Annotated in this window: 55 protein-coding genes and 5 pseudogenes (2 of these 60 running past the window's edge); 39 read left to right on the forward strand and 21 right to left on the reverse strand. The window is 60.4% G+C overall.

Annotated elements, in window-relative coordinates; all coding sequences use genetic code 11:
- Positions 1-548: the beginning of a trifunctional glycosyltransferase/class I SAM-dependent methyltransferase/polysaccharide deacetylase gene (locus NKJ26_RS16840; RefSeq protein WP_352696245.1), read on the reverse strand. It extends 2,413 nt beyond the left edge of the window; 548 of the gene's 2,961 nt are visible here — the first part of the coding sequence; its start codon is at positions 546-548; the stop codon falls past the left edge of the window.
- 272 nt (positions 549-820) lie between these two features.
- Positions 821-1,210 carry a glycosyltransferase family 2 protein gene (locus tag NKJ26_RS16845; RefSeq protein ID WP_352696246.1) on the reverse strand — a complete coding sequence of 130 codons (390 nt, stop codon included), beginning with the start codon at positions 1,208-1,210 and terminating at the stop codon, positions 821-823.
- A 379-nt stretch (positions 1,211-1,589) separates the two neighbouring features.
- Here NKJ26_RS16845 and NKJ26_RS16850 point away from each other — a divergent pair, with 379 nt between their 5' ends.
- The gene (locus tag NKJ26_RS16850) at positions 1,590-3,815 is read left to right on the forward strand and encodes a mechanosensitive ion channel family protein (protein ID WP_352696247.1); all 2,226 of its coding nucleotides are present in this window, start codon (positions 1,590-1,592) and stop codon (positions 3,813-3,815) included.
- Positions 3,816-4,010: 195 nt separating this feature from the next.
- Here the strand turns inward: NKJ26_RS16850 and NKJ26_RS16855 are convergent, their stop codons facing one another.
- Positions 4,011-4,244 carry a hypothetical protein gene (locus tag NKJ26_RS16855; RefSeq protein WP_352696248.1) on the reverse strand — a complete coding sequence of 78 codons (234 nt, stop codon included), beginning with the start codon at positions 4,242-4,244 and terminating at the stop codon, positions 4,011-4,013.
- 234 nt (positions 4,245-4,478) lie between these two features.
- Between NKJ26_RS16855 and NKJ26_RS16860 the strand changes: the two genes are divergently transcribed.
- Together NKJ26_RS16860 and NKJ26_RS16865 are read left to right on the forward strand one after the other, a co-directional pair.
- The gene (locus NKJ26_RS16860) at positions 4,479-7,778 is read left to right on the forward strand and encodes an ATP-binding protein (protein ID WP_352696249.1); all 3,300 of its coding nucleotides are present in this window, start codon (positions 4,479-4,481) and stop codon (positions 7,776-7,778) included.
- A gap of 18 nt (positions 7,779-7,796) precedes the next feature.
- Positions 7,797-8,477 (forward strand): redoxin domain-containing protein, encoded by a 681-nt coding sequence (locus tag NKJ26_RS16865; RefSeq protein WP_352604540.1) that lies wholly within the window; start codon positions 7,797-7,799, stop codon positions 8,475-8,477.
- A gap of 15 nt (positions 8,478-8,492) precedes the next feature.
- On the opposite strand, the pseudogene NKJ26_RS16870 reads toward NKJ26_RS16865, so the two are convergent.
- Positions 8,493-8,697, reverse strand: a pseudogene (locus NKJ26_RS16870) (DUF5939 domain-containing protein); the annotation flags it as partial.
- Positions 8,698-9,013: 316 nt separating this feature from the next.
- Between NKJ26_RS16870 and NKJ26_RS16875 the strand changes: the two are divergent.
- The 5 genes from NKJ26_RS16875 (at position 9,014) to NKJ26_RS16895 (ending at position 15,779) form a co-directional block, all read left to right on the forward strand.
- Positions 9,014-9,679: a hypothetical protein gene (locus NKJ26_RS16875; protein ID WP_352604542.1), complete on the forward strand. Its 666-nt coding sequence runs from the start codon at positions 9,014-9,016 to the stop codon at positions 9,677-9,679.
- Positions 9,680-9,686: 7 nt separating this feature from the next.
- The gene (locus NKJ26_RS16880; protein WP_352696250.1) at positions 9,687-12,752 is read left to right on the forward strand and encodes an OmpA family protein; all 3,066 of its coding nucleotides are present in this window, start codon (positions 9,687-9,689) and stop codon (positions 12,750-12,752) included.
- Between the two features lie 13 nt (positions 12,753-12,765).
- Positions 12,766-13,260, forward strand: coding sequence for a Rab family GTPase (locus NKJ26_RS16885; RefSeq protein WP_352604546.1), 495 nt, complete (start codon positions 12,766-12,768; stop codon positions 13,258-13,260).
- Positions 13,261-13,263: 3 nt separating this feature from the next.
- Positions 13,264-14,334, forward strand: a complete 1,071-nt coding sequence (locus NKJ26_RS16890) for an adenylate/guanylate cyclase domain-containing protein (RefSeq protein ID WP_352604548.1) — start codon at positions 13,264-13,266, stop codon at positions 14,332-14,334.
- A gap of 374 nt (positions 14,335-14,708) precedes the next feature.
- Entirely contained in the window at positions 14,709-15,779 is a 1,071-nt protein-coding gene (locus NKJ26_RS16895) for a RelA/SpoT domain-containing protein (RefSeq protein WP_352696251.1), read from the forward strand.
- A 313-nt stretch (positions 15,780-16,092) separates the two neighbouring features.
- Here NKJ26_RS16895 and NKJ26_RS33580 read toward each other — a convergent pair.
- A pseudogene (locus NKJ26_RS33580) lies at positions 16,093-16,255 on the reverse strand (IS1595 family transposase); the annotation flags it as partial.
- A 363-nt stretch (positions 16,256-16,618) separates the two neighbouring features.
- On the opposite strand from NKJ26_RS33580, the gene NKJ26_RS16900 reads away from it, so the two are divergent.
- The 4 genes and pseudogenes from NKJ26_RS16900 (at position 16,619) to NKJ26_RS16915 (ending at position 20,822) form a co-directional block, all read left to right on the forward strand.
- Positions 16,619-18,337, forward strand: a complete 1,719-nt coding sequence (locus NKJ26_RS16900) for an adenylate/guanylate cyclase domain-containing protein (RefSeq protein WP_352696252.1) — start codon at positions 16,619-16,621, stop codon at positions 18,335-18,337.
- Between the two features lie 20 nt (positions 18,338-18,357).
- A pseudogene (locus tag NKJ26_RS16905) lies at positions 18,358-18,917 on the forward strand (type 1 glutamine amidotransferase domain-containing protein); the annotation flags it as partial.
- Positions 18,918-19,372: 455 nt separating this feature from the next.
- Positions 19,373-20,365 (forward strand): LacI family DNA-binding transcriptional regulator, encoded by a 993-nt coding sequence (locus NKJ26_RS16910; RefSeq protein ID WP_352604593.1) that lies wholly within the window; start codon positions 19,373-19,375, stop codon positions 20,363-20,365.
- Between the two features lie 37 nt (positions 20,366-20,402).
- Positions 20,403-20,822, forward strand: a complete 420-nt coding sequence (locus NKJ26_RS16915) for a GlcG/HbpS family heme-binding protein (protein WP_352604595.1) — start codon at positions 20,403-20,405, stop codon at positions 20,820-20,822.
- Positions 20,823-20,861: 39 nt separating this feature from the next.
- Here NKJ26_RS16915 and NKJ26_RS16920 read toward each other — a convergent pair whose 3' ends face one another.
- The gene (locus tag NKJ26_RS16920; RefSeq protein WP_352696253.1) at positions 20,862-21,893 is read right to left on the reverse strand and encodes an L-idonate 5-dehydrogenase; all 1,032 of its coding nucleotides are present in this window, start codon (positions 21,891-21,893) and stop codon (positions 20,862-20,864) included.
- A 14-nt stretch (positions 21,894-21,907) separates the two neighbouring features.
- A pseudogene (locus tag NKJ26_RS16925) lies at positions 21,908-22,829 on the reverse strand (2-hydroxyacid dehydrogenase).
- Between the two features lie 174 nt (positions 22,830-23,003).
- On the opposite strand from NKJ26_RS16925, the gene NKJ26_RS16930 reads away from it, so the two are divergent.
- The 8 genes from NKJ26_RS16930 (at position 23,004) to NKJ26_RS16965 (ending at position 30,389) form a co-directional block, all read left to right on the forward strand.
- Positions 23,004-23,741, forward strand: coding sequence for an SDR family oxidoreductase (locus NKJ26_RS16930; RefSeq protein WP_352604598.1), 738 nt, complete (start codon positions 23,004-23,006; stop codon positions 23,739-23,741).
- Positions 23,710-24,282 carry a gluconokinase gene (locus NKJ26_RS16935; protein WP_352695791.1) on the forward strand — a complete coding sequence of 191 codons (573 nt, stop codon included), beginning with the start codon at positions 23,710-23,712 and terminating at the stop codon, positions 24,280-24,282. Before NKJ26_RS16930 ends, NKJ26_RS16935 begins: the two co-directional genes overlap by 32 nt.
- A 1-nt stretch (position 24,283) precedes the next feature.
- Positions 24,284-25,168 (forward strand): NAD(P)-dependent oxidoreductase, encoded by an 885-nt coding sequence (locus NKJ26_RS16940; RefSeq protein WP_352696254.1) that lies wholly within the window; start codon positions 24,284-24,286, stop codon positions 25,166-25,168.
- 79 nt (positions 25,169-25,247) lie between these two features.
- Positions 25,248-26,744 carry a sugar ABC transporter ATP-binding protein gene (locus NKJ26_RS16945; protein ID WP_352696255.1) on the forward strand — a complete coding sequence of 499 codons (1,497 nt, stop codon included), beginning with the start codon at positions 25,248-25,250 and terminating at the stop codon, positions 26,742-26,744.
- A gap of 19 nt (positions 26,745-26,763) precedes the next feature.
- On the forward strand, positions 26,764-27,819 hold the full coding sequence (locus NKJ26_RS16950; RefSeq protein WP_352696256.1) for an ABC transporter permease: 1,056 nt from the start codon (positions 26,764-26,766) through the stop codon (positions 27,817-27,819).
- 29 nt (positions 27,820-27,848) lie between these two features.
- Positions 27,849-28,784 (forward strand): SMP-30/gluconolactonase/LRE family protein, encoded by a 936-nt coding sequence (locus NKJ26_RS16955; protein WP_352604562.1) that lies wholly within the window; start codon positions 27,849-27,851, stop codon positions 28,782-28,784.
- A 73-nt stretch (positions 28,785-28,857) separates the two neighbouring features.
- On the forward strand, positions 28,858-29,973 hold the full coding sequence (locus NKJ26_RS16960; RefSeq protein WP_352604564.1) for an ABC transporter substrate-binding protein: 1,116 nt from the start codon (positions 28,858-28,860) through the stop codon (positions 29,971-29,973).
- Between the two features lie 80 nt (positions 29,974-30,053).
- Positions 30,054-30,389 carry a hypothetical protein gene (locus NKJ26_RS16965; protein WP_352604566.1) on the forward strand — a complete coding sequence of 112 codons (336 nt, stop codon included), beginning with the start codon at positions 30,054-30,056 and terminating at the stop codon, positions 30,387-30,389.
- Between the two features lie 5 nt (positions 30,390-30,394).
- On the opposite strand, the gene NKJ26_RS16970 is transcribed toward NKJ26_RS16965, so the two are convergent.
- The 10 genes from NKJ26_RS16970 to NKJ26_RS17015 form a co-directional block, all read right to left on the reverse strand.
- A complete protein-coding gene (locus tag NKJ26_RS16970; protein ID WP_352604568.1) occupies positions 30,395-30,568 on the reverse strand; it encodes a hypothetical protein in 174 nt (57 codons plus the stop codon).
- Complete coding sequence (locus NKJ26_RS16975; RefSeq protein ID WP_352604570.1) at positions 30,565-30,774, reverse strand: transposase; 210 nt, start codon at positions 30,772-30,774, stop codon at positions 30,565-30,567. The genes NKJ26_RS16970 and NKJ26_RS16975 overlap by 4 nt, the downstream gene beginning before the upstream one ends.
- A gap of 118 nt (positions 30,775-30,892) precedes the next feature.
- Positions 30,893-32,794, reverse strand: coding sequence for a tetratricopeptide repeat protein (locus tag NKJ26_RS16980; RefSeq protein ID WP_352696257.1), 1,902 nt, complete (start codon positions 32,792-32,794; stop codon positions 30,893-30,895).
- A 459-nt stretch (positions 32,795-33,253) separates the two neighbouring features.
- Positions 33,254-33,970 carry an aspartate/glutamate racemase family protein gene (locus NKJ26_RS16985; RefSeq protein WP_352696258.1) on the reverse strand — a complete coding sequence of 239 codons (717 nt, stop codon included), beginning with the start codon at positions 33,968-33,970 and terminating at the stop codon, positions 33,254-33,256.
- 29 nt (positions 33,971-33,999) lie between these two features.
- Complete coding sequence (locus NKJ26_RS16990; protein WP_352604577.1) at positions 34,000-35,232, reverse strand: MalY/PatB family protein; 1,233 nt, start codon at positions 35,230-35,232, stop codon at positions 34,000-34,002.
- Between the two features lie 33 nt (positions 35,233-35,265).
- Positions 35,266-35,985, reverse strand: coding sequence for an amino acid ABC transporter ATP-binding protein (locus tag NKJ26_RS16995; protein ID WP_502903120.1), 720 nt, complete (start codon positions 35,983-35,985; stop codon positions 35,266-35,268).
- Between the two features lie 63 nt (positions 35,986-36,048).
- Positions 36,049-37,173 (reverse strand): amino acid ABC transporter permease, encoded by a 1,125-nt coding sequence (locus tag NKJ26_RS17000; protein ID WP_502899557.1) that lies wholly within the window; start codon positions 37,171-37,173, stop codon positions 36,049-36,051.
- Between the two features lie 18 nt (positions 37,174-37,191).
- A complete protein-coding gene (locus tag NKJ26_RS17005; protein ID WP_352696259.1) occupies positions 37,192-38,379 on the reverse strand; it encodes an amino acid ABC transporter permease in 1,188 nt (395 codons plus the stop codon).
- A gap of 69 nt (positions 38,380-38,448) precedes the next feature.
- A complete protein-coding gene (locus NKJ26_RS17010) occupies positions 38,449-39,462 on the reverse strand; it encodes an amino acid ABC transporter substrate-binding protein (RefSeq protein ID WP_352604602.1) in 1,014 nt (337 codons plus the stop codon).
- A 164-nt stretch (positions 39,463-39,626) separates the two neighbouring features.
- On the reverse strand, positions 39,627-40,589 hold the full coding sequence (locus NKJ26_RS17015) for a LysR family transcriptional regulator (RefSeq protein ID WP_352696260.1): 963 nt from the start codon (positions 40,587-40,589) through the stop codon (positions 39,627-39,629).
- Between the two features lie 228 nt (positions 40,590-40,817).
- Here NKJ26_RS17015 and NKJ26_RS17020 point away from each other — a divergent pair.
- The 3 genes and pseudogenes from NKJ26_RS17020 to NKJ26_RS17030 form a co-directional block, all read left to right on the forward strand.
- Positions 40,818-41,084: pseudogene (locus tag NKJ26_RS17020) on the forward strand (ATP-dependent DNA ligase); the annotation flags it as partial.
- Between the two features lie 51 nt (positions 41,085-41,135).
- A complete protein-coding gene (locus NKJ26_RS17025; RefSeq protein WP_352604585.1) occupies positions 41,136-41,498 on the forward strand; it encodes a hypothetical protein in 363 nt (120 codons plus the stop codon).
- 93 nt (positions 41,499-41,591) lie between these two features.
- A complete protein-coding gene (locus NKJ26_RS17030; protein WP_352604587.1) occupies positions 41,592-42,065 on the forward strand; it encodes a YidB family protein in 474 nt (157 codons plus the stop codon).
- A gap of 575 nt (positions 42,066-42,640) precedes the next feature.
- Here NKJ26_RS17030 and NKJ26_RS17035 read toward each other — a convergent pair.
- Positions 42,641-42,868 carry a hypothetical protein gene (locus NKJ26_RS17035; protein WP_352604899.1) on the reverse strand — a complete coding sequence of 76 codons (228 nt, stop codon included), beginning with the start codon at positions 42,866-42,868 and terminating at the stop codon, positions 42,641-42,643.
- 83 nt (positions 42,869-42,951) lie between these two features.
- Here NKJ26_RS17035 and NKJ26_RS17040 point away from each other — a divergent pair, with 83 nt between their 5' ends.
- From NKJ26_RS17040 to NKJ26_RS17055, 4 genes are all read left to right on the forward strand, one after another.
- A complete protein-coding gene (locus tag NKJ26_RS17040) occupies positions 42,952-43,197 on the forward strand; it encodes a DNA ligase-like domain-containing protein (RefSeq protein ID WP_352604901.1) in 246 nt (81 codons plus the stop codon).
- Complete coding sequence (locus tag NKJ26_RS17045) at positions 43,198-43,440, forward strand: ATP-dependent DNA ligase (RefSeq protein ID WP_352604903.1); 243 nt, start codon at positions 43,198-43,200, stop codon at positions 43,438-43,440.
- Between the two features lie 222 nt (positions 43,441-43,662).
- The gene (locus NKJ26_RS17050) at positions 43,663-43,830 is read left to right on the forward strand and encodes a hypothetical protein (protein WP_352604905.1); all 168 of its coding nucleotides are present in this window, start codon (positions 43,663-43,665) and stop codon (positions 43,828-43,830) included.
- 47 nt (positions 43,831-43,877) lie between these two features.
- Entirely contained in the window at positions 43,878-44,258 is a 381-nt protein-coding gene (locus NKJ26_RS17055) for a hypothetical protein (protein ID WP_352604907.1), read from the forward strand.
- 137 nt (positions 44,259-44,395) lie between these two features.
- On the opposite strand, the gene NKJ26_RS17060 is transcribed toward NKJ26_RS17055, so the two are convergent.
- A complete protein-coding gene (locus tag NKJ26_RS17060; protein WP_352605027.1) occupies positions 44,396-44,641 on the reverse strand; it encodes a hypothetical protein in 246 nt (81 codons plus the stop codon).
- Between the two features lie 304 nt (positions 44,642-44,945).
- On the opposite strand from NKJ26_RS17060, the gene NKJ26_RS17065 reads away from it, so the two are divergent.
- The 12 genes from NKJ26_RS17065 (at position 44,946) to NKJ26_RS17120 (ending at position 56,116) form a co-directional block, all read left to right on the forward strand.
- Positions 44,946-45,191, forward strand: a complete 246-nt coding sequence (locus tag NKJ26_RS17065) for a hypothetical protein (protein WP_352604909.1) — start codon at positions 44,946-44,948, stop codon at positions 45,189-45,191.
- Positions 45,188-45,478, forward strand: a complete 291-nt coding sequence (locus NKJ26_RS17070) for a hypothetical protein (protein ID WP_352604911.1) — start codon at positions 45,188-45,190, stop codon at positions 45,476-45,478. The genes NKJ26_RS17065 and NKJ26_RS17070 overlap by 4 nt, the downstream gene beginning before the upstream one ends.
- Positions 45,479-45,629: 151 nt before the next feature.
- Positions 45,630-45,962 (forward strand): hypothetical protein, encoded by a 333-nt coding sequence (locus NKJ26_RS17075; protein WP_352696261.1) that lies wholly within the window; start codon positions 45,630-45,632, stop codon positions 45,960-45,962.
- On the forward strand, positions 45,946-46,134 hold the full coding sequence (locus NKJ26_RS17080; protein ID WP_352604913.1) for a hypothetical protein: 189 nt from the start codon (positions 45,946-45,948) through the stop codon (positions 46,132-46,134). The genes NKJ26_RS17075 and NKJ26_RS17080 overlap by 17 nt, the downstream gene beginning before the upstream one ends.
- Positions 46,135-46,568: 434 nt before the next feature.
- Entirely contained in the window at positions 46,569-46,745 is a 177-nt protein-coding gene (locus tag NKJ26_RS17085; protein WP_352696262.1) for a hypothetical protein, read from the forward strand.
- 636 nt (positions 46,746-47,381) lie between these two features.
- Positions 47,382-47,642, forward strand: a complete 261-nt coding sequence (locus NKJ26_RS17090; RefSeq protein ID WP_352604915.1) for a hypothetical protein — start codon at positions 47,382-47,384, stop codon at positions 47,640-47,642.
- Between the two features lie 787 nt (positions 47,643-48,429).
- Complete coding sequence (locus NKJ26_RS17095; protein ID WP_352696263.1) at positions 48,430-50,871, forward strand: hybrid sensor histidine kinase/response regulator; 2,442 nt, start codon at positions 48,430-48,432, stop codon at positions 50,869-50,871.
- The gene (locus tag NKJ26_RS17100) at positions 50,871-51,257 is read left to right on the forward strand and encodes a response regulator (RefSeq protein WP_352604919.1); all 387 of its coding nucleotides are present in this window, start codon (positions 50,871-50,873) and stop codon (positions 51,255-51,257) included. The genes NKJ26_RS17095 and NKJ26_RS17100 overlap by 1 nt, the downstream gene beginning before the upstream one ends.
- A gap of 248 nt (positions 51,258-51,505) precedes the next feature.
- On the forward strand, positions 51,506-51,898 hold the full coding sequence (locus NKJ26_RS17105; RefSeq protein ID WP_352604921.1) for a response regulator transcription factor: 393 nt from the start codon (positions 51,506-51,508) through the stop codon (positions 51,896-51,898).
- Complete coding sequence (locus tag NKJ26_RS17110) at positions 51,898-53,652, forward strand: YaiO family outer membrane beta-barrel protein (RefSeq protein WP_352696264.1); 1,755 nt, start codon at positions 51,898-51,900, stop codon at positions 53,650-53,652. Before NKJ26_RS17105 ends, NKJ26_RS17110 begins: the two co-directional genes overlap by 1 nt.
- Before the next feature lie 2 nt (positions 53,653-53,654).
- Positions 53,655-54,692, forward strand: a complete 1,038-nt coding sequence (locus NKJ26_RS17115) for a HEAT repeat domain-containing protein (RefSeq protein WP_352604925.1) — start codon at positions 53,655-53,657, stop codon at positions 54,690-54,692.
- The gene (locus NKJ26_RS17120; RefSeq protein ID WP_352604927.1) at positions 54,689-56,116 is read left to right on the forward strand and encodes a glycosyltransferase family 2 protein; all 1,428 of its coding nucleotides are present in this window, start codon (positions 54,689-54,691) and stop codon (positions 56,114-56,116) included. The genes NKJ26_RS17115 and NKJ26_RS17120 overlap by 4 nt, the downstream gene beginning before the upstream one ends.
- Positions 56,117-56,131: 15 nt before the next feature.
- On the opposite strand, the gene NKJ26_RS17125 is transcribed toward NKJ26_RS17120, so the two are convergent.
- Entirely contained in the window at positions 56,132-56,464 is a 333-nt protein-coding gene (locus tag NKJ26_RS17125; protein WP_352604929.1) for an Hpt domain-containing protein, read from the reverse strand.
- A 56-nt stretch (positions 56,465-56,520) separates the two neighbouring features.
- Positions 56,521-56,700, reverse strand: the 3' portion of a protein-coding gene (locus NKJ26_RS17130; protein WP_352604931.1) for a GGDEF domain-containing response regulator. It continues 819 nt past the right edge of the window; 180 of the gene's 999 nt are visible here — the last part of the coding sequence; its start codon lies off the right edge, out of view; it ends in the stop codon at positions 56,521-56,523.

The following is a 56,700-nucleotide window of genomic DNA, read 5'->3' on the forward strand; positions in this document are numbered from 1 at the left end:
TCCCAGTCCTCGCAGGTGCGCAGCGACACATCGAAACCGCCCAACTCGACAATTGTCTCCCGGTCGACCAGCAGTGTGTGCGTGCGAACGGCGCACCGGCGGGCGAATGTCTCGAAGGGCTGGATCGCAACCTCCGTTGAGATGCTCGACGGGGTGAGTTCGCCATCGGGCATCACGCGCCGAGAACCGCAATAGGCGGCCACTGCATCGGGCGCGGTTTTCAGTGCGGCCAGCATTTTCGCAAGGAAGCTGGCATCCACCCAATCGTCCGCATCCAGAAACATGAGCCAGTGGCCGCGCGCTGTCGAAATCCCGCTGTTGCGCGCCCCGGCGGCGCTAGACGCGCAAGAGCTCAACGTCCGAAATCGGGCATCGTGCTCTACATAACCAGCGATGATCGCGGTGGTGCGGTCCGTGGAAGCGTCGTCGACGATGATCGCCTCCCAATCCACTACTTCCTGATCGAGAAGGCAATCGAGTGCGCGCGCCAGCGTTACCTCCGCATTATGCGCAGGAACCACGATTGAAACCAAGGGATTATGCGTCACGCCGTCTTACCCGCGCCTGGTTCGCCGATAGAACAAGAGCCCCGAAATATAGCCGGCGATTGCCTGCCAAAGGAGACGGTCCTCAGGGACGCCGAGTCTAAACAGTCTCCTGCGAACTCTTCCGAGACACCAAAGCGGCTTGCATCTGAAAGTTCGTTTCAAATCCGACTTGGTGCCAGTCCGCTCATGCTGGGCGAGCAATGCGGCTGAATGGCCGCGCGTACAGAAGTAGATTTGTTTAGTCAGTCCTTCCATCATCCCTCGGTGAAACTTCATCTGAAGCGCAATCTCAGACGGAGCCCAACGATCGTCCGCGTCGATAAATGAAGGAACTCCGCGGCCATTGCCGCCGCACCAAGGTTTCGGGCCGCCGCGACGCCGCCATTTTCCTTACGCAGACGTTGGATGCGTTGATCTTTCTCGGCGTAGGCCGTCACAATCGACGCCGATCCGTCCGTCGACCCGTCGTCCACCGCGACCAGACCCAGTACCTGGTAGGTCTGCCGGCGGATGCTGGCAAGCGTTGCGCCGGTGGTTTGATCGGCATTGAACATCGGTAACACACCGCCTGCGATAGCTTTGTCCTGGATCATCGAGCTTTCGTTTTCTTCGGCAAGAGTTGGCGAATGTCCAAAACGGGTCATGGCATCGGACGGCAGCACTGCTCTCTCAAAATCGGGGCGAATTGGAGACAGGCAAAAAGACCTGAAGACAGGCTGAATGGCAAGCGCTCATGCCTTCGTAGTAGGGGCTTGGGATCCTGGTGCCGGACATTCTACGCCCAGCATCATCACGAATGTCCAGTTCGTAGAACGGCCGGAGGCCTAGGCCGAGATCGGAATACCCCCCCGGCAGTCCAGCTCGGAACGACGAAGTCTTGCACCACCACATCGGTTTCTTCTAGGTAGGAGCAACGGCGGACCTAGATGTCCTTGCTTGCCGATTTGACCGGAAGGTTACAGCACGATGCCATTCATGATTCGACAATTGGGAGCCAGGTATCTGGCGCGCCCGGCACGACCTCTTAGCGATCTGACTGGGATGTTTGCCCTGATTGCCAGGCCGCTCGTCTTTGGGATTGCCCTCTTGTTGGCTGGTCAGGCACAGGCGCAGGCGCCGGCGACCGTCCCGCCTGAAAGGGTCAAACAGCTGTTCGAGCTTCTCGGCGATCCAGCAGTGAAGGCCTGGGTGGCTGAACAACGAAATCAGCACGCCGGATCGACCGGCGCGGCTGCCGAGGCAGGGGCTTCGCCGACCGACGCATCGTCCGGCGCCGCGGCCGCACCAGGCCAGATGAATACGATGGCATCCTCGACGCTCGATCGGATCAGGCACCATATCGAACGAATAGTGCGAACTTTGCCCCTGCTGCCCGGGCAGTTCGCGCGCGTTCGCGCAGAGACCATGCAGGACGTGTCCAGCAAGGGGTCCGCAAGCGTATTTATGCTGATTGCGATGTTCATTGCTGCCGGCCTGGCGCTCACTTGGGCAACGTATAAAGTCACACGTCCATTTCGTCTTTGGATTATCGCGCAACCGAAGGATACGCCAATCGGGCGAGCCAAGAAGATTGGGGGTCGCGCGCTTTATTCCAGCATGCTGATTGTCTCTTTCGCCTTGGGCAGCGCTGGCGCGTTCATGTTGTTCGACTGGCCAATGCTTGTCCGCGAGATTGTATTGACATTCCTGATGGCGGCGGTCGTTACATGGGGTGTGCGCATGTACGTCATGGCCATGCTCGTCCCTTCCTTCATGAACGTCGAGAACGCCGTCGAGGTTCGGGGTTTGCCGATGACCAACGAAGTGGCGGACCATTGGTCCTATTGGCTACCCCGGATCGTCGGCGTCTTCGCCTTTTTCGGCGCCGCGTTTATCCTCTTGCCGGGTCTCGGCGTCGATCAGGACGGAATGATGGTCCTGTCACTGGGCGCGGATTTCGTGTTGCTGTTGGCGTTGCTGCTTGCCATCTGGCGTCGGCCAAGAACGCAGCGAGACGGTGTGCGCCACAGCGGTCACACGGAAGCGACATGGTTGTTGACTGCTTATTTTGTCGTCCTGTTCCTACAGCGCGTCGCCGGCCTTTATATATACTTCTGGGTTACCTTCGCCGCTTTCTTCCTGCCTTTAGCAATCGTGCTGACACAGCGCGGGGTTAATTTCGTCCTGCGGCCGGGTTCGGAAGATGTCGGCCGGCCTACGATCCCGGCGGTGACGATCGCTGTCATCGATCGCGGAATCCGGATGATTTTGATCCTGGCGGCGGCTTACTTTCTCGCGCGTGTCTGGGGTCTAAGCATGCAATCCATGCGCGACAGCGATACGACGACGACGTTTATCTTGCGAGGCTTGATCAATGTCGTGGTCATTGCCCTCGCAGCCGATTTCGGCTGGTCGATCATCAAGGCTTTGATCGAACGAAAGCTGGGCATCGAAATACCGCACCCTGTGATCAGCGACGAGGACGTCCCGATCCTCGATCCGCAGCAGGCGCGGCTCCACACGCTCTTGCCGATCCTCCAGAACATGCTGCTCGCATTGATCATCGTGATGGCGGTGCTGATGATGCTCGCCTCTATGGGTATCCAGATCGGCCCGCTGATCGCTGGCGCTGGCGTCGTCGGGGTCGCGGTGGGCTTTGGCGCACAAACCGTGGTCAAGGACGTCATTTCAGGCGTGTTTTTTCTACTCGATGATGCGTTTCGTGTCGGCGAATATATTTCCTCGGGCAATTACAAGGGTACTGTGGAAAGTTTTTCGCTGCGCTCGGTGAAGCTGCGCCACCATCGTGGTCCGCTGTTCACGATACCTTTCGGTGAACTCGGGGCAGTCCAGAACCAGAGCCGTGACTGGGTTATCGACAAATTCAACATCACCGTTGGCTATGACACCGATATCGACTTCGCTCGCAAACTAATCAAGCGGATCGGCCTCGAACTGGCGGAAGATCCGGAGTTCAAACAGTGGGTGCTCGACCCAATCAAGATGCAGGGCGTGCAGGAGTTCGGCGAATACGGCCTCGTATTGAGGGTCAAGGCCATGACCAGACCGGGAGGCGCCTTCGGTATGAAACGCAAATTCTATGTGCGCCTGCGCCAAGTCTTCAAGGAACAGGGCATCGAGCTCCCATTCCCGACCGTCCACGTCCAAGGGCTACAGAACCCACATGAGGCACAGAATGCGCCATTGGAGCTCGCACCCGAGTTGCAAATGGCCGTCGCGCAGTCGCACACCAATCGGCGCAGAAAAAAAGCCAGCACAACGGAGTAGGAAAGCTGTGATACCTGCCCCTCACAGCGCGGCTTAGCAATCTCCTCTGTGGCTCAAAGCTGACGTCGCTGGTTCAGATCCACCCTTCAAGACCTCGCGCGGCCGCCCTTGTGGCCGGCGATGGGTCACCGGCTGGCCAAATCCTGGTTGCAGCGGCTCAACCAATGTCGCCGGCGCAACGTTCAGTGTAGCTTGTCAAACAAGAGAGAGAGAGACGGCAGCAATCTTGCCGTCGTCGGCGATTATGAAGTCGGTTCCGGCGTACTCTGGCGGCTTGCCAAGGCTACCCTCCACCCACCGCGGTGGATATTGAAAGTCGGGATGAGTGGCCTTGATCACGCCCTGCGGCGCGGTCGATTTCGTCGCGGTGGCGGTAAGCGCCGTTTGGTTCGTAGAATACGGCGTCTTCGTGGATGGCGGCGTGCTCACGATTCTCGCTCAAGGTCCGTCTCCTCATCTCCACGCTAGCAGGAAGACGGAGGCAAGAGGGAGCTTTCGCAACGACGGCCAGGCGCCCGGATCGGCAGCGCTCTGCCGCAGGACCTACACCGATCGCTCGATGTCCATTTGCGATGCCGCTTGCTGGTCGACGGCTATCGGTTCATCCTTGTGAATATCCTGGCCGTGAACGCGCCGTAACGGCCCCTAGCGAGGTCTTGTTCCATGGACTGCTCAGGCTGCGGTTTCGAGGTTGAGGGCGGTTACGCTTTCTGTCCGAGGTGTGGCAGGCGCCAGCCCGTGCTTTGCGCCAGTTGCGGCTTTCCCTGCGCACCTGATTTCGAGTTCTGTCCGAAATGTGGGGCAAGCGTCGGTGCGCCGGCAAAACGCGTCGAACGGCCTGCTCCGACACCAAGCCAGACCATTGTGCCGTCTTCTCGGACTCCGTCGCTGCTTTCGAACATCGAACGCGAAGAAGGGCTGCATGCCGTCTCTGACGCTGATCGCCGGACGGTAACGGTCCTGTTCGCCGACCTTTGCGGCTTCACGACACTCAGCGAGCAACTCGACCCCGAGGTCATGCAAGCGCTGCAGAACGAACTGTTCAAGGAATTGACCGCGGCCGTGCGAAACTTTGGCGGTTTCGTCGACAAATTCATCGGCGATGCACTGCTCGCTTTGTTCGGTGCGCCGGTCGCGCATGAGGACGATCCGGAACGTGCGCTTCGCGCCGCTCTCGACATGATCGCCCGGACGGCGCGGCTCGGCGAAGGCACCCCACATTCCGGCTCGCCTCTGTTACTCCACATCGGCATTAACACTGGTCCGGTTGTTACTGGCGGATTGGGCATCGGCACCGCCAAATCCTATTCGGTTACCGGCGACACGGTGAATACGGCGCAACGCCTGCAATCGCTGGCCGCACCGGGTGAGGTGCTGGTAGGCGAGCTCACTCACAGGCTGACTCGGCATGCCTTCTCTTACGAGCCGCTGGGTGACGTCGTGCTTCGCGGCAAGGCTGGCAGTGTGCTCGTCCATCGACTGGATGCACCGCTTGCCGCGCCGCGTGCAGCGCGTGGGCTCGAGGCGCTCGGCCTCAGCGCGCCGATAATAGGTCGTGGTCTGGAGCTCAATAGAATGCTGGCGAGCCTTGACCAGGCGTGTGGCGGCTCGGCCCAACTTGTCCGCCTCGTCGGAGAAGCCGGTATCGGCAAATCGCGACTGGTGAAGGAGTTTGTCGCCCACGTCGGCGATGAGGATCGTTTTCGCAACGTCGTCGTGCGGCAGGCCACGTGCTCACCGCTCGGCGAACAATCATTTGGCGCCTTGGGCGCGGTGGTGCGCAGCGCTGCCGGGATGATGCAAAACGACAATGGGGACGAAATGCGGGGGAAGCTCGCAGCCTTGCTTACCGATCTCGGCCTGCAGGGCGAGGAGGCGACGCGGTTGATGCCTCTGCTCTACCATGTGCTTGGCCTTGGCGACCCCGATGCTACGTTGCAGCATGTCGAGCCCGAGCAGCTGCGGCGGCAAATCCTCTACGCCGTCCGCACAATCATCGAACGGCGGCTTGCGCTGTCGCCGCTGTTGATTGTCGTCGAAGACCTGCATTGGGCCGACGCCGTGTCGCTCGAGGCGCTACGTTTCGTGATGGACAGGTTGGAACGCACGCGGTTGATGTTGCTGGTCACGCATCGTCCGGCGCCAGACAACGGCCAGCTCGACTCAAGTCGGGTTAGTCATACAGCGCTGAGGCTTGCACCGCTCAACAGTAATGACGCACGCAGCCTGCTGGCGCAGCTTTTCGGCGAGAGCTGGGCGAACTCTGCAGGCGGGCTTCTCGAGCAAATCCTCGAGCGCGCGGGCGGCAACCCCCTTTTTCTAGAGGAGATCGTTCGCGGCCTTATCGATCGCGGTGTACTGATGCGCGAGGGCCAGCGATGGCGGACTGTGGCAGGCGAAGTCGCAACCGGCATTCCCGCCACCATCCAGGCAATGTTGCTTGCTCGCGTCGACCGGCTGCCCCAAGACGTGCGCCGATTGGCCCAGGAAGCCGCGGTAATCGGCCCGCGCTTCGATGCCACACTTCTGAAAACCGTGACAGCCGACCCCGGCCGGCTAGAAGCCGCCTGCGAACTGCTTTGCGATGCGGAAATCATCGAGGAAGTTGCCGGATCAGGCTCGGTCTCGTCGCAAAGCTACCGCTTTACGCAAACGTTGCTGCAGGACGTGATCTACCAGAATCTGCTCCTGCAACGCCGCACCGACATCCACGGGCGGGTCGGTGCTGCCTTGGAGCAAATGTGCGGCGACAAGCCGGAACGGCTCGAGGATTTGACAGTGCTCGGTCATCATTTCGCACAGAGCGCCGAACGGGAGAAGGGCGCGCATTACCTGCAGGCAGCGGGCGATCGCGCTCGCATGATATACGCCAACGATGACGCCCTTCGTCTCTACGAGCGAGCACTGACTGCGTTGGGCGCGGTCGGGCAAACACCGCTCAAATTGGCAATTCAAGAGCGCATTGCCGATTTGAGCGGCCCGGCAGGCCGCCGCGAGGTCGCGCACAGCCATTACGACACGGTGTTGCAGGCATACCGCGAGGCAGCCGATCGTGTCGCCTCGGCGCGCGTTTTGCGTAAGATTGGCCGGCTGCTCTGGGACGTCGGCAAACGGGACCACGCAGAATCCCGCTATGCTGAAGCGGCAGCGCTCCTCGATGGAGCGGATGCCCCGGTCGAGCAGGCGCATCTCTGGCAAGAACGTGGCCGACAGGCATTCCGTAGCGGAGATCACGCTCTCGCAGCAAAATGGGCAGACGCGGCGCTGGATTGCGTAGGCACCCTGATGACGGAACACGTCTCCGAGGTGGGACGCGATGCCACTCTTGTGACCGCCGAGGCACTCAATACCAAGGCAGTGGCGCTGGCTCGTCTTGGGCGAAACCGTGAAGCCGTGCGTCAGGTCGAGCGTAGCATTGAATTGGCCGAAGCCGCCGGTCTACTGGGCGCGGCCTGCCGCGGCTACACCAATCTCGGCGTGCTTTACACGACCATCGATCCGGCACGGGCGATGGAGGTCTGTCGGCGCGGTCTTGAAGTGGCGCGCCATATTGGTGATTTGGGCTTCCAGGCGCGCCTCCTCGCCAATTTGGCGGTCGCTTGTTGTACTTTCACGGATCGCTGTCCAACGGAGGGCGTGCCTGCTGCCGAGAAGGCCATCGAGATCGATCGGGCACTCGACCAGCGCGAGCACCTGCCGGTGCCGTTGATCGTGCTTGGGCAGATCCACCAGTGCAACGGCCGTCCGGAACTGGCGGTTGGCTTGTTCAACGAGGCACTGGCCGTAGCCCGCGAAACGGCCGAACCCCAACTGCTGTTTCCGTGCTATGATGGTCTTGCAACGCTTAATCTCGACCTCGACAATCTGGCCGAGGCCGAACGCTACTTTTCCCTGGCGCAGGGTATATGCGCCCAGCACGGGCTCGACCCGGAAGCGCTTGTGGTGCTGCCTTTTCTCGATTAGCCGGGGTTGGAGGTTGGAATGTCCGCGCGTAGTGACTTGGTACCGCTTCAACCGGGCGACCGGGCGCCAAACGTGGTACTCGACGCCATTTCCCAGGAAGGCAAAATCGCGCTTGATGACTTTCGCGGACAAAAACCGGTGCTGGTTGGCCTGTTTCGAGGTCTGCATTGTGCGTTTTGCCGGCGCCATATCGCCGCCCAGGCACGGCTTGATCCGGAGCTGCGTGAAAAGGGCGTGCAGAGCCTGACGGTGGTCAACACGCCGATCGAACGGGCGCGTCTCTATTTCCGCTACCACCCGATGCCAAATCTGCTTACGGCCTCCGACCCTGAACGCGCTTCACATCGTGCTTTTGGACTGCCCAATCTCGAATTCACCGAGAACGAGACGAATTGGCCGTACAGGGTCTCGATGGCAATGGCAAAGGATATGCGGGTCGACCTACCAGGCGAGTTGCCAGGTCCTATGGATCCTTTTGCGGCCAGCGAATTCCTCGGCAAGAAGGACAATTACGAAGTGACCGAAGCCGACGAGCAGATGATGGCAACGGGACACGGACAACTGATAGGCCAGTTCCTACTGGACCGGCAGGGGATCGTCCGCTGGAGCTTCACGGAGGTTCCTGAGGGTGGGCGATACATGTTTGGAGCCCCCAACCCGCAGGAATTGATGTCAGCAGTGTCCCAAGTCGCCCAATAGAGGCCAAGGGGTATGTTCCGGCGATGCGTCGCACAGGCCCGACGTAATGCTTCTGCAGCGTGCGCAGGGCGCCGAAATTATTGAGCACCATCCCCGATTGGGGACAGAGCACGTAGCTCATATCGAACAGGCCGCAGCGGGCCGCGTGAAGGAAGAGGTCGATTGCTTCAGGCTCGGCGATTGCGCGGTCGCGGGCGAAGGCCAGTGCATTGAAACGGTAGCGCGGCTGGCGTCGCCGCTCCGATAAGAGTTTCAAATTTTTTAGATGACGCGCCTTCATCTTCACCTCATCACATATAACGAGGCACTACTCATTTGTGCGGAGATTGGTCGAGCGGTCAATTGGATTTGCCGGCCATTTCCGTTATCAAAAATAGATACTAGAGCGACCTCAATCGTAGGTTGCGCAATGCCCAAAAGACGAACAAGGGGCGCGTGAAATCGACTTGTGCCAAGAGGATTCCGGCTTGCCGGCCTGATGTTTGTCTGACATAATTTCTTGTTTCGAGTTTTGTTCTGGTCAATGGGGCGTCAGGATGGCTAAGGATTCTTCGAGTACCGCTTCTTCGGCAAATAAAGCGGACGGAAATCTGACAAGTAATGCAGACGGAAACGGGCTGGCCTTCATGGCGGGCCAGGCTCGCGAGAGCGGGGCCACCGGCGACGCTGTAGGTGTTGACAAGATACGTGATCTGCTGTTCGGCAACCAGATGCAGGACTATGACCGCCGCTTTTCCAAACTTGAAGAACGGGTGTTGCAGCGCTTCAAGGATGTCGAATCGGAAGCCAAGCGCAATCTTGACATGTACGAGTCAAATGCAAAGAAGCAGGTCGATTCGCTTGCGGCGCAATTGCGGAGCGAAAAAGATTCACGGGCCGATGCCGACAAGGAGATTGACCGGAATCTTCGCGAGCAAAACCAGGCACTTGAAAAGCAGGTGCGCGCGTTGTCCGATCAATTGAGCGCGCTTGAGCGCGACGTTTCGGACCGGATCAATCGAAACGATCATTTGCTGCGTGAGGAAATCAAGCAGAAGAATGAAGGCGTTCAGATGCTGATAGAGAAAATGTTTGCTGACCTCAGCAACGTCAAGACCGACCGAAATCTTTTGGCGGGTCTGTTTGTCGAGGTCGCAAAATGTCTAAGTCAGGATCCTGTCGGCAGCAAGAGCAACTCGGAGCGTAGCTGGAAAGTGAGTTGATCGGAACTTGACGTCGACCGTCGACCCAATCAGCCTTCCGCCAAAAACAGCCTCGAACGATACAGAGATTGATCGCGAGGCTCTGGCTCGTCTTTTGATCGAAATTGCCCGGAACGTTGATCCCGATTATCGTGCGCGTTTCGACGGAGTTCCAACCGCCGATCCTCGCATGGAAACGCTGCGCCAGTTGCTGGTTAGCCGCGAAATTTCAGAGCTTTCACGAGTTACGCATCTGCTGGACGAACCGGAGCAGCTGGCGGCAGCCGTGGGCGGCGTTCTTCCCAGTGCGGCCGCACGAGCGCCTCATGCGCAACTCGGCGAGGCCCTTGCGCCAGCTGTCGAAAGGGCTGTGCAACGTTCTATCCAGAAGAGCCCGCGCACGCTGACGGATATATTATACCCGGTGTTTCTGCCGGCAATTCGCAAGTCGATAGGGGAAAAGATCGACCAGACCTTTCAGTCGCTGAATGAAACTTTAAGACATATATTTACCTGGCACGGGCTCAAGTGGAGATTTGAATCATGGAGAACTGGAGCCAGCTTCTCTGAAGTTGTTCTTAAACATTCTCTTATATATCGGGTAGAGCATGTCTTTCTCATTAACCGAAATTCCGGACTTTTGATAGCGCATGTAACTGCCGACAACGCGACAAGCGAAGATCCTCAACTGATTTCTTCTATGCTGAGTGCAATTCAAGATTTTGTGAAAGACTCATTCAACGAGAAAGAACAGAGCGGCCTGGACACTATTCGTTTTGGCGACCTTCGTCTCTGGTCGGAAGTTGGACCGTTTGCCACCCTGGTTTCGGTGATCCGAGGAAATCCGCCAGAGGAATTGCATGAAATCGTTCGCGATGTCTTGCTTCGCATCCATGATGAATGCTCACAGGCTTTAGAGCAGTTTGACGGCGACAGTTCGCAGTTGGCCGGCGTAGAGGCGCAGTTGCAGACCTGCGTTGAACTGAAGCAGGAAGAATCAAACCAGGGATTTCCGTGGCTGGTGGTGGCTGCAGCCCTGCTGGTTTTGATTCCGGCAGGCGTTTGGTTCTTTATTTCCTGGCAATCCGGGCAGCGCTGGCAGGCCTATGTGTCGCTACTGGAGACCCAGCCGGGCATCATCGTTGCAGAACAAAAGATACGCGGCGGCCAATTCTATATTGCCGGCCTGAGAGACCCGCTTGGCGCCGACCCGCAGTCGCTGTTGTCTGCAACGCAGGTCGATCCCGCCCGCGTTCATTCACAGTGGCAATTCTATCAGAGCCTTGAGCCGGAGTTCGTGTTGAAGCGGCTGACGGCGTCGCTGTATCCGCCGGATACAGTACGGCTTTCGATCGTCAATGATCTCATCGTTGCCGAGGGCGAGGCTCCCGACACCTGGATAGATCGGGCGCGCGCAGCCGCCCGACAGCTTTCGGCAGGCGGACCGGAATTCGACATCTCCAAGGTTCGTGATGTGAGCCCCGAAGCACGCGCAGCGGAGCACTGGCAGGATTATGTGTCGCGACTTGAGGCCCAGCCGGGAATCGTCGTCGCCCAACAAATGGCGAGGGGCGGACAATTCTATATTTCCGGCCTGAGAGACCCGCTTGCCGTCGACCCTCAGGCTCTGCTGTCCGGAACGGAGGTCGATCCCGCCCGCGTTCATTCACAATGGCAATTCTATCAGAGCCTTGAGCCGGAGTTCGTGGTGAAGCGGCTGACGGTATCGCTGGCTGCGCCGGAGTCAGTACGACTATCGATCGTCAATGATCGCATCGTTGCCGAGGGTGAGGCTACTGCCACGTGGATCAACCGGGCGCAGGCCGCCGCCCAGCAGCTTTCGGCAGGCGGGCCGGTCTTCGATATCTCCAGGGTCCACGACGTAAGCCCCGAAGAACGCGAGGCGGAGCGCTGGCAGGCCTACGTGTCGCGACTGAGGACTCAGCCGGGCATCATCGTTGCAGAACAAAAGATACGCGGCGGCCAATTCTATATCGCCGGCCTGAGAGACCCGCTTGGCGCCGACCCGCAGTCGCTGTTGTCTGGAATGCAGGTCGATCCCGCCCGCGTTCATTCACAGTGGCAATTCTATCAGAGCCTTGAGCCGGAGTTCGTGTTGAAGCGGCTGACGGCGTCGCTGTATCCGCCGGATACAGTACGGCTTTCGATCGTCAATGGTCGCATCGTTGCCGAGGGCGAGGCTCCCGACACCTGGATAGATCGGGCGCGCGCAGCCGCCCGACAGCTTTCGGCAGGCGGACCGGAATTCGACATCTCCAAGGTTCGTGATGTGAGCCCCGAAGCACGCGCGGCGGAGCACTGGCAGTATTATGTCTCGCGACTTGAGGCCCAGCCGGGAATCATCGTCGCCCAACAAACGGCGAGGGGCGGACATTTCTACATTTCCGGCCTGAGAGACCCACTTGCCGCCGACCCGCAGGCTCTGCTGTCCGGAACGGAGGTTGATCCTGACCGCGTTCATTCACAGTGGCAATTCTATCAGAGCCTTGATCCGAATTTCGTGGTGAAGCGGCTGACGGCGTCGCTGACCCCGCCGAAATCGGTCCGGCTTTCGATCATCCAAGGTCGCATCGCTGTCGTGGGTGAGGCTCCTGCCGCGTGGATCAACCGGGCGCAGGCCGCCGCCGAACAACTTTCGGCGGACGGAGTGGTTCTGGATGTCTCGCAGCTGCATGAGCTGGACCTTGCAGAACTCAATCATTTGAGAGAGGCCATCCAGACGACGGATATTTTCTTCTCTTCCGGCAAAGTTGTGCCGGGACCAGAGCAGATGCCGGTTCTCGACAGATTGGCGGGTCAAATAAAGGAATTCGCCCAAGATGCCCGCAAGTCAGGCGTAACAGCGCGGTTCATGTTGACCGGCCATTCGGACGCCACGGGCCGTGAGACGGCCAACGCGTCGATCAGCGCCGCCCGCGCCGAGACAGTTCGTGCGCTTCTCAACAAGCGCGGCGTCACTCCGGAACTGCTGCTGGTTCGGGGCGCGGGCACCTTTGAACCGGCGGTGCCTGAAAATAGTCGAACTGGGAGTTCCACCAATCGCCGGGTTTCGGTTACGGTAAACCTGGATTAGGGCGGAGCCCAAGATGTTGCAAAAAAAGATCTGTATGTTGGGCGGGTTCTCTGTCGGAAAGACGAGCCTGGTTCGCAGGTTCGTGCAAAGCATCTTTTCCGAAACCTACTTGACCACGGTGGGAGTGAAAATCGACAAGAAGAGTGTCGCACTCCCGGACAAAACCGTGGATCTGATTTTGTGGGATTTGGCCGGCGAAGACGATATCGGCTCATTCCGCGTCAGCCATGTGCGAGGTGCGACAGGGCTCGTCCTTGTCGTCGATGGAACCCGCGCCGCTACTCTTGCCGCTGCGCTCACGCTGCGTGAGCGGGTCGAGGCCGAATTCGGTGCTATGCCGTTTGTATTGCTGTTCAACAAAGCCGATCTGGCCGATCGGTGGGTAATACCGGATAGTGAAATTAACGAACTGAGACAACGTGGATGGCAAGTTTATCTAACAAGCGCGCTTTCGGGTGAGCATGTCGATGATGCGTTTCTTAAACTTGCTTCGATGGTAACCAGATAGACCATGGATGGATTACCAAGAGAGGTCAGAAGTTGGATTTTCAATTTCTTCTACAATGGGCGCTCTGTCGCATATTTGAAAATCGACGCCCAGCTTTGCATAGCTGCTAAGGGCGGAAATGTTGAACATTACGGACTCTCATCGCTTCGCATTGGCAAAGCTGTTGCCGAGCAGCTTGAATTTATGGAAGGTTTGCTGCCTTGCCCGGAGCTTCCGTTTCACATTGCCATGGTCGAGCTGCCCAGCGGGCGTGTCGCGGACCTTCATTTTTTTGCTGATAATGCCTGCGTGTGGCTGCTCTTTCTTGACGCCACTGCCGAACGCGACAATAGGCAGCGGCTTCAACAAAAGGCTTATGAAATGACACTCCTGCAAGAGAGGGAGCGTCAACTCAACGAGAAATTACAAACGACGAACGAGGCGTTGAGGAAAAGCCAGGAGGGATTGGCGCGTGAATACCAGCGCGCCGAAACCCTGCTCCTCAACATTCTTCCGGCGTCGATCGCGGAGCGGTTAAAAGCTCACAAAAAAATTGCTGACAACCACGCAGAAGTGAGTGTGCTTTTTGCCGACATCGTCGGTTTTACGGAAAGAGCGCGCAACGTCGGAGCCGTGACGACGCTCGCAATTTTAAACTACTTCTTCAAGGCGGCGGATCGGCTCTCGGAACGATACGGCTGCGAAAAGATCAAGACAATCGGCGATTGTGTGATGGTGGTCGCTGGCCTGCCCACCGCACGATCCGATCATGCAAAGGCCCTCGCGCGCTATGCACTTGAGCTGCGCAAGGCCGTTAAGCGCGAACGCTTCGCAGGAGAACCGCTGAGACTGAGAATTGGAATTCACTCAGGACCAATCGTCGCGGGCGTCATAGGCAAAAGGCGGTTCGCCTATGACCTGTGGGGCGACACCGTTAATCTCGCCTCACGTATTCAAACATCCGCGGAGCCCGATGAAATTCGTATTTCGGATGCAACCCGCAAACTGCTTGGACCAAATTTTGCCTGCGAGCCACTCGCGGAAACGGAATTGCGCGGTACAGGTCGCGTCCGAATGTGGCGGCTCCCGGCCTGATTGGCGCTGCGCATTGCATTAAAGCTCGTCAAACATCATCGTTTCGAATGTTCGCGGCGGTGCGCGAAGCAGTCGACCACCGTCGCCCAAGGTTTTCGGCGAAGTATTTGCCTACACCATGGCCCGGCGAAAGAACTCGGCTTAAGCCGCCTGACCAGTTCTCATCTGTCTGCTTCCCATTTTCGCCGGCGGCCAGGGAGTCAGCGAGAGTCTTTCGAGGTAGGGGAAACTCCTTTGAAGCGTCGCCGCAAGCAGGGAGTATGATCCGTATATCGTACTTCGCGTACCCAAGGGATATGATTCATGAGATCTGATTCCTTGCGGTAGTCCCGCCAGTCCAGAATGAGGCAGACTACCTTGACTGCATGCGTCCAATGACTGAGTACCCGCGCCTTGCCTACAGCATGAAAGCCGTTCGCAAGGCAGGCGACCGACTGGCAAAACCTATTCAGTTCGGACTAGCCACCACTGTCGGCCAGTACGTGGACGCGCTCGAAATCTACTCAATCGCCAACAACTGGCGCGACTCGCACTTTCTGCCGATGCGGAGCGTTCGGTTCTCTGTCGGTCACCACATGAGAGCCCTCCGACTGAAGGGCGACATGGCATCTCGCCCGAAGGGTATGGCATCCATTCGTCGAAAGCTTCGAGAGTCCACCACCAATTTGGACACCATGAACGACATCGGCGGTTGCCGAGCGATCATGGCCGACATCAACGGTGTTCGTTCCCTTCTCGCATCGATACAAGACAAGTTCCCCCATGAGATCCACTCTCGGGAATTCAACTATATCGATGAGCCGAAGCCGGACGGCTATCGAAGTCACCATATTGTCTTCAAGTACCGACCCAGAGATGCCGACACTGAGGCTTTCGCGGGACGACGCATCGAATTGCAAGTTCGGACCAGACTTCAGCACTCATGGGCAACTGCGGTTGAGGCTGTCGGGCTATTCCGGGGCCAGGATTTGAAGCACGGAAAGGGCGACCAGGATTGGCTACGCCTTTTCCGGCTTATGTCGGCGGAATTCGCGCACGTTGAGCAGTGTCCCGTTGATATCGGTGTTCCGGATCACAATGACCGGGTGCGAGAATTGCGAGATATCAACAAGCGTATAGGTGCGACAAGCATACTAGAAGAAATCAATAACCTTATCAGTTACTCAGAAAGTTTCGTACAGCCAACGGAAAAAGCTAGACACTATTTAATAGAGTATCGCCGAGACCATAACGTGAACATCAAGCCATTCTGGACGATTATATTAGGCGCGCGGACATTGAAAGATATAGAGCGAAAAATCGAGCTAAGGGGCAATGGTCCAAAGGCTGTCTTGGTCGAGGTCGATAAGGTCGACAAGCTTGTTGAAATGTATCCGAATTACTTCGGAGACGTTTCCTTATTTGTTCGTAATTTGACATCAAATCTGCGTGTGAAAGGCGGCTAATCGAATGCAGCCTGGCCCCGCAACAGGGAATAGCTCCCAAGCCCCTACGAAAGCCGGATTATGGTTGGCTTAAGCGTCGCTTCCGTTTGAAGTAGCCGGACCATCTGCCTTCCTTGGCAGAATTCGCCCTATAGCCCGTTCGAAATCCTTGCCGCTTTCATCAGCCTTTAGCTCACGAGCGGCTTTCTTGAACCGCTCGGATTGCGCTGACTAAACTTTCCAGCCTTTTTGGCTTTGGCTTTGGCGCGGTATTTTGGACGGTCGCCAGGCGCCATAGGGTGCCTCACCTTGCACTAGACGTTCTCAGTCACCGCGCCGCCACATTGACTTTGGTCGCTTGCACTACATGGAAGGTGCGAACATTGCCGCCGCGCTCGACTAGGCCGAGAATGGCGCGCTCGTTCGACGGGCCAGGTCTTGCCGCTCTTGGGGAAGGGCCGTACCTTGGTGGTAACGGTGCGCTTCTCTTTGGTCGGCGCCTGCCTGTCATCGGCCGATCTCCTGGTCGTCGGCGCTTAGGCGCATCGTTGCGGCGTCTGCGGAAAAAGTGCGCGGCGGCGTAATGCACGTCGGCCCTGTGCCGAGCGCGGCGAAAGGATAATGGCCCGCCTGTGGGACGAGCCTCTGAATCGTGCAGCCGGGCTGCTCATCGTGCCGGATGCGGCGAAGCGGACCATAACCGACATTGCATTCCGCTGCGGCAGGGGAGCCGAGCGTCGCGCGAGTCATAGTCTCAAGAGCCGTGATCTGTGGTATTAAAGGCCGGTAAGAGCACGCCGGAAGCGCCGATCCTACTCTGACCTGCGGCTTGCGTGTCGCGATCCTAACTGAGGCCCAACATGGAGCGGAAGCTCGCTGCCATCCTTGCCATCGATGTTGTCGGGTACTCGGCGCTCATGGAGTCGGATGAAGCGGGCACCTTCGATCGGCTAAAACGTGGCCGCAAAGAGCTGTTCGAGCCGGAAATCGCAACACGACACGGGCGAATCTTCAAGCTTATGGGAGACGGCCTGCTGGCGGAGTTCGGCAGCGTGGTGGATGCGGTCGAATGCGCGGTCACGCTTCAACGCGGCATGGCGGAGCGTAACGCGAGCGTCGCCGAAGAGCAGCGCTTCGAAGTCAGGATCGGAATTAACCTTGGAGAAGTGATCGTCGAAGGGGACGATCGCTACGGCGAGGGCGTGAACGTGGCCTCGCGCCTCCAACAACTCGCCGAGCCCAGTGGCATCTGCGTTTCAGAGAAGGTGTCCAAGGAGGTCAGGCAGAAGCTGGCGTTTGCGTTCGAGCCTATGGGCGAGCAGCGGGTGAAGAATATAGCCGAGCCGATATACTGCTATCGCGTGAACCTGCAGCTTCCGAGAGCCGCTCCGGTCGGTCGACTGGCATCGCTGGAATTGCCCGACAAGCCCTCTATCGCGGTTTTGCCTTTCACTAACATGAGCAACGATCCGGAGCAGGAAACCTTTGTCGACGGCTTGACCGAAGACCTGATCACCGACCTATCTCGCTGCGCCGGCCTCTTCGTTATCGCGCGCAACTCGACCTTTGCTTACAAGGGGCGGTCGGTCGATGTGCGTTTGGCCGCGCGTGATCTTGGCGTGCGCTATGTGGTTGAAGGCAGCGCCCGGCGCGCCGCGGGACGCGTGCGCGTTAATGCGCAGCTGATCGACGCAATCGGCGGCGATCATATCTGGGCCGAGCGCTACGACAGCAGCCTTGAGGACATCTTTGCAGTGCAGGATGAGGTCACGGCCAAGATCGTCGAAGCCCTTGTCGGCCGATTGGCCGGACGGCCGGCCCGCAAACGGCCGACGAGTCTCGAAGCCTATGACCTGTGCGTGCAAGCCCGCGGCGTCAGTTTTCAGACCGGGTTAGGGGCGCGGGAAGCCTGCATGCTCCTGGAAAAGGCGATTGGTCTCGATCCCGACTATGCCGAAGCACATAGCTGGCTGGCTCTCAATCTTTGGCTCGGCTGGCTGTTCTGGGATGAGCCGAAGGAAGCCAACCAGCCTCGCTCGCTCGCGGAAGCGCAGCAGGCAGTGGCGCTCGACCCTAACGATGCCGGGAACCGCTGGGTGCTGGGCATCATACTTGGTCACGAACGGCGTTTCGCGCAATCGGATGCTGAGTTCGAGGCGACCTTCAAGCTCGACCCCAATCATGCCGATGCTTGGGCGATGCGCTCGGATCTCATCACCTTGAGGGGCGACGCGGTCAAAGGCGTCGAATTCGTGAAGCGGGCATTGCGGCTCAATCCGCGCCCACCGGGGTGGTATTATTGGATGGCGGGCCAAGCCTACTATGCGCTCGGCGACTATCAATCCGCGGTCGATGCTTTACGCAAGCCGGAAACCTACCGCACCACGTCGCGGCGCTTGCTAGCGGCAGCCCTCGCGCAGCTGGGGCGCCAGGATGAAGCCCATCAGGAGGCGGAATTCTTCATGATGAGCAATCCTCATTTCAGCATCAGGTACTGGGCAACATCGCAGCCATTCGACGACGAGGAATTGCTCCAGCGCTTCGTCGAAGGCTACCACAAGGCTGGCCTTCCCGACTAAAGGGCGCATCGCTTTGGATCGCGAAGGGCGGCCAGCCACCTCTCGACGCGAAGAGCGACGAGCCGATGTTCCAGACCGACCTCACGCGGCGCTTCAACGCTGACCAGGCTGCCAAGGCGCACCTCGCAGAAACTGTGCGCCTGGACGACGTCGACCAGAAGGACTTCGATGCGGTCTTCTACGCCGGCGGCCACGGCCCGTTATGGGATTTGGCCGAAGACCCGAATTCGATCAGATTGATCGAATCCTTCATCGCAGCCGGCAAGCCGATCGCCCTCGTGTGGCATGCACCGGGCGTCCTGTGTCGCGTAACCCCGACGGCACGCTGTTCGTTCAAGGCCGATACGTGACCGGCTTCACCAACAGCGAGGAAGAGGCTGTCGGCCTCACGCAGGTCGTGCCGTTCCTCGTCGAGGACGAACTCATCAGCCTCGATGCGGTCTTCTCCAAGGTCAAGGACTGGGGCGTGCACACAGTCGTCGATGGCCAGCTCATCACCGGTCAGAACCCGGCATCATCGAGTGAGGCAGCGGGGGCACTTATGGCTCCTCTGAGCCAAATGAAGACAAAGACCGCGTGAGCGATTGGAAACATCGTGATCTGCTAACGGGACAGCGTTGGCAGATCACCTTCTCACGGAACGCCTGTTCGCACGGTCCCAGCCTCAGGCGTGTATCTCCAGACGATGCTCGGGCAGGCGTGCATCGCCCGCCACTGCTACGCCGCGTCCGAAACCGCCGCCGCTTTCGCCTGCCCCCCGGGGGCTGATCGAAGTCGAATTGGGAGGAAAATCTCCAGAAACCGGAACCAAAGGCGGACATGACGACCTGGGTTGTTGCCAGCTCCCGGTGATATCGATAACACTACCGAAGTCGATCCGATTCTAAGGTGGTGCATGAACGCGGCCGGACGCCAGATAAACCTCGTGCCCAAATGTCTGGCGCTCGCCGTGATCAGGCCGGCGCGGCCGGCCGGTAGAGTGCGCTGATGGCCAAGGCAACCTCATCGAGGCCGGGCGAGAGCCACGCCCCGACGATGGTCGACGTGGCGCTGCGGGCGGGTGTGTCGACCATGACAGTCTCGCGAGCCTTGAAGGAAGGCGGTCGCGTTTCCAAGGCCACGCGGGAAAAGATCATGGTCGCGGTCAACGACCTCGGCTACGTGCTCGACCAATCGGCCGGCAGCCTGTCCTCGCGCAAAACTGGATTTGTTGCCGCGATGGTTCCATCACTCAACAATTCCAACTTCGCCGACACGGCGCGCGGCATTACGGATGAACTCGAGAGCACGGGGCTCCAGCTTCTGCTCGGCTACACTGACTATACGGTCGAGAAGGAGGAAAGGCTGATCGAAGCGATGCTCCGTCGGCGGCCGGAAGGCATCATTCTGACTGGCGGCGCCCATACGGAGCGCGCCCGCCGCCTTCTTAAAAACGCGGGCGTCCCTGTAGTCGAAACCTGGGAGTTGCCCGCGAAACCCATCGATCAGGTGGTCGGATTCTCCAACGAAGAGGCTATGGGTCTTCTCGTCAAGACGCTCGCCAGGAAAGGTTACCATAAATTCGGTTACATCGGCGGCACGACCTCGCGCGACACGCGCGGCAGCCAGCGGCGTGAAGGCTTCGTAAGAGCCATCGAGGAACTCGGCCTTCCGACCGGCCGGCTCGTCTCCTTCGGCGTGCCGCCGATCTCCATCGAACAAGGTGGCCAGGCGGTTGTCAGCATGCTGGAACGCTGGCCCGACACCGAGGCCGTGCTCTGCGTTTCCGATCTCTCGGCCTTTGGCGCGCTGATGGAATGCAAGCGTCGTGGAATGCGGGTCCCGCAGGACATCGCCATCGCCGGCTTTGGCGACTATGAGGTTGCCGCCTTTTGCCATCCCGGGATCACCACTGTGAACGTGGACTGCTATGGCATCGGGCGACAGGCTGCCCGCAGGCTTATCCAGATCATCCGCGGCGGCGAGAAGAAGCACCAACAGGAAATCATCCTGACCGGTTATCGCGTCGTCGAGCGCGAAAGCACCTGAGTTCGCGCCGCAAATTCGAACAGAGAAGGGCATTCCTATAGCGATGTTTCGAGAGACCATCACCCTCACGCATGAGGGCGCGTTGAAAGCCGTTGCAGCCGGAGCGGCGCGCGCCGTCACCATGGGCGTGCCGCAATGTCTCGTGGTCGTCGATGCGAGCGGCGAGACCCTCGCCAGCCTCCGCATGGACGGGGCGCGTTTTCTGAGTATGCGCACTGCACAGGCTAAGGCGGGTACGGCGGCGTCCATAAACGCTGCCACCGGCGGCATGGCGTTCGAAGCGGCACTCTCGGCCGGGATAGCCTCACAGGGCAGCGTGACCAATCTGCCCGGCGGATTGCCGATCCGCTTCGGCGGACGCCTGGCGGGCGGCATCGGCGTCGGTTCGGGAACCAGCGAGCAGGATTTCGACGTGGCTCGCGCCGCGCTGGCGGCGATCGGCGCGGACGCTGTTTAAGCGAGTGTGCTGATATCGGTCCGGAAGGTCGGCGGATCGTCAGAACGCAATCTGGACCTTCATCGATCTGTTCCGGTCGCCGGCGATCTCGAAAGCCGCAACCGCCTCACCCAGGGGATACACGCCCGTCAGTAGCGGTTTGACATCCACCCGGCGGCGATTGATCAGGTCGACGGCGAGCGCAAACTCCTCGTGGAAACGGAAAGTGCCGCGCATCTCTATCTCCTTGGCAACGATGAGGTTCTGTGGGATCGAAAGATCGCCGCCGAGACCGAGCTGCAAGAGCACGCCGCGCGGCTTTAGGACATCGAGCCCTGCACGCACCGCGCGTTCGTTGCCGGAGGCCTCGAACATCACGTCGAAACTACCCTTGTCGACATTGTAGGCAGCAAGCTTTTCGCTGTTGGTCGCGACATTGATCGTTCGGTCGGCGCCGATCTCCAGCGCCTTCGCCAGCACGCCGTCCGTGACATCCGTCGCAACGATTTCGCGTGCCCCGTGGGCTCGCGCGGCCAGGATGCATAGCGCGCCGATCGGCCCGCAGCCGGTGACCAGAACCCGCTTGCCGAGCAGCGAGCCGGCGCGGTTCATGGCATGCAGCGTCACCGCGAAGGGCTCCGCAAATGCGGCTTCATTGATGGAAACGTGGTCGGCGATTTTGTGGCATTGCCACGCCTCGGCGAACAAGCGCTGGCGGAAAGCACCTTGGATATGCGGCATAGGCATGGCGCTGCCGTAGAAGCGCATGTTCAAACACTGGTTGTGCATGCCTTGCAGGCAGTAAAGGCAGGTGTTGCAGGGCCGGCTGGGCGAGATCGCCACGCGGTCGCCGATAGCGAGGCCGGAGACGCCGTCGCCGAGGACCCGCACCGTGCCGGCAACCTCGTGGCCAAGGATCATGGGTTCACGAAGGCGGATGGCGCCGAAGCCGCCATGGCTGTAATAGTGCAGATCCGAGCCGCAGATGCCGCCAGCTTCAACGGCGATCTCGACCTGCCCAGCGCCGAGAACGCCCGGATCGGTCTCCTCGATCCGCAGGTCTTTTGCCGCGTGGATGACGATCGACTTCATGATGTGATCCTTTCTCAGACGACCTGTGTCAGCAAGGTCTGCCCGCCGAAATGGGCGGCGAGGTTGTCGCGAACGAGCTGACCCATCGCCTTGCGGGTCTCCACCGTGCCGCTGGGCATGATGTGGTTGCAGCACGACGTTGGAAAGGTTCAGGAAGCGCTGATCGATTGTCGGCTCGTTCCAGAACACGTCAAGCCCGGCACCTTTGATCGAGCCGGCGTCCAATGCCGCGAGCAATGCGATCTCGTCGACCGTGCTGCCGCGCGAAATGTTTATGACGATACCGTCTGCTCCGAGCGCTGCCAGGACCGCCGCGTTGATGATGTGCTTTGTGCGCTCGCCGCCGGCAAGCGTCACGATCAGAAATTCGCTGTCGCGCGCCAGTTCAAGCAGATCGCCGACGAACGTGTAAGGAAGATCGTCGCGCTTGCGTGTGTCGAAATACGAAATCGTGCAGTCGAAGGCAGCGGCGCGCTTCGCCACCGCCGCACCGACGCGGCCCATGCCGACAATGCCCAGCCTCTTTCCACAGACACGCGTGACCAGCCCCATATTGCCCTTGCGCCAGCTTCCATCGCGTACATAGGCGTCGGCCTGCGGGATTTTTCGCGCCACGGCGAGCAGCAGCCCGATGCCGATATCGGCAACGTCCTCGGTCAGCACATCAGGCGTATTGGTGACACGAATGCCATTCGCCCTGGCATAGGCAAGGTCGATGGCATCGGTGCCGACGCCGTAGCAGGAAACGATTTCGAGCTGCGGCAGCTTCGCCATCAGCGCCGCACTTGCGCCAAGCTCGCCGCGCGTAGCGATAGCGCGGATCGCGCCGGAGTGGCTTGAGAGCAGCGCGTCCTTGTCCTCGGCCTGCCAAAGTTTGTGGACGCGATATTTCGCCTCAAGGTCTGCCATGTCCCAATCCGGATAGGGGCCTGTCATCAAAATGTCGGTCACGGCGTCGTCTCCTGTGCGAGTTCATTTTTCCCATTGACTATGTTATCGATAACATTCATGTCAATAGGAACCTGGCGGCGGCGTGGTGGAAATCGTACCGCTGCAGAAAACATTCCTCAGGAGGAGCATTTGAGCAGTTCGTTGTTCGATTTGACCGGCATGCGGGCGCTGGTCACCGGCTCGGGGCAGGGGATCGGCCTTGCGCTGGCCGAGGGGTTGGCGCAGCACGGCGCCGAAATCGTGCTCAACGGACGCAGCGTCGAAAAACTCGCGGCCGCGGCCGCTCCGCTGGTGGCCAAGGGACACAAAGTTCATGTCGCGGCCTTCGACGTAACCGATCACGCAGCGGTGGCCAATGCTGTTGCCGAGATCGAGGCCACCGTCGGCGTCATCGACATCCTGATAAACAATGCCGGCATGCAGTTCCGAATGCCGCTCGAGGATTTCCCTGCTGACAAATGGGAGGAACTCTTGCGCACCAACATCTCCAGCGCGTTCTTCGTCGGTCAAGCGGTGGCGCGGCATATGATCCCGCGGCGGCGCGGCAAGATCATCAATATCGCCTCGGTGCAGAGCGAACTGGCACGGACGAACATCGCGCCCTATACGGCCACGAAAGGCGCTGTGCGCAACCTGACCCGCGGCATGTGTGCCGATTGGGCGAAGCATGGCTTGCAGGTCAATTCCATTGCGCCGGGTTACTTCAAGACGCCGCTCAACCAGGCGCTGGTCGACAATCCCGAGTTTTCAGCCTGGCTGACCAACCGCACACCGGCGGGTCGTTGGGGCGATGTCGGCGAACTGGTCGGCGCGGCGATCTTTCTGGCCGGACCGGCCTCATCCTTTGTCAATGGACACACGCTCTATGTCGATGGCGGCATCACAACCTGCCTCTGAGTCCTGGCCCATCGTCGTGATGGGTGTCAGCGGTTGCGGCAAGACCAGAATCGGCGTCGAGATCGCGGCTCGTCTCGGCCTCGCTTTTGTCGAAGGCGACGCGCTGCACCCTCGCGGAAACGTCGAGAAAATGTCGGCGGGCATCCCGCTTACCGACGAGGATCGTTGGCCTTGGCTGGACCTGTTGGGCGCAGACTTGCGCCATGCACATGAGCAAGGCCGTGGTCTCGTCGCGAGTTGCTCGGCGCTGAAGAAATCCTATCGCGATCGCCTTCGCCATGGTGCTAGCGGACCGGTGCTTTTCGTATTTTTGGACGGATCACGTGCGGTGCTGCAAGCCAGGCTCGCCGAGCGCCGCGGCCACTTCTTTCCACCGGCGCTGCTCGACAGCCAGTTCGCCTCGCTGGAGCATCCCGGCGACGAACCGCTGGTGGTCACAGTGGATATCGACGCGCCTGTCGACGCGATTGCCGATAGAGTGTTGCAGGGTCTGGGTGCATTTGGCGTCGCCCCTGCCAGATCAAGGAAAAAGGCACGTTGAGATGACGCAACCAGCAAAAGTCGCCGTTGTCGGCGCCGGCATCATGGGGTCGGCGATCGCCACCCGCCTGATCGAGACTGGGCAAGCAGTAACGGTATTCGATCTGGACAAGGCCAAGGTCGCCGCGCTGACTGCAAAGGGTGCGGCTGCCGCGGCGTCGGTCGCCGAAGCAACGCGGGCGAGCAGCTTCGTCATCCTCAGTCTCAACCATGCCGATATTGTGCATTCGGTGGTGTTTGGCGATGGTGGTGTGGCGGCTGCGGCGTCGTCGGAAAAGCTGCTGATCGACATGTCTTCGATCGATCCCGTCGACACCGCGCAGATGGCCAGGGAGTTGTCTGCCGAGACCGGCATGAAATGGCTCGACTGCCCGCTGTCGGGCGGCGTTCCCGGCGCGCTGGCCGGAAGGCTGACCGTCATGGCGGGTGGCGAGGCTGAGGACTTCGAACAGGCGCGCACGGTGATGCGGCATCTGTGCACCAACTACACGCTCATGGGGCCGAGTGGGGCAGGGCAGACGACCAAGCTGATCAACCAGCTGTTCTGCGCCGTGCTGTTCCAGGCTGTCGCCGAAGCCGTGAAGCTCGCCGAAGCCGGCGGCGTAGACCCGAAGGCAATTCCCGCGGCACTCAAGGGCGGGCGGGCCGATTCCAGCATCATGCAGGAGTTCATGGCAAAATTCGCCGCCCGCGATTTTTCGCCGACCGGCCGCATCGACAACATGCTGAAGGATCTGGATTCGCTGCAGGCCTTTGCCCTGAAGACCAAGACGCCGATGCCGATGACCGGGCAGGTGGTCGAGATCCATCGCCTGCTGTGCGCCGCTGGTTTGGGGGCGAAGGATTCGGCCGAGATGATGCGCCTGCTCGACGGCAAGACCGGCTAAGCGGCGAGTCGAATTTTGTCGCTTGACGCTCAGAAATGTTATCGATAACATAATTTTTGCGATCTTGGAGGAGCGCATCGTGGCTGAAGAAAAACTGATCGAGTTCAAGTCGATTACCAAGGAATTCGGCGGCACCCGCGCGCTTTCCGATGTATCGCTCGATCTGCACCAGGGCGAGATCCTGGCACTGCTTGGCGAGAACGGCGCCGGCAAGTCGACACTGATCAAGACGCTCGCCGGCATCCACCGGCCCGACGGCGGCCAAATCCTGTTTCGCGGCGAGCCCTACCATCATCGCCCGCCGCGGCCGAACCAGCGCCAGCCCGTCGCCTTCATCCATCAGGATCTCGGGCTCATCGAATGGATGACGGTCGGCGAGAATGTCGGCCTGGCCCAAGGCTTTTCGCTCCGCTCCGGGCTCATCGACTGGCGATCGACCGAGGCGAGGGCGCATGAGGCGCTGAAGCTGGTCGGCTGCGATTTCGATCCGACGACACGCGTTCAGGATCTGACCCGCACGGAAAAGTCGCTGGTTGCCATTGCCAGGGCGCTGGCCACCGAGGCCGATGTACTGGTGCTCGACGAGCCGACCGCCAGCCTTCCGGCTGACGAGGTCGAGCGGCTGTTCGACGCCATCCGTCCGCTCAAGCAGCGCGGCGTCGGTATGATCTATGTCTCGCATCGTCTGGATGAAATTTTCCGCATCGCCGATCGCGTCGCCGTGCTGCGCGACGGCAGGCTGGTCGGCGAGAAGAAGGTCGCCGATACAAAACCGGACGAACTGGTCGAGATGATCGTCGGCCGTCCGGTCAGCCAGGTTTTCAGCAAGGCTCAAACGCAGGCCGGCGAGACGATCTGCGCCGTGCACGACCTTGTCTGCGCCGGTGCCGGCCCGGTGTCTTTCGACGTGCGCAAGGGTGAGTTGCTCGGTCTCGTGGGGCTGCGCGGCGCCGGGCAGGAACTGGTTGGCCGGGCGCTGTTTGGCTGCCAGGCGTTTTCCGGCACGGTGACGATCCGCGGCGCTGTGCCGGACCTGTCCAGCCCGATCGTGGCGATGTCGTCCGGCATCGGCCTGATCGCGCGCGACAGGACCGAAGAATCAATCGCTGGCGCGTTGTCGATCCGTGAGAACAGTTTCCTCAATCCCGGCGCCGGCAAGCGCGGTCTGTTCTCCTTCCTGACGCCTCACAAGGAGGCTGCGCTGGCGCAGGCGATCGGCAGTTCCGTCGGCTTGCGCCCCAACGATCCACACCTGCCGATCGAAGCCCTTTCCGGCGGCAACCAGCAGAAGGTGGTTGTCGGGCGCTGGCTGCATACCGGTCGCACGTTGCTGATCGCCGAGGATCCGACCGCCGGCGTCGATGTCGGCGCCAAGGCCGAGATCTACCGGCTGATCGGACGTGCCCTCGAAGCCGGCCTCGCCGTCGTCGTCGTGTCGACCGATTTCGAGGAGATCGCCCACATCTGCCATCGCGCGTTGGTCTTTTCGCGTGGGCAGATCGTTCGCGAACTCACCGGCAGCGACCTGACCACATCCGCCGTGATCACCGCCGCATCGGCTTCCGAAGCCGCCTGATTTTTCTGGGAGCAAGCCCATGCAATCGATCGAATCCAGCGCACTCGAACCGACCCGCGGCGAAATGGCTGATTTGCCGCTGGGGCACAAGATCATCCGGCTGCTGCCGGTCTACGGCCTGGTAATTCTCACCGTATTGCTGATCCTGTTATTTTCGATCCTGCTACCGAATACGTTCCCCACGCTGTTAAACCTGCGCTCGATCATCTCCGATAAGGCGATCATCGCGCTTTTGTCGCTGGCGGCGATGATCCCGATGGCATCGGGTCGCATTGATCTCACCGTCGGCTACGGCATTGTGCTGTGGCACATCCTGGCCATCAGTTTGCAGACCATGTTCGGCATTCCGTGGCCGCTGGCGGTGATGATAGTGCTGCTTCTCGGCGCCGCGACCGGCTTCCTCAATGGCCTGCTGGTCGAAGTTGCCCGCATCGACTCTTTCATCGCCACGCTCGGCACCGGCACCGTGCTCTATTCCTTGGCGCTTTGGCACACCGGCGGCCGGCAGGTTGTCGGCGTGTTGCCCAACGGCTTCTACGCGCTCAACGGCACGATGGTGTTCGGGCTGCCGATCACCGGCCTCTACGTGCTGGGCATCGCTGTCGCGCTGTGGATCATTCTCGAATATCTGCCGATCGGTCGCTACGTCTATGCCATCGGCGCCAACCCGAAGGCGGCCGCTCTCAACGGCATTCCGGTGCGCCGTTTCGTCATTGGGGCCTTCATTTCCTCGGGCTTCCTGACGGCGCTGACAGGCGTGCTGCTCGCCTCCAAGCTCCGCATTGGCCAAGCCAGCGTCGGGCTGGAATATCTTCTGCCGGCTCTCGTCGGCGCATTTCTCGGCTCGACGACGATCAAGCCTGGACGCGTCAATGTCTGGGGTACGATGACAGGCGTCATCATCCTGGCGGTCGGCATTTCCGGCATCCAGCAGTTCGGCGGCTCGTTCTTCGTCGAGCCATTGTTCAACGGCGTCACGCTGCTGGTCGCCATCGGCATTGCCGGCTACGCCCAGCGCAAGCGCGGCGCAGCGCAAAGAGCCAGGACCAAGACCGTCGCGCAGCCCTCGAAGTAACAAGCCGAGCCAAACCCGTGGATCCTGGAATGAACGACTACGAGGTTCTCGACGATCGGTTCGGCAAGCTGATGATCGGGCATGCCAAGCTCGAACGGCTATGGACCGGTAGCCGTTGGGCGGAAGGACCGGTGTATGTCCCCGCCGCAAGGCACTTGCTGTGGTCGGACATACCGAACGATCGGCTGCTGCGCTACGACGAAGGCGATGGTTCCGTCAGCGTCTTCGAGACCCATTGTAACCACCAGAACGGCCACACACTCGACCGCGAAGGCCGCGTCGTTGCTTGCGAGCATGGCGGGCGCCGCGTCTGCCGGCTCGAGCATGACGGGCGTTGGCAGTCGCTTATCGAAACCGTTGCAGGCAAGCGGTTCAATTCACCCAATGACGTGGTGGTCAAATCGGATGGTTCTATCTGGTTCACCGACCCGGTCTACGGCATCGAAAGCCACTACGAGGGCAAGATCGCCAGAGCGGAGATCGGAGGCTCCCATGTCTACCGCTTCGACGAGCTTTCGGGCGAGGTGAGCGCCGTCATCTCCGATATGGTGCAGCCGAACGGCCTGGCTTTTTCGCCCGACGAGACGATCCTCTATGTCTCGGACAGCGGCGCCAGCCACGTGCCTGGTCTGCCGCGCGCGATCAAAGCCTATGACCTGGCCGCTGATGGCCGGTCGGCGCGTGCAGGCGGCATTTTTGCCGAATGCGGGGCTGGCCTATTCGATGGTTTCCGCGTCGATCGCGACGGCAACATCTGGGCCTCCAGCGCCGACTCGGTGCGCGTCCATGCACCGGACGGAACCCTGATCGGCCGTATCCTGGTTCCCGAACTCGTTTCCAATGTCTGTTTCGGCGGTCCCAAACGCAACCGCCTCTACATCACCGCACAGACATCCCTCTACGCCATTTACGTCAACGCACATCCGGCCGGGGTTGGTCCGGTGGCGGGCGACATCAGCCAGTGACAGGTCGCCATCCAATCGAAAAGCCGAGTTCGGAAAGACCATGCAATTTCTTGAAACCAAGGGAGGTACCAACATGCAACGCAGAACATTCCTGAAATCATCCGTCGCCTTGATGGCGATCGCGATCGCTGCTCCGGCCCTGTTGGCCGGCCAGGCGCGGGCGGACGCGATGGCCGACGCCATGGCGATCGTCCAGAAATATGCGCAGAAGGTCACGGCGTGGGATGGCCCGACCACCGGTCCGAAGGCACAGCAAGGCAAGACGATCGTCGTGCTCGCCGGCGACCTCAAGAACGGTGGCATTCTGGGCGTCACCAACGGGGTCGAGGAAGCAGCCAAGGCGATCGGCTGGGAGGTCAAGGTGATTGACGGCGCCGGCTCGATCGGCGGCCGCACCGCTGCCTTCGGCCAGGCTATGGCGTTGAAGCCGAATGGCATCGTCATCAACGGTTTTGACGCGGTCGAGCAGGCGCCGGCGCTGGAGCAAGCGAAGGCCGCAGGTATTCCGTTGGTCTCCTGGCATGCCGGACCGGTGATCGGGCCAGACGAGAAAAGCGGCGTGTTCGCCAACGTGTCGACGGACGCCATGCAAGTCTCCACGGCCGCGGCCGACTGGGCCTACGCCGATGCCAAGGGCAAGCCCGGCGTCGTTATCTTCACCGATTCTACCTACGCGATCGCCATCGCCAAGGCCGACAAGATGAAGGCGGAGATCGAGCGGTTGGGCGGCAAGGTGCTCGAATATGTCGACACGCCGATTGCCGAGACCTCGCAGCGCATGCCGCAGTTGACCACGTCGCTGCTGCAGAAATACGGCGATGCCTGGACGCATTCGCTGGCGATCAACGATCTCTATTTCGACTTCATGGGACCCTCGCTTGCCGCCGCCGGCAAAGCCGGAGCCGACGCGCCGATCAATGTCGCCGCCGGCGACGGTTCGGAATCGGCCTATCAGCGCATTCGCGCCGGCCAGTTCCAGAAAGTGACGGTCGCCGAACCGCTCAACTTGCAGGGCTGGCAATTGGTCGACGAACTCAACCGCGCCATCGCTGGCGAAAAATGGTCGGGCTATTTGTCGCCGCTGCATGTGGTGACGGCGGACAATGTGGAATTCGACGGTGGGCCGAGCAACGCATTCGACCCCGGCAACGGCTACCGCGACGCATACAAGAAAATCTGGGGCAAGTAGGCACCCACCGACGCGGGCGTATCACGCGATGCGCCCGCTATGCCGGGCCCCTCACACGCAGAACATCAGGACCCATCGCCATGATCATTCGCTATGCCTTCTTCGAAGGTGACATCCACGCTGGACGCGAGAGCGAATTCCGGCACTTCGTCAGGGAGCGGCTGGTGCCGTTGTGGACGCAATTTCCCGGAGCCGAGGAGGTGCGCGTTCTGGATGGCACGGCACGGGACGACGGTGCCCCCGTCTATGCCATGGCGCTCGCCATCCGTTATCCCGACATGGACGCCTGCAACCGAGCGCTTCAATCCGAGGTGAGATTTCAGAGCCGCGACGTGACCGCAGAGCTGCTCAAGATGTTCACCGGCCGCGTGCATCACCATGTTTTCGAGGCCAACGAGTATCCAACCGCTCGATAGGATGATCAAAAAAGCTTCACACGACGATCGCCGGCGCACGTCAAAACTGGACGCATCGGCATCTTAGACAGGTTCACCCGTCGATATTCGACCAGTTCGAGGGCGGCGTCCTTCAAATGCCGTCTGCGGAACTCCGAGATGGTGCGGAAGTGCGGCGGATCGCCCGCCACCATCATCATGAAGTCCGCCCGCTCCACTGCCGCTCTGGCGATCCGCCGTGGTAGTAGACGCCGTTCGCGTAGCCATGCAGAAGCAGCGCCGTCATCATGCGCGGATCGAACGGCGGTTGGCCGAGCGCGCTTCGGTAGCTGCCGGCCATCGCCGAAAGATCGAGCTCTTCCCGGACCAAAGCAACGACCAGCCGAGACAGGTGATCCTTCGGCACGTAGTGGTGCACGCTCCCGGCAGAAGCTGTGCCTCATCGATCTTCCAGGGCCGAAATTCCTTGCTCATAACCCAGCAAAGAACCCTCTTGACCAGTCACTACTCAGACAGGCTCCTAGTCACTCAGACAGGCTCCTAGTCGCGGCTATTTGGGCCTCCATCCGATTGACAAGCGCGACATAACGGGGATGAGCGCGGAGCGAGTCGAGGTCGCTATCTTGACGCATCCAAGGCACGCGCAAAATGAGGTAAGCATGTGATGCAGTTAGCTGACGTTCAAGGCAATCGATAGCCCGCTCCGTCTTGCCCAGCTTTGCATAAAAACAGCCTAAGTTGTACTGAACCGGAATGTTGTCTCCGGCGAACATTTCCCCACGAGAGGCCCACGACAGCGCGCGTTCAATCTCGCCAATTTCCGCCAGCATTGCGGCACCGTAACATAGCGCGGTGGCATTGTCGGGATGCGCTTTGACTTCCTTTTCCACTCGCAGCACACCTTGCCTTGCTGCTTCCTTGGCGTCGTCGCTGCGGCCAAGTGAAACATAGACCATCCCGAGATTGGTCCAGACCCGATAGTCATCGGGTGACAACGATACGGCACGCTCGTACATAGCGGCTGCATTCTCGTATTGACCTTGAATGAAACAATTCCGCCCGTAAGCGAAATAGGTATCGGAAGAACTGGGGTCTAACTCTAAAGCTCGCTCGAACTCCACTTCCGCCTCGGCATACCGGCCATTTACGAACAAGGCCCCGCCACGTGATGCGTGGGCGTCGGCGAGACCTGGCTCAAGTTCCAGCGCCCGTGAGCTGTTGGAAAGGACTGCCTCGAAGCTGGCGTCGGGATCATTGCAAGTCAACAGAAGCCACTCACAATCAGCCAAAGCGGCATAAGCGCGCGCATAATTTGGGTCAACTTCAACAGCTCTAGCAAACAGTCGCTGCGCTGTTTTGATAAACTTGGTCTCGACTCCCCTGTTAAGGAACGACCTGCCCATCAACAGCGTCTCGTAAGCCTCTGGGTTGTCGGTCGAACGGTTTGTAATAGTCTCCAGTTCTTCGGGCAACAGCTTCACTTTGAGGACATCGACTATGGTCTTGGAAATCTCGTCCTGCAGTTTGAAGATATCGTCCAGCGTCCGGTCATATCGCTCGGCCCAGGTATGGTCACCGCCACGACCATTGATTAGCTGAGCCGTGATGCGCACCCGTCCTCCAGCCTTGCGTACACTTCCCTCCAGGACGTAGGCAACATTCAGCTTCTTCGCCACTTCCTCGATTAATACCGCCTTGCCCTTGAAGGTAAAGACGGTATTACGCGCGACCACGGAGAGCCCGGACACCTTCGAAAGGTCGGTGATAATGTCCTCGGTGATGCCGTCGGAAAAGTACTCCTGCTCGGGATCGCCACTCATGTTGACAAAGGGCAGAACCGCGATCGAGGGTTTATCCGGGAGTTGAGGCACCGGTTGCACCGCGCGTTTGCCGGTCCCGCCTGTTCCGGCGCGGTAAACCTGCACCGGCTTTGCGATATTCTTGAGCGCGTGCTCGCCGAGATCGTCGAACGCCAATGTCAGCTTGCCAGTGACATGATCGTGCACGGTGGCGGAGACGTAGATGCCGCCGGGCTCAGCCAGACCCTCCAGCCGGGCTGCCACGTTGACACCGTCGCCATAGAGATCGCTGCCCTCGACGATGACGTCGCCCAGATTGATGCCGATACGCAGGACGATGCGGTAGGCCTCCGCCACGCTCTCGTTGGCCCCGGTAAAACCCTTTTGTAATTCGACGGCGCATTGGACGGCATCAACCGCACTGCCAAATTCCACCAGCACACCATCGCCCATCACCTTGACCACGCGGCCGTGGTGCTGGGCAACCAATGGAACCAGAACATCGCGCCGCCGCGCTTTGAGAGCGGCCAGTGTGCCAGCCTCATCGTGCTCCATGAGGCGCGAAAAGCCAACGACATCAGCAGCCAGAATCGCGGCAAGGCGGCGTTGGGTTCGAATCTCGGCCATGTGGGTTGAATACTTTCAGCAAGCCCAGCATCCGGAAATGTATTGGTAATCTGGCCTGGAGTCTATCTGGCCCGACTTCCGAGACGGTCAATCGCGTCGACTTTGGGATGTCCGCCGTAGGTCCGGTTTAACCCCAACAGCGGACATTTCCGGACCCGCTCGGCCCTTGATGAACTGAAAGGCTCACGGCGACCGCTTCCTTTCCCCAATGCTATCAATAGGGGCGTATGCGCGAGCGCTGGTCTGCGCTGGTGTCGCCCCATTTGGTCGACCGCCTCGATCACACCGGTCCTAAGATGCCGCAGACCATGTATGACATAGCACATTGGCGCAGGATTGCGTAGATCATGATGGCGATCAGCGCGGTGAACTCGCAAGTTATGTGCCATGACGAAGGCGTTCGGATATAGGAAACGGCTGACCACGGTTGGACCACTCCTTCCGAGGAAACGCTCAGGGTCATTCAAACCTGTCCAACCCCTTCGGACGCGCCGGCATGGCCCATACGCCACGTTTGGACGGTGCAAGACCGCAACGTATCAGGGTCTCCGCAAGACCGACCGCGGCGCCGACTCCGTCCACCACGGGAAGATCGTGCTTGCGCTGGAGGGCGGATGCAAACGCGGCCATACCGGCGCAACCCAGCGCAACGCCCTCCGCCCCCAGCCTGATGCCTTCGCGTATGAGCTCCGAAATTCGTTCGGAGGCACCACTCTCAGGTCTGTCCAACTCAAGGACCGGGATGTCGGAAGCAAACACGCGCCGGCAGCGATGGGAGAACCCGTAACGGCGAATGTTGTCTTCAATCAGCGGTGCGGAACGACACAGAGTGGTCACGACACAGAAGCTGTGAGCGACAAGGCTGACGGCATGGAGCGAGGCCTCGCCTATACCGATGACCGGTTTGGTGGCGATGGCCCTGGCCGCGTCGAGACCCGTATCGTCGAAGCAGGCAATGATATGGGCGTCGACGTTGTCCATTTCCGCCGCGATCACTTGCTTGAGCAGGCCCGGTACGGAGAGTGCACCGTCAAATGGCCCTTCGATCGCTTCAGGTCCAGCCGTGGACTGCATGCCCACTATCTCGGTCCTGGAACCAGCCACCGCCATCGCGGCCGCGACGATCCCCCTGGTCATCGAAGCGGTCGTGTTGGGATTGATGATGGCAATTCGCATCCGGAGCATCCTGCCTTGGTCCCGCTCGGTCACAGGGATGCCAGCGCGCTGGACATCCGCTCCAGCCCTTGGCGCAACAGAGGACGCGGGCAGCCGACATTCAGGCGGATGAAGCCTTCGCCGCCAGGCCCATAGACGCGGCCATCGTAGAGATTAACCCCGGCCTGATCGACAAAGAACTTCTGAATTCCACCCACTTTGCGATCGAGCGCGCACGCGTCCAACCACACCAGAAACGATGCGTCGGGCCGCATGGGCGTGATGCCTGGAAGGTGTTCACCGGCGAACTCGCAAACCAGATCGATGTTGCTGGCGATGTAGCGCGTGAGTTGGTCGAGCCATGGCTCGCCGCTGCTGTAAGCAACCTCCAAGGCCAGGCGGCCGAAAAAGTTCGCATTCACCATGAATGACGCCTGCATTGCGGCAAGAAGCGCCTCGCGGCGCTTTTTGCTGGCTACCGAAATGGTTGCCGAAGGAACCCCGGCAAGATTGAAAGTCTTCGTTGGAGCGGTGCAGATGAACGATTTCTCCGCAGCATCTTCCGAGATGGAAGAGAAGACGATGTGGGGGCGATCCGACAACCTTATGTCGCAGTGAATGTCGTCGGATATGACCAGGATCCCATGGCGCTCACAGATGTCGTTGAGCGCCGCCAATTCTTCGAGTGTCCAGGCCATGCCGGCAGGGTTGTGAGGATTGCACAGCAGGAATGCCTTGGCACCGCCGGCCGCCAGTTTCTCGAAATCCTCCAGATCGAGCTCATATCTGTTGTTCTGCAGCCTCAGCCGGTTCGTAAGCAGAAGCCGCCCGTTTCCCTGAACCACTTCGAAATAGGGCGAGTACACGGGCGACTGCACAATGACGCCGTCACCGGGCTTGGTGAAGGTTCGCAGTATCGCAGCCACCGACGGCATGATCGCCGGCGCGGGAAGCAAGGTCTCGAGTTTCGGCGACCAGTTGTGCCGGTGCGCGAACCACGATTGCACGATCTCATAGTGGCGCGGATCGCGGCGTGTGTAGCCGTAAATGCCATGCTCTGCGGCCTGGCGCAGTCGCGCGATGACGGTTTCCGGAGCGCGGAAATCCATATCCGCCGTCCACAGCGACAGCAGGTCTTGGCCCTCGACCTGAGGAGAGAACTCGTCCCACTGGTTGGCCCATTTCACGGATCCGAATTGCTGACGGTCGTGGATCTGGTCGAAATCTATTCCCGCGATATTTCGTTGCCCAAGCGCCGATGCGGGCGTGTCTGCACAAGCCATTTTAGTCACCTTAAAAATCTGTTGCCACCACGGTTACGGCCGCTCCCTATTTGAGGATTTGCGCCAGAAACTGCCGTGCCCGTCCTGATGGGGCGTGTTGGTCTCGACGATCTCCCCGCGGTCGATCCGGAGATGGTCAAGGAGGTGCTCGACACGATGGTGTCGCTCGCGAGTGAAGGCATGACGATGCTGTGCGTGACGCATGAAATGGGCTTCGCGCGGGAGGTGGCCGATCGCGTGGTGTTCATCGAGTGCAGAGGTCGGCTCGTCGAAAAGCATGATCTTTGGGTTCATGCAGAGAGCCCGGGCGATTGCAGCGCGTTGCTGCTGGCCACCCGACAACTGCCCTGGGTAGCTGTCCGCCTTCTCCGCGATTCTGACGCGTTCGAGATAATGGCGCGCCAATTCCTCAGCCGCCGACCGCGGCATCTTTCTCACCCAAAACGGCGCAAGCGTGCAATTCCCAAGCACGGTAAGGTGGGGAAACAGATTGAAGTGTTGAAAAACCATTCCGACGTTGCTGCGGACTTCGTCGGTCTTGCGCAGGTCCTCGGTTACCGCCTTGCCATTGACGATGATGTCGCCCGACTGATGCTCCTCAAGATGGTTGATGCAACGGATCATCGTCGACTTGCTCGACCCCGAGGGGCCGCAGATCACGATGCGCTGCCCCAGTGTCACCGACAGGTTGATGTTCTTGAGCGCATGGTATGAACCGAACCATTTGTTGACGTCATGCGGCTCGATGGCCATCGCCTTGTCATGGGGCGTTGCCTTCGTTGCCGCGTGCATTGCTTGTGGCATCATCATCGCGTCCTAGGATTTGTGGCCACGCGCCAATTGGCGCTCCATCGATTGCGAGTAACGGGACATGCCGAAGCAAAAGCCCCAGTAGACCAGTCCCGCAAAGAGGTAGCCGGTTGATGAGATCGTCGGGCCTGCCCAGTTCGGATCGACGCGCGCCGTTTCGACGGCCTTCAGGAAATCCGCGATGCCGACGATGGCGACCAGAGTCGTGTCTTTGAACAGACCGATGAAGGTCGAGACGATGCTCGGTATGACGATCGTCAACGCCTGAGGGAGGACGATCAGGCGCATCATGTCGAAGTAGCTGATCCCGAGCGCCTTGGCCGCTTCGTATTGGCCCTTCGGGATCGCCTGAAGGCCGGCTCTCACGACCTCGGCCATATAGGCGGACGAGAACAACGCTATCGCAATGAGCGGGCGCAGCAGACGATCAGGCGTCAGATAATCCGGGACGAAGAGTGGCATCATGAAGTTCGCCATGAACAACACTGTGATAAACGGCACGCCGCGGACGACTTCGATGAACGTGACGCAAACCGTCTTGACGAAAGGGAGTTCCGACCTGCGTCCAAGCGCCAGGATAACCCCGATCGGAAGCGAGAAGACGATGCCCACGATCGACATCAGCAACGTGATCAAGAGACCGCCCCAGAGCGTCGTATCGATGACAGGCAAATGAAGCCAGGCAACGCCGCGCACGAGAACGAACGCGGCAACGGGGTAGACGAGGAAGAACAGCAACGCCGCCACTTTGCGCCGCGGAGCCTTCGTCCACAGGAGCCAAACGATGAGGATGGCGCCGATCGCCTGCGCAAGGTCCACGCGCCACCGCTCGAAAACCGGATACGCGCCGTATCGCAGGTAGTCGAGCTTCTCGGCGATGAAAGGCCAGCAAGCGCCTTGGCTGTTCGTACGGCAAGCTTCGTGGCCGCCGCTCCAGACCGCGTTGAAGATCGCAAAGCTCAGGAAGTGATGCAGCAGCCACGCGGCGAGGAGGACAAAGCATATTGTCAGCGCGCCTGAAGACGGCGTCGAAAACAGATTCTTTTTCATCCAGCTCACTGGACCCGGTCGAACGTCCGCGGGAGGCGCCATGGCTGGTATGAGCGCGCTGCTGACAACTGGTGAACGCATGGACTGATCGCTCATGCGTCACCTTTCAACGATTGCAAAATGTCGGTTACACGCGTTCATGGCCAATGACGTGGCAAGGGAGATAACGAGATAGACCGACAGGGTAATAGCCATGACCTGGACGGCGGCTCCGGTCTGGTTGAGTACCGTCCCAGCAAAGATCTGAACGAGGTCGGGATAGCCGATGAACACTGCAAGCGACGAGTTCTTGATGAGATTGAGATACTGGCTTGTCAAAGGGGGTATGATGATGCGCAGCGCCTGGGGAACGACGATCAGACGAAGCGTCTTGCCCGGCGCCAGCCCCAGCGCATACGCAGCCTCGGTCTGGCCCTTTGGCACTGCCTGGATTCCACCTCGGACGATCTCGGCGATGTATGAACCGGTGTAGACCGACAGACCGATCAGGAGAGCGGCAAACTCCGGATAGAGCTGATGCCCGCCTTGGAAATTGAAACCCCGTAGCTGCGGCGCGACGAACGAGACCGGCTCGCCAGCCGCCAGGAACACGACCAGCGGAAATCCTATCAAGGTCGCCAGACTGACCAGAAGCACCGGCAGCTGCTCGCCCGTCCGTCTCTGGACGCTCCTGACGCGAAACCAGAATGCAACGCAGCAAGAAATGGCCGCCACGAATGCCAGGCCCACCAGCCCCGCTCCCGGATGCAAATGAATCTCCGGAATGATGAGGCCGCGATTGTTGAGGTAGATGCCGCCGGGAATGGCGATGGACGCCTTCGGGGAGGGCAACGGCTTGAGGACGGCGTTGTACCAGAACAGCAGCTGCAGCAATAACGGGACATTGCGCACAAGCTCGACATAGGCGGTCGCCACCTTCGAAACGATCCAGTTCGGCGACAGGCGGGCAACGCCGATGACGAAGCCAAGCAAGGTCGCGAACAGGATTGCGAGGACACTGACGTAGAGGGTGTTGACCACTCCCACCCAGAAGGCCTGACCGTAGGTGGACAATGCATCGTACGGTATCAGGGTTTGATTGATGTCGAAGCCGGCAGACTCATTCCAAAAGTCGAATGAGAGCGGAATCCCCCGGACCCGCATATTCGATGCAGTCTGCATGCCGATGCCCAGGGCCAAGGCCAGCAGGCAGCCAGCGAGCAAGAGCTGGTAGAGAACGCCCCGCACTTTCGTATCGTGCAGCGACAAGCTCCTGCGCGACGGCGCGGGAAGCGACAAATGGGACATCGCCTGTTCCTATCGGGTCCGTGCAGGGCGCTGGTGGCAACACGCCAGCGCCTTGCAACCATGCTTTGCCTAGCGGATCGGCGGAGCGTACTGAACGCCGCCGTTGTTCCAGAGCGCGTTCATGCCGCGCTCCATTTTCAGCGGCGAATCCTTGCCGATATTGCGATCAAAGACTTCACCGTAGTTGCCGACCTGTTTGATGACCTCGACTGGCCAGTTATCGCCGAGCCCGATGTCCTTGCCTATGCTGCCTTCCACGCCAAGCAGGCGGCGGATGCTGGGATTGTCCGACGATTTCATAGCATCGACGTTCTTGGAGGTGACCCCGTATTCCTCCGCGGCCACCATGACGTAGAGCGTCCACTTCGCCACATTGAACCACTGGTCGTCACCCTGCCGCACCGCCGGGCCAAGCGGCTCCTTGGAGATCAGCTCGGGAAGAACAATGCTGTCGTCCGGCTTGGCCATGCGAAGCCGCGACGCGTTCAAAGTGGAGGTGTCTGCGGACAAGACGTCGCAACGCCCCTCCTCATAAGCCTTCACGACAGCTTCCTCGTCTGCGAAACCAACCGTCGTGTACTTGATCGACTGCGAGCGAAAATAGTCGGCAAGGTTCAACTCGGTCGTGGTGCCCTGGGTGACGCATATCGATGCGCCCTCGAGCCCCTTGGCTGACGTGATGTTGTCCGGCTTGCGCACCATGAACCCCTGGCCGTCATAGAAATACGTGCCGGCAAACAGTATGCCTAGCGACGTATCGCGGGACGATGTCCAGGTTGCGTTGTGCGCGAGAATGTCGATCTCTCCCGACTGCAAGGCGGTGAAGCGATCTTTTGGCGTCAATGGGATGAACTTGACCTTTTGCGCGTCCCCGAGCACGGCAGCGGCCACGGCGCGACAATAATCGACGACAAATCCGGTCCATTTGCCTTCATTGTCGGGAAGGCTGAAGCCAGCCGTGGCCGAATTTGTGCCACAGGTCAGCACGCCATTTTTCTTGACATTGTCGAGGGTTGCGGACCACGCCGAGGAGGCGGTGCACGCGATAGCGAGGGCAAAAAGGCCCTTGAACGTTGATCTCATTTCGGCATTCCCCTTTTTTTGTTGAAAGGAATGTGCTCTCCAGGCTAAGTATTCGTCAAATCGATTGTTCTCATGATGAAAATGAGCGTCGCGCATAATGCGAAGCACTCGCTCTCAGGTGGAAAAGCTGCTTGAGTGGTGAAACAGACGACAGCGCGCGCGACCTATTTTACGGCCGACCCCGGTGCTCCGACGGTCGACCCTTGGTGTCTCTTGGTCCGCGACTCGTTGTAGATGCCCATGATGATTTCCCGGAGCCACTTGGTCCCCGGGTCATTCGCCATCTGGCGGTGAACAATAAGCCAGGCATTCACATTCGATACGGGAAGGGGTGGCGGGACCAAGGTCACCTCACTCCTGTCGTCCAGCATTTGCAGGATGGCGTCACCGCAATGCGTAATCAGTTCAGTGCCGCGAAGCGCCCAGGGCAGCACCAGATAGTTCGAGATGGTCGCAACGACTTTGCGACGAAGACCCATCTGTTTGAGGGCGGCATCCGCGAGGCCTTCTGCCAAGCCATCTGCGGAAATCTGGAGGTGAGAACTGGCCAAATACGTTTCCAGTGTCATTGCGTTTCTGGCGATCTTGCTTCCGCTCCACACCGCGCAAAACAATCGGTCCTGGCCAAGCTCTACCTTCAAGAGACCTGGGTCGTCGCGTATCGCTGCTCCCGTCAGCGCACAGTCAACTTGTCTCAAATAGACCGATGAACCGATTTCGGGTCCGTTTGCGGGAATGACGTTCAGCGTCGCGCCAGGAGCTTGCCTAGAAAATTCTCGAATGAGGCCTGGGATGAAAACCATGGCGTGATAATCTGTAAGTCCAACGCGAAAGTTACGTCGCGTCGTTGCTGGATTGAAGATCTGATGCCGGTCGATCGACGCGCGGATCGTTGCAAGCGCGGCGGAAATATTTGACAGCAGCTCAACTGCCCGAGGAGTTGGCCGCATCTCGCCCCCATCTCTGGTGAACAATTCATCCTGCAATAGATACCGAAGCTTCGATAGGGAGTGGCTTACAGCTGATTGTGTTCTGCCTAATTCGGTAGCCGCCCGCGTCACGCCCCTTTCACGCATCATCACGTCAAAGACTCGCAAAAGATTGAGGTCGATATCGTTATAGTTCATAGAATTACCCTCATCTGCCACCTGGGACCGACGCACTAGGCGGCACTACCGCGTTGGATTGCGACGGTGACAGATGGCGCACGCCTGTTCATCCGGAAAGCAAAACACTACCGCCGCCGCGGAGCAAGACTGACGAGAAATCCGAATAAAATGCTTCGCGGTGTTACGTGATCAATTTCGGCCACTCTGGACCGAGCGCGGTCCTAGTGGACGTCGAAATATCGCGACCTCGCAAAGGCTGCCGGCGAACTCGATGTGGAAAGCGCCATCATTGACGGCGAGATCATCGTTCTGAACGATGCCGGCTTGTCCGACTTCGGCGAGTTGCGGAAGGCGATCACCCGGCGCCAGCATGACCTCTATTTCGTGGCGTTTGATCTGATGCACCTCAATGGCCACGATCTGCGCAACATGACCCTGGACGATCGTCGCGAGATCCTGCGCGTTGGTCCCCGAAGGACAGCGCATCCAATTCAGCCAGGCGCTTCCCGGTGACGCTAAAGCGATCTTCCATCTGGTGGACCAAGCCGGCCTTGAGAGTATGGTTTGGAAGCGAATGGACAGCAAGTACCGGAGTGGCAATTCGGCTGGCTAAAGACGAAGGCTGTCACAAACAATCAATACGAGCTGCTCGGCGTCGAGCGCGAGGCCGGCAAGCCAGCCTTTGCCCTGATGGCCGAGCGGGGCACAGGGCGCTATGTCGGGTCGGCCTTCATCACCTTGAACCGCGATATGCGCGAACGACTCTGGAAGAGCGTCCAGGAGCACGCCGGTACGGCTCCCAGGGGCATGAAGCGCCCGGCGACGCAATGGGTCAAGCGGGGGCTGATTGGCCGGGTGAAACACCTACGGGGCGAGGAGGATTTGCGCCACGCCTCACTGCAGGATTTTCGGGAAGAGACGGGCTAGCGCGGCAAAATCCCATGGAAAATCTACCGGGTCAAACAGTTGGAACTTTTGGGAGCACAAAACCTTGTCTCTGTGATCCAAGGGAGGAAACCAATGGCAAATCTGGGAAGACTGGCTGTCGCAATGCTTGGCATTCTGGCTTACCAAAATCGCGACCAGATTGGAGACTTGATCCGCCGTGCAGGAAATCGCGATCCAAACAACCCGCAAGGTGGGCTCATGGACCAGCTGTCCAAGGGAGTAACCGGGACGGCGCTTGGGGACATCCTCGCCCGCTTCAGAAATGCAGGAGTAGGGTCGAAGGTAGATTCGTGGGTTAGTACCGGACCCAACGAGCCGATCGAACCGAAGGACGTCGAGACGGCAATAGACGAGGACACCCTCACTTCTCTGTCGATGCAGACTGGCCTGTCGCGCGACGAGTTGATTGCCAGGATCACGAAAGATTTGCCCGAAGCGGTCGACAAGCTAACGCCAGACGGCGAACTGCCAGCAGCAAATCCGACCCAAGAGACTGATGACATCACACTCCTCGATCAGGTGCCATCACGCAGCCCCCAGCAGTAGGGGCTGAGCTGGGGATTGGGTCCCGAAGCGCTTGCCAGCGCCACCGACACCCTAGTTTAGCAGCCAATGAAGGCCTCTATGTCAATTGCGCGCATCCGATCTGCTGCAAATCGACGAAGCTTGCTTGCACATGAGTGCGATGCCCGACCCGCCGGCCACAACCTACGTCGTCAGCGTCGAGAAGCCGCATTGGCGCACCGACCAAATCGGCAAATCCGCCGCGCAACCCCGCTGGCTCCGGCCGGCGGGCTTTTTGTTTCATAAGCGGAACATGATATTAAGCCGCTGGTTTCTGTGATGGCGGCATAGCCGCTGGTCAAGATCCCGCAAGACTTGGCCGGGCCCGCCTTTTGCCCCGAGCCCCAGGCGGGCCCACTCTCGACCTGTCGCGAGATCCCCCTGCGCTAGATTGTATGCGTCCTGGTGAGGGCTGTCGCGGGCCGTTTGACTATCGTGGCCATAACATGAGCTTGCAATCAACTGCTCTGCCGGGGTTCGAAGCCGGTGCCGCGTCAACACCTTGCCACTCCTGGCTATGCCCGTTACCCGAAAGGTTGGCGGTTTTTGCGTTTGAGCTATGCTTTGACGCTTGGCCGCGGCGGTTTCATCGCTGTTTGCAACTGCAATCTGTCGACGGTCGCAATGATGGCCGCAGCAATCGCTTCCGCCTCGTGGATCAGTTCCGGCCCGTTGAGCCCATTGACCATCTCTTCACTGACCAGGACGCCGGGCGGGCAGTGATCCTCGATTGTGCGTCGGATCAGGGTCAGCGCTGCCCGGCATTCGTCGGCTTCGATCTTCATCTACTTTTCTCACATTCAATTTTGCTAAAATGCAACCAAATCGGCCCCGCGCGCCTTGTAATGGCGGTCGGAGCTTCGAGTGCATGCGTAACGCCGCAGACCGGCTGAAGTTCATCAAGCCGCAGGAACCGGTCTTGGTCGAGACGCCGCCGGTCAGCGACGACTGGATCCACGAGATCAAGTATGACGGCTTTCGCACCCAGATCATTCTCGACTGGGCTGGCGCTCGGGCCTTCACCCGTACCAGCATCGATTGGTCCAGGCGTTGCTGGCCGACGCTGCTGCCGAGAAGCTCAAGGCGAAATCCTTCATCCTCGACGGCGAGATGATTGCTCCCGACCCGGACGGCCGGCCGAACTTCCACGCCATGCATTCCCGGATGGTCAACGCCGAGCTGCTCGCCCTTCGTTGCCTTCGACATCCTGCACAAGGACGGCGAGGATCTGCGCCAGCGGCCGGCGATCGAGCGCAAGGCGATCCTGTGGGAGCTGATCAAGCCGGCGCAAGGCATCATTCAGTACAGCCAGTATGTCGAGGGCGGCGGTGCCGAGTTCTTCGAGGCGGCCGAGTAAATGGGCCTCGAAGGCATGGTGTCGAAGCGACGGGAAAGCTCCTACCGCAGCGGCGCCAAGGGACGAGGCTTGGCTGAAAATCAAATGCTGGGACATCTCCGAGCTGGATCTGATTGGCGTCAAGCGACAGGCCGGCAAGCGGACCGAGCGGCTGTTTGCACGGGACGGGAAATATGTCGGCTAGGCCGTGATCGCTGTCGCCGATGCGGTCAAGGACCGGCTATGGAAGCGCGTTCAGAAGGCCAAGGCGGGCCACCGGATGGCCTTCCCACGGCGGAGGTCACTCCGGACGTCGAATGGATCAAGCCCGGCATCAAGGCGAGCGTCAGGACGCTACGCGGCGAGCGCAAGCTGCGCCATGCGTCGGTGCAGCACATCCGGGAGGTTTGAGCGCTATAGGCACCGCCAAACGTTTGTTATTCCAGGAGGAACTCACCATGCCTGGCAAGCAGGACGTCCGTAATCGCAACCGGGTCGTTGGCGCGACCAAGTTTTTCGGCACAGTGGTGTTCATATTGTTGCTTGTTGGCGTTGTCGTGGGCTTCCTGCAATTTCTCCACGTCTGGGGAAGTCCGACAGACGAGAATCCAACGACGATCGAAAACCCGCGAGATAGAGAGGCGCCAGAGAGCAATCCTCTTGAGCGGGCGTGGCGAGCACCGCAGCGGATTTTGCAGGATGTCAGGGAAGAGACTAGCCAGTTTATGGTGGATTCTGCGCGAGGAACCAAGCAAATGCCGATCCGGACCAAAGCCAATGAAGCAGGTGTTTTCGGCCCGACCGAATTGGCCTTGCTGGACGGGTTTTCGAGCGACTAAAGCTCGACGGCCAATCGCGCGATGCACGCGATGCGCTCGCCTCTCGGATTATCGCAAATTTATCGCAAACTACATGGCCCGACTGACTGACGAAGCCGAGCATTTCTCTTTCGAAACAGCCGCTCGGCCGTTAGCGCCTATAGCGCCTTGCCGGCGCGTATCATGGCGCGTGCGATTGCCAGTTGCGCTTCCGTCCTGGCGTTCTCTTTCTGCGTCATGTTGTCGGCGGCTATGAGCCGCTTCAGCGATCGCAGGATCTCATCACGCGTCCAGCCGACCTCAAGCATGCAATCGACGATCGCCTGAAAACCGGGCTCCATCGCCTCTTGGCAATCAATCGAGCGATCAAGATAGTCGTTCTGATGCCTTGGCGGAGTGATCATCTTACCCCCTGCAAATACTGCTCGCCGTCAGCTCGGTGCCCGAAGCAGAACCAGCGTGACTCTTGCCTGGGCTTGGCGAAACCGAACGGCGCACGAAAGCCGCATCCGTCGAACTCGCACACGTGGTTTTCGATCCGCGTGCGCTCACGCGGAGCTGCTGTCCTGCGTTCTGCAAGTCTGGCTGGCTCGTCGCTCATGGCGAAAAGATTCCACAGACCGTCTTGACGATCAAGGAAAATGTTCCTTTTTTGTTCTTATGGCTCATGAACCGATCGATACGCTGGGAAAGGCGACCCGGCACAACATGCTTGTGAAAGCTGAATGCAGCTGCGGCAATGTCCGCTACTGCCGATCGGCCGACTTGATGATGGTCTATGGGGGCGGTGTCGATCCGCTGACGCTGAAGTTCGACTGCAGCCGATGCAAGCCGCAAGTCAAGATCACGCTGCTAGAGGTGCACCCGGAGCATTTGCCGAAGAAGCTGATGATCCATAAGCCTATGAAGGTCGACGGCAAGATCCATTGGCACACCGAGCGCTTCCGCGGATGAAAAAGACCCTCGCGGACACTTTGGCCGCCCGAGAATCCGTCTATGTAAATTGCGGGCATGCCCTGTGCTGCAAGTCGACCAAGCTCGACATCCAGGCGTTGATCGATCGGCTAGGACCGGATCATGGTTCCATGCATTGGGATCTCGTCGGGCTCTTTAATTGCTCGGATTGCAAGGCTGTGGGCCGCGACCGCCGACCGGTGTTCTTCACCTTCGTGCCCGATTACGAAGGCCAAGACGAAGCACGCACCAGGCGTGTTCAGAAGCCGACTTTCGGCCGCATGTGAAGGCGCTGGCGAAGGTCGGCACCTTGCAGCGCTGCCAATAGGTGAGCGCCAGGCCGCGCGGGACACTTCGGCGATTTCGATCGAAACACCGAATATGAATCTACATTCGCTTGTGCTAATTTAGTTAACAGGAAGTAAGGGGGTTTCGACAATGTCTACATCACGTCGTGCACTGCTTTCCATGATCGGTGCAACTGTCGCATACGCCGCCGTTTCTGGCATCGCCTCTGCGAAAGGGGGCGGCGGAGGTGGCAGGGGTGGCAAGGGCAGCAAGGATGGCGCGATGGACATTGGTTCCGGCCTAGTTCCAGCGAGCGGAACCAGCCCAAAGCAAGTAAAAACTTTCAAATCTTTCCAAGGCAAGGCATGCAACCGTGATTACAAATCGGTTTGCCCGACGACGCCGATTGGCAAATGCGATCTTCAAAGCAAGATGGCGCAGTTGTCACCCGCATGTAGAACTTTCGTTGAACAGCATCGCTAAACAGAAGAACGACGTCGTCAGTGTGTTCGAGAAGCCGGATTGGCGCGGCCAAGGCTCTGTCTATGGCGAAAGAGATCGGCGACTGGACGTGAAATATACGGCGTGCGCCGCCTTGAAGATGTGCGAGGTGCCAGACCTGATGGTACTCGGCGAGGTATTGGTGGCCGCCTAGCGTTCCGCACCGGCAACAACAAGGGCTCACTTCGCGCGGGCTTTTTCAATGAGCACGGCGCACTTTCACCGATTACGCGGCGGCCGGGTTCGCGGAAAGGGTATGATAGGCGATGGTGCCTTCTGGAATTCAGCAGCCGCTATTTCGTCAATCAGAGCGTCAAGCATCGCGCGGACGCTCTGGCTTGTTTGGTCGTTCCCGCACAGTCTGTTCTGCGCGCACTCCAGCAACTCACGCGCTGCTGCAAAATCGCTCTGCATAGCAACACCATCGCCCCAACGCAGGACATCGTCGCGCCAGGTAATTAAGTGCTTGCTAATATATGTATCGGCAATTTACCGATTGCGTGAAAGAGACGGCGAGCACATTGGCGGGCTGGCCTCTCTGCCGGCCATAGGAGCCGCTGCGGCGCTTTCCACAGCCATCGCGCGAGCATGGACCCGCTCGCCGAGGCGATCGCCGAATACCGCGCCGGGATGGTGGCATTCGCCGCGCTCCCAAGTGAGTTGACTGATATCGGCAACGAGGAGGAGTTCGTCCAGACAACTTTGGACAAGCGTTCGATCGGCTGTGGGATGACTGTCCGCCGGCAACAAGTCTTGGGGGCGTAGTGGAGGCGATCCGCTTTACGATCGAGTCGCGCTGCATTGTCTGCTCGAGCTCGCAGAACACGCTACAGGCGGCGCTGGCCTTCCCTGAGAGGGAGCACGGCCTATGACAGGCCGGGGAGACGCAAAGCTCTTGCGCCGCGCGGCCGAGTTCAAAGCCGCGGACGATCGGCGGCGACATGCTACCGCAAGGACCGCGGAAATCGAGGAGGCGACCGTCTCGGAGCCCGTGTTCGCAAGGCAGAAAAGAAGGAGGCTGCGGTGGCCCGCGCGTTCGATCGTCTCATGAAGGCCCGGTCGAAAAGCCTGGAGGCCTGCTCGCGAACGTGAAGGTACGGCGCCGTTGGAATACGGATGACGACGCCAGCGAGGTCCAGATCCTCAAAAGCCTTGTCGCCGATATCAAGGCCATGGCGGGGATCTGTCATGAGATCGACCATCAACGGAACGGCGTTGTCTGCGTTTGTGCAGCAATGCCTAGAGCCATTGCCGGATGCCGTGCTTATCGACGCGACGCGCATCACAACCAGCTAATGCGGAAGGCGCGCGGCGACAACTGGAGGAAAGCCCATTTCGTCACCGATCTCGCCAAGGTGGAAAGAGACTATCCTTTTAGCGAAGAGCCTTTAGGCGCAGTGGGTGCTGGAGGATGCCCGGGCCGCCAACGAGGTCGACCAGCGGCAGTGGGAATGCGTTGAACGATGGCGGCAGGCGATTGCCGAGCAGATCCGCGTTCCTGCCCCCGATCTACTCGCTGTCCAGTGGAAGCGTGATGTGGCCGCCAAGGATCAATGTCTTCCGATCAAGGCAGCAGAAATCGCCGCTCTGATCGCGGCCGATGAGGCCTTTCTCGCGGCGCATCCGATTACAAAACAGCCAAGGCGCCGGAAGGCGAACTGATCAAACCTGCAAGTTTGCAGGATTTGGCCCGCTGCTTCGATGGTGCGCTTTCTATATCTAGTGGCAGAAAAGTCACGCAGCTTGAATATGCTGAGGTTCAACCGGCGCGAGCTTATTATCCAGCTAAGTAGGGCGTACCGTTATTTCGCGGGCAAAGGGGATGCCCGACATTCCTCCCGAACTAGGCCCGCTGCCCTCACGGTGGCGGGCCTTTTTCATTTGGCGGCGGGACTAACGGGATTAGCGGTACTAACCTTTGCGGGCCGCTGGCGACTGCCAGCGCAGCTCATCACCATCGGCCAAGCATCGCCTTAAAGATTTTGTTTGCCGAGATGCCTCAGACAAAGGAACAGCTCGAGCGCATGAGGGCGCAGGGCTATTACCGAACCGACCAGTATCGAGCGAAATCCCGCGCTACGTATCTGCGGTGTTCACGAGTGTGGAATACCCATTTCACATTATTAGGCGTTTCCAAGGCTTTGTAGGCCGGACCGCTGACCCAAAGATGACGCACCTGCCAGGGCGTGAACGGCAGCTTTGCGCCGCATGATGGCCATAGGAGCGTCTGTTGCCTCCACTCGGAAGCAGACGCCGGAGAACAACCAATAGTCAATACCGAAGCTGGAACCTGAGCCAAAGAGATGCCCTAGGCGTGTGCAGCAACTAAGACGCCTACCGAATCGTCCCGTCGGGCGGCTATCGGTTCGACACCGTCGGCTAGCGCGCATCCCTTTTAGAGCTTGGATAGATTTTGCCGATATCTATCGGTAAAAGGAGCCGGAAAGTCATGAACGAGATCTGGCACTCACTCCTCGCCAATCTTGCCCTCGTCTCCATCCTGGTCGTTGCTTGGGACCTTGTGGCGGATTTCACGGGGCGTCTCTCGCAGCGGGTACAGTCGCTGCTTCTCGGCCTGGTCATGTGCGCGGGCGCGATCATTTCCATGGCGACGGCTCTGTCCGTCTCCGGCTTCGTCGTCGATCTGCGCGCCGCTTTTGTCGGCGCCGCCGCGTTCTTCGGCGGGTGGCCGGCGTTGTTCATCGCCACCGCCGGCTCCATTGCCTATCGGCTCTATCTTGGCGGGCAGGGTGCCAGCGTCGGCATCGTGAGCATCCTGATCACCGCCGTCGTCGGTCTAGCATGGCACCATATCGTCGCGGCCCGGTCACGCACCATGTTCGACATATTCGGCCTCGGCGTGTCCGTCGCGCTTGCCGGGCTGATCACCCTTCTGATCATCCCCCCGCAAGTCGTCGCCGGCTTTGTCCAGCAGAGCACGCTCCCGTCGCTGGTGTTCCGCTTCCTCAGCACCTTCATCATCGGCGTGCTGCTCGATCGCCAGGAGCGGCGGCGTGATCTCGCCATGTCCAACATGATCTACCGGGCCATGGTCCGCGAGCTGCCGGATAGCCTCAACGTGAAGGATGTCAACGGCCGCTTCATCGCGGCCAATCCAGCCACCGCCGAACTGGTGCGCGCCGCCTCGGTCGAGGACCTTATCGGCAAGACGGATTTCGATTTCTACCCCAAGGACGTGGCCGAGCGCTTCAGGCAGGATGAAACGGGCGCGCTGGAGGCCGGGCAGACATTGCGCATCGACCAACCCGCTCTCCTACCGGATGGCAGGCAGGGCTGGCTTTACACGCTGAAAGCGCCTTTCCGCGACGAGGCAGGCAAGATCGCCGGCGTCATCACCTACAACCGCGACATCACCGAGCAGAAGCAAAACGCCCAGCTAAAGAATGACTTCATCTCGACGGTCAGCCATGAATTGCGCACACCGCTTACCTCCATACGCGGGTCGCTCGGCCTGATCGCGGCCGGTGTGGGGGGCGAACTGTCACCCAAGGTCGCCAATCTCGTCAACATCGCCCACAACAACAGTGAAAGGCTGGTCCTTCTCATCAACGACATCCTCGACATGGAGAAGATCGAATCGGGCGTGATCGCCTTCAAGATCAGGCAGATGCCTGTACGTCCGGTCCTGGAGCAGGCCATTGCCGCCAGTTCCAATTATATGGCCGAGAGCAGGATCCGCATCGTTATGGTCGACGATGCCCCGCGCGCCGAGGCCAATATCGACCCTGACCGCCTGCACCAGGTGATGGCGAATCTGCTGTCGAATGCGATCAAGTTCTCCGATGCCGGCGGCACCGTGACGGTGAAGCTCCAGCGCCGCGACCGCGACATGCTGCGCATCTCCGTGATCGACCAGGGCGCTGGCATCCCGGAGGCGTTCCGCAGCCGCATATTCGGCAAGTTCGAGCAGGCGGACGCGTCCAGCACCCGCAAGAAGGGAGGCACGGGCTTGGGCTTGAGCATCGTCAAGACCATCATGGAAAAGCTGGGCGGCGCCGCATCCTACGAAACAGAGGAAGGCAAAGGAACCTCGTTTCACGTCGACCTTGCCGAAGCGCCCAGGCAGGCCGAGAAGCCGATCTTGGTCGAACGCCGGGAGCGCAAGCGCGATGGCCGTCTGCGTGTCCTCATCTGCGAGGACGAGCCCGACGTCGCTGCGGTGATCGCGGCACTTCTCGAGGCGGAAGGCTTTTCCAGCGACGTCGCCCCCGACATCGACACCGCCAAGGCGCTGCTGCGCTCCCGCGACTATGTGGCGCTGACGCTCGACATCAGGCTGGCTGGGGAATCCGGCATCGACCTCTTCCACGACATAAGAGCATCGCCGGTGAATTCCGACATTTCGGTCATCGTCATCTCCGCCGTCGCCGACGAAGCTAGGCGCACGCTGAACGGCAGCGCCGTCGGCATCGTCGACTGGCTGGAGAAGCCGGTGGACTCGGCGCGGCTCCACGCCGCTCTCGCCAAGATCGTCGGCCGCAGGGTCGAGAAGGCGCAGATTCTGCATGTCGAGGACGATGAGGGCGTGCTTGCCGTGATGTCGGCAGGGCTGGGTCCGGGCGTCTCGATCGCCTCGGCGAAAACGCTGCAGGACGCCCGGCGAGCGGTCGCGAAGCGTCGCTTTGACCTGGTCATCCTGGACATAGCGCTTCCCGACGGATCGGGTCTGGACCTGCTGGCCGATCTGCCGCTGGAGACCCGGGTCATCGTGTTCTCGGCGGCGGAAATGGACGAGAAACTCGGCGACCGGGTGCAGGCGATCATGACCAAGACCAGGGCCTCCGAAGTCGACGTCGCGAAGCTGGTCAGAAGCATGCTGATCGCTACTCGCGACGGCAGCGCCCCGACCCCTGGCAAGGAGCGACGATGATGCCGGCACGGATCCTATATGTGGATGACGAGGATGATATACGCGAAATCGCCCAGATGTCGCTTGAGCTCGACCCGGAATTCGAGGTGCGGTCTTGCTCCTCCGGGGTCGCGGCGCTGACCGATGCCGTCGATTGGCAGCCCGACCTCATCCTGCTCGATGTGATGATGCCGGACATGGACGGACCGGAAACGCTGACGCGCCTGGCCGATTCGCCGCTGACGGCATCGATACCCGTGGCGTTCATCACGGCGCGCACGCAGACGCATCAGGTCGAACGCTATCTCGCCATGGGAGCGGTCGGGGTCATCGCCAAACCTTTCGATCCGCTGGCGCTTGCAGGCGAAGTAAGAAAGCTGCTCCCGCGGCGCGATGGCCCTGCCTAGGCGCGCAGGGCAAGGCGACGGCATGAACCCTGTCGGTAAGCGCCGTTTGCCGTTTACGGCTCCTATACCGTGGGCCGATATTCATCTAGTGATTGTATCGAAATGCGGCTGTCGCGAATCGGCTTTATCTATGATCGCGCGGTGATGGCGGCGAAGGCCGCGTGAAATTTGTCTATCATGGACCGCTTTGGCGGATGTCGGTTCATTGGTTGATCACTCCGGGGGGCGACGGAACCGGAGCAGGATTGGTGGATAGAACGAAGGCAAGAGTTCTGATCTGCGATGACGATCCCTTGTTGCTCGAGCTGATGGAATTCAGGCTGAGGGCGAAGGGATACGAGGTCATCAAGGCGGTGGACGGGGCGGAGGCGCTGGCGAAGGCGGAGCAGGACGGCCCCGACATCATTGTGCTCGACGCGATGATGCCCAAGGCCGATGGCATTGAGGTGCTGGCCCGCATCAAGGGCGACCCGGCTCTGTCCGAGACCCCGGTGATCATGCTGACCGCCCGCAAAGCCGAGAAGGACATCGTTTCGGCCCTTGAAAAGGGAGCCGACGACTATCTGGTGAAGCCATTCATCCCCGAGGAGCTTCTGGCCCGGTTGGCGCGCCTGCTTGCGCGCAGAAGCGGGAAGCGCTGATGCGGCGCGGCCGGCGTGCTGCCCTTGCCGCATGCCTGATCCTGGCGATCGCCGTGCCTCAGGGCGCGGCGCTGGCGCAGACGGGGGATGAGCTCTACGCGTCCGGCGTCAAGGCCAGGCAAGCGCAGCATTTCGACGAGGCGGCGGATCTTTTCCGGCGCGCCCTGACGCTCAAGCCCGCCAATGCCGACGCCCTGGTTCAGCTCGGTTTCGCCGAGCTCGGCCGGGACAATCTGCCGGCGGCGCGCGACGCCTTTTCCAGGGCGCTCTCGCTCGCCCCGACCTATCGGGACGCCAGCTTCGGCATGGCCGAGGTCGAATTCCGCTCGGGCAACCTGGATGCCGCGCTGCCGCTCACCGAGAAGGTTGCGCAGGCTGATCCAGGCAATGCCGACGCCGCAGCGCTTGTCGAGAACATCCGCAAGGCGAAGCAGGCCGCCGCCAGTGAGGCGAAACGGGCTCCCGCGACTCCGGCGCGGGTAAAGAAACCGGCCAGCCGGCAGCCCGATCCCGTCGCCGGCCTGATGGAGCAGGGCAGGCGTCTGCGGGCGGCGGGAAAGCTGCCCGAGGCGGAGAAGGTCTATCGCCAGGCGCTGAGGCTGGCGCCGACGAACACCGACATCCTGGTCGCCCTTGGCCTTGTCGCCGGCTCCAGCCAGCGATTCGACGAGGCGGAGCATTTCTTCGACCGCGCGCTTGCAATCAAGCCCGGCCTTCTCGACGCGCGGTTGGGCAAGGCGCGCCTGGCGATCTGGCAGGGCGACGCGCCGCGCGCCCGCGCTCTGGTCGACGGCGTTCTGGCCTCGGCGCCGGACAATGTCGAGGCGCTTGACCTCGATGCAAGAGTTGCCTTGCTCAAGGCCGATTACACGCGGGCCGGGCAGTCGTTCCAGCGCGTGCTTGCGCTCGATCCGCGCAATGCCGAGGCGCTAGTCGGGCTCGGCGATGTGCGCCGCGCCGAGGGTGACGAAGACGACGCGCGGCAAGCCTACAGCCAGGCGCTCGCCATCGAGTCAGGCTCGGCCGATATCCAGCAAAGGCTGGCCGTGTCGCCGCCGCGCAAATGGCGGCTCGACGTCGGCAGCGAGATCAGCGATCTCACCGACGGGCTCGGCGACTGGACCGACAATTCGGCCGGCCTTGCCTATCGGCTGTCGCCGCGCACGACGATTTCCGGCCGGGCCCGGCTGGCCACCCGCTTTGGCCACACCGACGTGCAGGTCGAAGGCCGCATCGACCAAGCCTTCTCGCCGGCGTTCTCCGGATATGCGCTGGCGGCGACGACGCCGGACGCCGATTTCCTGGCGCGCTATTCGATCGGCGCCGGCGCTTCGTGGCAGATCGTGGCGCCGGCAAAGGCGTTCGGCCCGCTTTTGCTCAACATCGACGCCCGCTTTGACAATTTCGCCAACACAAATGTCACCAGCATCTCGCCCTGGATGCAGACCTATATCCTCGATGGCCGCCTGGGGCTTTCTGCCCGCTGGGTGCATGCGCAGGACGATATCGGCACGCGCGCGGACGGTTATGTGCTTCGCGCCGACCTTGCGGTGACACCGCACTTCAACATCTTTGGCGGCTATGCGGACGCCCCCGAAATCTCCGACGGCACGCTGGTGCCGACGCGCACCCTCTTCGGCGGTATTTCCTGGGACGTCAGCGACCCGCTGACGCTGCGCGCAAGCATCGCGCATGAAGAACGGCCGACATTCGACCGAGATATATTCGGTCTCGGCCTGACCGCGCGGTTTTGACGATGAGGTACATCTGGCATCTCTCCATACTGCTCAGTGCTCTTTCGCTGGTGGTCATGCTGTTCCTGATCGCGCGCCGCGTGCTGCAGGAGCGCCGGAACAAGGCTGTGGCCGACCAGCGGCGCCAGCTTCTGACGGCGCTGATCGCCTTCACCGAAAGCCGCGAGCGCGAGGCGTTGAAGGTGGCCATCCTTTCGGTGCCGGCAGGCGTGGCGATCAATGCTGGCTTCGAGTTCATTTCGCTTTTGCGCGGTGAGGAGCATGACGACGTCCTTGCCGCTTTCAACGAATGCGAACTACCGGCCCTTGTCGGCGGGCAGCTGGAAAAAGGCCACGGCGCCGAACGCATTCATGCGGCCGAGATGCTGGCGGCGCTGCGCTCGGACGGTGCGGTGGCAAGCCTGCTTTCAGCGCTCGACCACGACCGTTCGCGCGAGGTCAGGATCGCCGTCGCCATCGCGCTCTGCGATCTGAACAGCCTGCCGCCGCTCGGCATTGCGCTGCGCAAGATCGGCGTCGCAGGGCAGCGCTCACGGCGCCTGATCGAATTGTTCCGGCGTTTTCCGCCGGCCCGCCTCGACGAGTTGGCGGACCATGCCGCGCGCACGGACGTCGTGCCCTTCATCCGCGCGGCCGCGATCGACGCGCTGGCTCGCGCCGGCGGCTTTCGCTTCGCCGATCTCTTTGCCCGCCTGGCCGGTGACGCCTCGCTCGAGGTTGCCGCCGCGGCGCTGCGCGCGCTTGGCCTCACCGGACACGCCGATGCGCCGACGATTCTTGCGCGCGCGATGGCAAAAGGCGACTGGGAGGTGCGCAGCGCCGCCGCCGATGCCGCCGGCCGGCTGGGGCTCGCCGAACTCGCCCCGCCGCTGTCCAAGCTGATGGACGACGAGGTGTGGAACGTGCGCTATGCCGCCGCCAATGCGCTGCGCTCCTTCGGCCAGCCGGGAGAGCTGCTGCTGCGCCAGATCGCCGGCAGCGAGGTCTCGCGCAGCCAGCGCACCGCCTCGCTCATTCTCGCCGAGGGGCCAGCCGTATGATCGCCGACTGGAGCCACGAGATTGTGCTTGCCGCCACCATCCTGTCCTGGTTCATCATCGGAGCGGGGCTGGCGCAAACCACGATCTATCTCCTGCAGCTCATCGTCGCCGGCTACGCGCTGTCCAAGCGCCCGCCGGTCGCGCGTTCGGCGCTGCTCTGGCACCGCTATAGCGACGTTGCGCCGCCGATCGCGCTCCTGGTGCCCGCCTATAACGAGGCGTTGAACGTGGTCGAGAGCGTTCACTCTATGCTCGCGCTCGAATATCCAATTTTCGAGGTGATCGTCATCAATGATGGCTCGAAGGACGAGACCTTGCTGCGCCTCATCGAGGCCTTCAAGCTGGTGAAATTCCACCGGCCCTATGAGGAGGCGCTCGCGCACATGCCGATCCGGGGCCTCTATTCCTCGCCGATCACCGAGCGGCTGTTCGTAGTCGACAAGGAGAACGGCGGCAAGGCCGACGCCCAGAATGCGGGCATCAATGTCTGTCGCGCGCCGCTGTTCTGCGTGATCGACGGGGACTCCATCCTCGAGCCCGATGCGCTGATGCGCGCCGCCCAGCCTTTCATTGACGACCCCGAGCGCACCATCGCCGTCGGCGGCACGATCCGCATCGCCAACGGCTCGAAAATCGAAGCGGGGAGAGTGCGCGAGGTCCGTCTGCCGCGGCGCCTGCTGCCGCTCCTCCAGGTGGTCGAATATCTGCGCGCCTTTCTGATGGCCAGGCTTGCCTGGAGCCGCATCAACACGCTGATGCTGGTCTCCGGCGCCTTCGGCATGTTTCGCCGCGCCGAAGTGGTGGCGGTGGGCGGCTTCACCAAGGGCTCGATGGGCGAGGACCTCGACCTCGTCATCAAGCTGCACCGCCACATGCGAGATAAAAAGCGCAAATACAGCATCCAGTTCATTCCCGAGCCGGTATGCTGGACCGAGGCGCCGGAAACGCTGAGCGTGCTTGCCAGGCAGCGTACGCGCTGGCAGCGCGGCTCGCTCGAATGCTTCTTCCGCTACCGCGCTATGCTCTTCAATCCGCGCTATGGCCGCGTCGGCTTGCTCGGCTTCGGCCACATATTGATTGTCGACGTGCTCGGGCCGGTGGCGGAGGTGCTGGGCTATATCCTCATCCCGGCCTTCTGGCTGCTTGGCATCCTTTCGGCGGAGTATCTTTTGGCCTTCACCTCGCTCATCTTCACCTATGGCGTCTGTGTCAGCGTATGCTCCCTCGTCCTCGAAGAGGCCGAGCTCCAGCGCTTCCCGCGCGCCCGCGACCTGGCCGTGCTGACGGCGGTCGCCGTGATAGAAAATTTTGGCTATCGCCAACTCAACAATTTCTGGCGCGTGAAGGGGTGGTGGCAATTCTTGCGGGCAGACCAGAACTGGGGCGAGATGACCAGGACCGGCCTGTCCGCCACCAAGAAATAAGCATGGCCGGACGCATCATTGCAGCGTCCGCTCGATCTCCGCAATTAGCGCATGGAGCGCGGCTTCGGGCGCCGCTTCACCCCCCTTCTCGACCAGCAGCGTCTCCAGCGCGGACGCGCGCGCGCTGATCTCCCCAAACCCGAACGTACCCGCCGCCCCCGCCAGCGAGTGGGCGATACTAACCAGCGCATCCCGGGTGGGGAGGGCATCGCCTTGACGTGCAATGGCCTTCAGCTCCGTGAGCTGATCGGCGCATCGGACAAGGAAACGCTGCCGGAGAGGGGCGAAAGGATCGTTTGAAATGAGGGGCGCTCCTCCTGGATTTTTTCGGCGGGTATTCGAGCACAAAGCGGCTTGGGTCGAAACGGACTGCTATCGCGCAGACCTCCAGGGCAGCGGCCTTCTCATACACCATCAACCACGACGCGATCTCGTCCCTCCGACTTTGCACGGAATAGTGCCAGATCGGCGGCTTTGACGAGATCATTCGGGCTCTCGTTCTCATTGGGTACCGTTGTAGCGACGCCAACGCTGACGGTCACTCTGCCGGAATCGTGCGGGATGTTCAGATCTCGCACGCTTTG

Source organism: Mesorhizobium sp. M0152, from assembly GCF_040322415.1.
In the GTDB taxonomy this organism is placed as follows: Bacteria; Pseudomonadota; Alphaproteobacteria; order Rhizobiales; family Rhizobiaceae; genus Mesorhizobium.

Excerpts from the sequence above, each read along its gene's own strand:
- NKJ26_RS16850 (WP_352696247.1), top strand. The coding sequence starts at position 1,590 with ATGTTTGCCCTGATTGCCAGGCCGCTCGTCTTTGGGATTGCCCTCTTG.
- NKJ26_RS16860 (WP_352696249.1), top strand. The coding sequence starts at position 4,479 with ATGGACTGCTCAGGCTGCGGTTTCGAGGTTGAGGGCGGTTACGCTTTC.
- NKJ26_RS16865 (WP_352604540.1), top strand. The coding sequence starts at position 7,797 with ATGTCCGCGCGTAGTGACTTGGTACCGCTTCAACCGGGCGACCGGGCG.
- NKJ26_RS16875 (WP_352604542.1), top strand. The coding sequence starts at position 9,014 with ATGGCTAAGGATTCTTCGAGTACCGCTTCTTCGGCAAATAAAGCGGAC.
- NKJ26_RS16885 (WP_352604546.1), top strand. The coding sequence starts at position 12,766 with ATGTTGCAAAAAAAGATCTGTATGTTGGGCGGGTTCTCTGTCGGAAAG.
- NKJ26_RS16890 (WP_352604548.1), top strand. The coding sequence starts at position 13,264 with ATGGATGGATTACCAAGAGAGGTCAGAAGTTGGATTTTCAATTTCTTC.
- NKJ26_RS16895 (WP_352696251.1), top strand. The coding sequence starts at position 14,709 with ATGACTGAGTACCCGCGCCTTGCCTACAGCATGAAAGCCGTTCGCAAG.
- NKJ26_RS16900 (WP_352696252.1), top strand. The coding sequence starts at position 16,619 with ATGGAGCGGAAGCTCGCTGCCATCCTTGCCATCGATGTTGTCGGGTAC.
- NKJ26_RS16910 (WP_352604593.1), top strand. The coding sequence starts at position 19,373 with ATGGTCGACGTGGCGCTGCGGGCGGGTGTGTCGACCATGACAGTCTCG.
- NKJ26_RS16920 (WP_352696253.1), bottom strand. The coding sequence starts at position 21,893 with ATGAAGTCGATCGTCATCCACGCGGCAAAAGACCTGCGGATCGAGGAG.
- NKJ26_RS16930 (WP_352604598.1), top strand. The coding sequence starts at position 23,004 with ATGCGGGCGCTGGTCACCGGCTCGGGGCAGGGGATCGGCCTTGCGCTG.
- NKJ26_RS16935 (WP_352695791.1), top strand. The coding sequence starts at position 23,710 with ATGTCGATGGCGGCATCACAACCTGCCTCTGAGTCCTGGCCCATCGTC.
- NKJ26_RS16940 (WP_352696254.1), top strand. The coding sequence starts at position 24,284 with ATGACGCAACCAGCAAAAGTCGCCGTTGTCGGCGCCGGCATCATGGGG.
- NKJ26_RS16950 (WP_352696256.1), top strand. The coding sequence starts at position 26,764 with ATGCAATCGATCGAATCCAGCGCACTCGAACCGACCCGCGGCGAAATG.
- NKJ26_RS16955 (WP_352604562.1), top strand. The coding sequence starts at position 27,849 with ATGAACGACTACGAGGTTCTCGACGATCGGTTCGGCAAGCTGATGATC.
- NKJ26_RS16960 (WP_352604564.1), top strand. The coding sequence starts at position 28,858 with ATGCAACGCAGAACATTCCTGAAATCATCCGTCGCCTTGATGGCGATC.
- NKJ26_RS16965 (WP_352604566.1), top strand. The coding sequence starts at position 30,054 with ATGATCATTCGCTATGCCTTCTTCGAAGGTGACATCCACGCTGGACGC.
- NKJ26_RS16970 (WP_352604568.1), bottom strand. The coding sequence starts at position 30,568 with ATGATGATGGTGGCGGGCGATCCGCCGCACTTCCGCACCATCTCGGAG.
- NKJ26_RS16980 (WP_352696257.1), bottom strand. The coding sequence starts at position 32,794 with ATGGCCGAGATTCGAACCCAACGCCGCCTTGCCGCGATTCTGGCTGCT.
- NKJ26_RS16985 (WP_352696258.1), bottom strand. The coding sequence starts at position 33,970 with ATGCGAATTGCCATCATCAATCCCAACACGACCGCTTCGATGACCAGG.
- NKJ26_RS16990 (WP_352604577.1), bottom strand. The coding sequence starts at position 35,232 with ATGGCTTGTGCAGACACGCCCGCATCGGCGCTTGGGCAACGAAATATC.
- NKJ26_RS16995 (WP_502903120.1), bottom strand. The coding sequence starts at position 35,985 with ATGGCCATCGAGCCGCATGACGTCAACAAATGGTTCGGTTCATACCAT.
- NKJ26_RS17000 (WP_502899557.1), bottom strand. The coding sequence starts at position 37,173 with ATGCGTTCACCAGTTGTCAGCAGCGCGCTCATACCAGCCATGGCGCCT.
- NKJ26_RS17005 (WP_352696259.1), bottom strand. The coding sequence starts at position 38,379 with ATGTCCCATTTGTCGCTTCCCGCGCCGTCGCGCAGGAGCTTGTCGCTG.
- NKJ26_RS17010 (WP_352604602.1), bottom strand. The coding sequence starts at position 39,462 with ATGAGATCAACGTTCAAGGGCCTTTTTGCCCTCGCTATCGCGTGCACC.
- NKJ26_RS17015 (WP_352696260.1), bottom strand. The coding sequence starts at position 40,589 with ATGAACTATAACGATATCGACCTCAATCTTTTGCGAGTCTTTGACGTG.
- NKJ26_RS17030 (WP_352604587.1), top strand. The coding sequence starts at position 41,592 with ATGGCAAATCTGGGAAGACTGGCTGTCGCAATGCTTGGCATTCTGGCT.
- NKJ26_RS17035 (WP_352604899.1), bottom strand. The coding sequence starts at position 42,868 with ATGAAGATCGAAGCCGACGAATGCCGGGCAGCGCTGACCCTGATCCGA.
- NKJ26_RS17040 (WP_352604901.1), top strand. The coding sequence starts at position 42,952 with ATGCGTAACGCCGCAGACCGGCTGAAGTTCATCAAGCCGCAGGAACCG.
- NKJ26_RS17050 (WP_352604905.1), top strand. The coding sequence starts at position 43,663 with ATGGAAGCGCGTTCAGAAGGCCAAGGCGGGCCACCGGATGGCCTTCCC.
- NKJ26_RS17055 (WP_352604907.1), top strand. The coding sequence starts at position 43,878 with ATGCCTGGCAAGCAGGACGTCCGTAATCGCAACCGGGTCGTTGGCGCG.
- NKJ26_RS17060 (WP_352605027.1), bottom strand. The coding sequence starts at position 44,641 with ATGATCACTCCGCCAAGGCATCAGAACGACTATCTTGATCGCTCGATT.
- NKJ26_RS17065 (WP_352604909.1), top strand. The coding sequence starts at position 44,946 with ATGCTTGTGAAAGCTGAATGCAGCTGCGGCAATGTCCGCTACTGCCGA.
- NKJ26_RS17070 (WP_352604911.1), top strand. The coding sequence starts at position 45,188 with ATGAAAAAGACCCTCGCGGACACTTTGGCCGCCCGAGAATCCGTCTAT.
- NKJ26_RS17075 (WP_352696261.1), top strand. The coding sequence starts at position 45,630 with ATGTCTACATCACGTCGTGCACTGCTTTCCATGATCGGTGCAACTGTC.
- NKJ26_RS17085 (WP_352696262.1), top strand. The coding sequence starts at position 46,569 with ATGGACCCGCTCGCCGAGGCGATCGCCGAATACCGCGCCGGGATGGTG.
- NKJ26_RS17095 (WP_352696263.1), top strand. The coding sequence starts at position 48,430 with ATGAACGAGATCTGGCACTCACTCCTCGCCAATCTTGCCCTCGTCTCC.
- NKJ26_RS17100 (WP_352604919.1), top strand. The coding sequence starts at position 50,871 with ATGCCGGCACGGATCCTATATGTGGATGACGAGGATGATATACGCGAA.
- NKJ26_RS17110 (WP_352696264.1), top strand. The coding sequence starts at position 51,898 with ATGCGGCGCGGCCGGCGTGCTGCCCTTGCCGCATGCCTGATCCTGGCG.
- NKJ26_RS17115 (WP_352604925.1), top strand. The coding sequence starts at position 53,655 with ATGAGGTACATCTGGCATCTCTCCATACTGCTCAGTGCTCTTTCGCTG.
- NKJ26_RS17120 (WP_352604927.1), top strand. The coding sequence starts at position 54,689 with ATGATCGCCGACTGGAGCCACGAGATTGTGCTTGCCGCCACCATCCTG.